General features: G+C 42.4%; 30 protein-coding genes (1 of these 30 running past the window's edge). 1 reads left to right on the top strand and 29 read right to left on the bottom strand.

Going from position 1 to position 43396, the window contains the following annotated elements; all coding sequences use genetic code 11:
• Positions 1 to 88, bottom strand: partial view of a dihydroneopterin aldolase gene (folB, locus tag D0T51_RS05950; protein WP_163726564.1) — the 5' portion only. The gene continues 278 nt to the left of window position 1, outside the view; 88 of the gene's 366 nt are visible here — the first part of the coding sequence; the start codon lies at positions 86 to 88; its stop codon lies beyond the left edge, outside the window.
• A 90-nt stretch (positions 89 to 178) separates the two neighbouring features.
• Between folB and D0T51_RS05955 the strand changes: the two genes are divergently transcribed.
• Positions 179 to 550, top strand: coding sequence for a polymer-forming cytoskeletal protein (locus tag D0T51_RS05955; protein ID WP_163726658.1), 372 nt, complete (start codon positions 179 to 181; stop codon positions 548 to 550).
• A 33-nt stretch (positions 551 to 583) separates the two neighbouring features.
• Here D0T51_RS05955 and D0T51_RS05960 read toward each other — a convergent pair whose 3' ends face one another.
• The 28 genes from D0T51_RS05960 to D0T51_RS12225 form a co-directional block, all read right to left on the bottom strand.
• Positions 584 to 3274: a 4-alpha-glucanotransferase gene (locus D0T51_RS05960; RefSeq protein ID WP_163726567.1), complete on the bottom strand. Its 2691-nt coding sequence runs from the start codon at positions 3272 to 3274 to the stop codon at positions 584 to 586.
• 41 nt (positions 3275 to 3315) lie between these two features.
• The gene (locus D0T51_RS05965) at positions 3316 to 5859 is read right to left on the bottom strand and encodes an adenosylcobalamin-dependent ribonucleoside-diphosphate reductase (RefSeq protein ID WP_163726571.1); all 2544 of its coding nucleotides are present in this window, start codon (positions 5857 to 5859) and stop codon (positions 3316 to 3318) included.
• A gap of 280 nt (positions 5860 to 6139) precedes the next feature.
• Positions 6140 to 7534 carry a chromosomal replication initiator protein DnaA gene (gene dnaA / locus D0T51_RS05970; protein ID WP_163726573.1) on the bottom strand — a complete coding sequence of 465 codons (1395 nt, stop codon included), beginning with the start codon at positions 7532 to 7534 and terminating at the stop codon, positions 6140 to 6142.
• Positions 7535 to 7918: 384 nt separating this feature from the next.
• Positions 7919 to 8803, bottom strand: coding sequence for an MlaD family protein (locus D0T51_RS05975; RefSeq protein ID WP_163726576.1), 885 nt, complete (start codon positions 8801 to 8803; stop codon positions 7919 to 7921).
• Positions 8804 to 8842: 39 nt separating this feature from the next.
• Complete coding sequence (locus tag D0T51_RS05980; RefSeq protein WP_280778945.1) at positions 8843 to 9979, bottom strand: N-acetylmuramoyl-L-alanine amidase; 1137 nt, start codon at positions 9977 to 9979, stop codon at positions 8843 to 8845.
• Positions 9980 to 10148: 169 nt separating this feature from the next.
• The gene (gene rplI / locus D0T51_RS05985; RefSeq protein WP_163726582.1) at positions 10149 to 10592 is read right to left on the bottom strand and encodes a 50S ribosomal protein L9; all 444 of its coding nucleotides are present in this window, start codon (positions 10590 to 10592) and stop codon (positions 10149 to 10151) included.
• A 22-nt stretch (positions 10593 to 10614) separates the two neighbouring features.
• Positions 10615 to 10884 (bottom strand): 30S ribosomal protein S18, encoded by a 270-nt coding sequence (gene rpsR, locus D0T51_RS05990; RefSeq protein WP_280748462.1) that lies wholly within the window; start codon positions 10882 to 10884, stop codon positions 10615 to 10617.
• Entirely contained in the window at positions 10884 to 11237 is a 354-nt protein-coding gene (rpsF, locus tag D0T51_RS05995; protein ID WP_163726589.1) for a 30S ribosomal protein S6, read from the bottom strand. Before rpsF ends, rpsR begins: the two co-directional genes overlap by 1 nt.
• Positions 11238 to 11407: 170 nt before the next feature.
• The gene (locus tag D0T51_RS06000; protein ID WP_163726592.1) at positions 11408 to 13108 is read right to left on the bottom strand and encodes a RagB/SusD family nutrient uptake outer membrane protein; all 1701 of its coding nucleotides are present in this window, start codon (positions 13106 to 13108) and stop codon (positions 11408 to 11410) included.
• Between the two features lie 12 nt (positions 13109 to 13120).
• Positions 13121 to 16081 (bottom strand): SusC/RagA family TonB-linked outer membrane protein, encoded by a 2961-nt coding sequence (locus tag D0T51_RS06005; protein ID WP_239056708.1) that lies wholly within the window; start codon positions 16079 to 16081, stop codon positions 13121 to 13123.
• Between the two features lie 182 nt (positions 16082 to 16263).
• Complete coding sequence (locus D0T51_RS06010; RefSeq protein ID WP_163726598.1) at positions 16264 to 17469, bottom strand: FecR family protein; 1206 nt, start codon at positions 17467 to 17469, stop codon at positions 16264 to 16266.
• A 304-nt stretch (positions 17470 to 17773) separates the two neighbouring features.
• Complete coding sequence (locus D0T51_RS06015) at positions 17774 to 18352, bottom strand: RNA polymerase sigma factor (RefSeq protein WP_163726601.1); 579 nt, start codon at positions 18350 to 18352, stop codon at positions 17774 to 17776.
• A gap of 75 nt (positions 18353 to 18427) precedes the next feature.
• Entirely contained in the window at positions 18428 to 21634 is a 3207-nt protein-coding gene (locus tag D0T51_RS06020; RefSeq protein ID WP_239056710.1) for a SusC/RagA family TonB-linked outer membrane protein, read from the bottom strand.
• 207 nt (positions 21635 to 21841) lie between these two features.
• Entirely contained in the window at positions 21842 to 23194 is a 1353-nt protein-coding gene (locus tag D0T51_RS06025; RefSeq protein WP_239056713.1) for a Gfo/Idh/MocA family protein, read from the bottom strand.
• Positions 23195 to 23444: 250 nt separating this feature from the next.
• On the bottom strand, positions 23445 to 25052 hold the full coding sequence (locus D0T51_RS06030; protein ID WP_163726608.1) for a beta-N-acetylhexosaminidase: 1608 nt from the start codon (positions 25050 to 25052) through the stop codon (positions 23445 to 23447).
• Between the two features lie 93 nt (positions 25053 to 25145).
• Positions 25146 to 26993 carry a DNA mismatch repair endonuclease MutL gene (mutL, locus tag D0T51_RS06035; RefSeq protein WP_163726611.1) on the bottom strand — a complete coding sequence of 616 codons (1848 nt, stop codon included), beginning with the start codon at positions 26991 to 26993 and terminating at the stop codon, positions 25146 to 25148.
• Complete coding sequence (locus tag D0T51_RS06040; RefSeq protein ID WP_163726614.1) at positions 26990 to 27295, bottom strand: hypothetical protein; 306 nt, start codon at positions 27293 to 27295, stop codon at positions 26990 to 26992. The genes mutL and D0T51_RS06040 overlap by 4 nt, the downstream gene beginning before the upstream one ends.
• Before the next feature lie 29 nt (positions 27296 to 27324).
• Positions 27325 to 28941 (bottom strand): OstA-like protein, encoded by a 1617-nt coding sequence (locus D0T51_RS06045; RefSeq protein WP_163726617.1) that lies wholly within the window; start codon positions 28939 to 28941, stop codon positions 27325 to 27327.
• Entirely contained in the window at positions 28938 to 30308 is a 1371-nt protein-coding gene (locus D0T51_RS06050; RefSeq protein WP_163726620.1) for a peptidylprolyl isomerase, read from the bottom strand. The genes D0T51_RS06045 and D0T51_RS06050 overlap by 4 nt, the downstream gene beginning before the upstream one ends.
• 19 nt (positions 30309 to 30327) lie before the next feature.
• The gene (locus D0T51_RS06055) at positions 30328 to 31182 is read right to left on the bottom strand and encodes a peptidyl-prolyl cis-trans isomerase (RefSeq protein ID WP_163726622.1); all 855 of its coding nucleotides are present in this window, start codon (positions 31180 to 31182) and stop codon (positions 30328 to 30330) included.
• A 9-nt stretch (positions 31183 to 31191) separates the two neighbouring features.
• Positions 31192 to 32778, bottom strand: a complete 1587-nt coding sequence (locus tag D0T51_RS06060) for a peptidylprolyl isomerase (protein WP_163726625.1) — start codon at positions 32776 to 32778, stop codon at positions 31192 to 31194.
• A gap of 82 nt (positions 32779 to 32860) precedes the next feature.
• A complete protein-coding gene (recQ, locus tag D0T51_RS06065) occupies positions 32861 to 35041 on the bottom strand; it encodes a DNA helicase RecQ (protein WP_163726628.1) in 2181 nt (726 codons plus the stop codon).
• A gap of 23 nt (positions 35042 to 35064) precedes the next feature.
• Complete coding sequence (gene clpX / locus D0T51_RS06070) at positions 35065 to 36294, bottom strand: ATP-dependent Clp protease ATP-binding subunit ClpX (RefSeq protein WP_163726631.1); 1230 nt, start codon at positions 36292 to 36294, stop codon at positions 35065 to 35067.
• A gap of 55 nt (positions 36295 to 36349) precedes the next feature.
• On the bottom strand, positions 36350 to 37009 hold the full coding sequence (gene clpP / locus D0T51_RS06075; protein ID WP_163726634.1) for an ATP-dependent Clp endopeptidase proteolytic subunit ClpP: 660 nt from the start codon (positions 37007 to 37009) through the stop codon (positions 36350 to 36352).
• A 191-nt stretch (positions 37010 to 37200) separates the two neighbouring features.
• On the bottom strand, positions 37201 to 38553 hold the full coding sequence (tig, locus tag D0T51_RS06080) for a trigger factor (protein WP_163726636.1): 1353 nt from the start codon (positions 38551 to 38553) through the stop codon (positions 37201 to 37203).
• A 153-nt stretch (positions 38554 to 38706) separates the two neighbouring features.
• On the bottom strand, positions 38707 to 41160 hold the full coding sequence (locus D0T51_RS06085) for a glycoside hydrolase N-terminal domain-containing protein (RefSeq protein ID WP_163726639.1): 2454 nt from the start codon (positions 41158 to 41160) through the stop codon (positions 38707 to 38709).
• Positions 41161 to 41223: 63 nt separating this feature from the next.
• Positions 41224 to 43071, bottom strand: a complete 1848-nt coding sequence (locus D0T51_RS06090) for an ABC transporter ATP-binding protein (RefSeq protein WP_163726642.1) — start codon at positions 43069 to 43071, stop codon at positions 41224 to 41226.
• A gap of 125 nt (positions 43072 to 43196) precedes the next feature.
• A partial coding sequence (locus tag D0T51_RS12225) for a hypothetical protein (RefSeq protein WP_203583332.1) occupies positions 43197 to 43396 on the bottom strand: 200 nt, incomplete at its 5' end.

Here is a 43396-nt window from a genome sequence, read left to right on the forward strand (position 1 = left end):
CAAAGTGATTTCCTACCCGTCTTTCCTGTTCGGCCACCCCATGATAGGCATAAAACTTCATGGCCTCTAATTCTATCTTTGTTGTCATCTCTACTTTTTTAAAAATGTAAATGTATACAAAAGCAGTCCTACCTGCAAAAAAATAATTTATATTTGCGGAAACGAAACAAATCAAATGATGGGAATAAAACAAAAAGAAGAGAATGCATCCGGTGGATTACATAACACGATGGCTTCCGGCACCATGGTCAAAGGAGATATTCATACCGAAATAGATTTCAGACTCGACGGTAAAGTGGAAGGCAATGTCACTTGCAACGGAAAATTAGTGCTCGGTCCCAAAGGCCGTGTGATTGGAAACATACTCTCTACAAATGCAGAAATACTCGGAGAGGTAGAAGGTATGCTCAAAGTCAGCAACAAACTTATACTCAAATCCTCGGCAAACATCAAAGGGGATATACAGACACAAACCATCGAGATTGAGCCCAATGCCCGGTTCAACGGAAGCTGCACCATGTCCGGAGACAACAATAACACCCCGGGGTAAGATGTTTATACAGAGGAGATGAAGAGAATATCTTTATCTTCTTCCCGAACCGGAAATAAGGGTGATGATTTTTTCGTTCAATGTGTTAGCCTTCATCAAATCCTCTAATGTTATATGCATGCGATACCGCCAATAATGATTGGGGTCAGCCGGTATATTGATTCGTTCAGACTCTATCTCCGCCTTTTTAATCGTATCATCCATAGCGAACCAATCCTGAATCGGCAGGATAGCCAACATAGAAGGAGCTGCCAGGTGATTGCCTACAATCTGAGTCGCCAATTCAGCCGAACACTGCTCCGGAGCCACGCCTTGACGCTGCAATACCTGGTTATAATAACGCTGTATCTTTTCGCGGTCTTCTTGCCACCAGTTACGAATGGGGGACATATCATGTGTCGAGGTCGTACACACCGATAGATAAGGCAGGTTGAACATATCGGTGAATTCACGGTTGGCCGTTTTTGGCATACGCTCAATCTCCAGGCTCAACACCTGCAGTTTGTCCATCACCTCCGGAACCGACTCCGGGATCATACCCAAGTCCTCCCCACAAACCAATATATCCGTACACGCAACCAGGGGTGTCAAATGATTCATCGCCTGCCCCTTCCAAAAAAGAGTATGCCGGTAATAAAAGAAATCCCGGTATAATTGGTCAAAGGCATACCGATCCGCCTCACTCAACTCCTGATAAAGGAAAGATCGGGAGCCGGAGATTCGGGGATGGAATAGTTCCGGCATCCGTGGATCTCTCAGGAACAACACCTCATTGGCTATGACAAAAAGCCCTTTCCGCAAGATAGACGTTCGTTCGTCCGTATGTCCCTCCAGTATCTTTTCTATTTTACGCTGGGTATTACAAAAGGGCTTTAGAATAAAAGAATCGGCATCCATCGGAGCCAGATAGGTACTTTCCACCTCCTCTGCCCATGCACCAAACAACTGTGAGAGATACCTCCGGTTTATATGCGCAGTGGTATATCTGTATATATCAAAAGACATCCCATACCGCTCTATATCCTCTTTAGAGAAAGGCAAAGCCGGGTTAAAATGGCCACATAAACCTTGTACATATTCCAAGGGTATTTCCCAAATGCGGAAGAAACCCAAAATATGATCGATACGGAAGCAATCAAAATAATCACTTAGTTTCTGAAAGCGCTTTTTCCACCAGGCAAACTGATCTTTTGCCATCACTTCCCAATTGTAAGTCGGGAACGACCAGTTCTGTCCGTCCATCGAAAAATCATCCGGCGGAGCTCCTGCCTGGGCATCCATATGGAAATATTTCGGTTCAGTCCAGGTCTCTACGCTTGAGCGGTTTACCCCAATAGGCAAATCTCCTTTCAAAACGACACCGTTTTCCCGAGCGTAATCGGAAACCTGCTTGAATTGTGTATGCAGAATATATTGCAGAAAGTAGGAAAAAGAGACTTCTTTCCAGGCTACACTCTCCGGGGCGCATAACTTACGCATACGGGAAAGGCTGAACAAAGCATCCTGCTGCCAATGCGTGAAGTCTGTCGTGTCCATGGTATCGCGCAAATAACAATAAGCGGCATAAGGCATTAACCATTCCTGGTTCTGTGTAAAAAAGGCTTGAAAAGCCGGACTGTCTATCAACGCCTTGCCCTCCTGCTCGAAGAAATCCCGGCAATAAGCCAATTTATACTGATTGACCTGTTCGTAATCAACCACGTCTTTGGCATTCAGTTCCTGCTGTTTGTCGGCATAAAAAGAGGCCTTCTTTTTATCCTTCAGTGCTCCCAGCCAAGACAAACAGATATACATCGGATGCAAAGCATAAATAGAGATTGCACTATACGGATAAGAATCACGCCAGGTATGCGAGACAGTCGTATCGTTCATTGGCAAGACCTGGATAATACGCTGCTGCGTTTTCTTTATCCAATCCACCATCGTATATAAATCTCCTAAATCCCCTACCCCGAAACTCTTTTCCGAACGCAGAGAGAAAACAGGGACAACCGTACCGGCACATCGCCACGAAGGGCTCTCGGCCCGAAAAGGCAAACCGGAAACAACCACCGTCTCTTCCGGAGACGGCGGAGTAGATAAGGAAAACAGACGGTTCTCCCCAGTCTCCCAGTAAAAGGGCTGGCTGATATCAGTCTCCCGGATAAGGAATTTATATTCCAGGGGGAAATGAATCTGTGTGATATCTAAATCGATAGACCATTCCGGAAAGGGATCCGGACGAAGCGGCAAAGCCTTATCCGGGTTCCAATTACCCAGAATATCCTGATTGCCTGTAACAGCCACTACCTGATTCTTTTCTACACGGGGAGCTGTTATTTTCAGAATCATTCTATTTCCACTTCGCATCCCTCCATCAACGGGATCACTGGGATGGGCGAATAAACTCTTTGTAAATGCGGAAGTATAAAAAGGCAGGTCAACAGGAAGGTTCTGCCAGGAATCATAGAATATGTATTCTTCGGTCTGACCATCGAAGGTAAACCGATGATTCTTTTCCCACTCTTCAAAAAGAAGTTTGTTGTCTGTTTGCAGGAAGTAACGATATTCTATCGTTTGCATATCGGAGGGGAGATCCAGTTGTAACTCCCAATCTCCCCCTCCGGTATAATGCATTTCTTTTGCCAATGCAGGCTGCCAGGATCCTAATTGCGGAACAGACCCGACAAGGCAAATCTTCTGTCCCCAAACTGTATGAAAATTTAGATGAAAAGTAACTTTCATTAGAGTCTATTTTAAGTAATGGGACGAAAGATTTTTGTTATTTATCCACACTTGGATGCACCGCAATTGGTACAAATCAAACAACCTTCTTGATAAATCAATGTCTCATAACCACAATTCGGACATTTCTGTCCTTTGGCTTCAGCGCCATTGGGCAGGTATTTCTTCAAGGCACGCTCAACCCCATTCTTCCAGGTATTGATCGATTCACTATCCAACTCCATTCCTTGTACCAATTTGATTACCTGATCTATAGGCATACCGTAGCGCAATACTCCGGAGATTAGTTTGGCATAGTTCCAGTATTCAGGATCGAACTTTCCATCCAAACCTTCAATGGTCATTTTGTAACCACGTTTGTTTTTAAACTGGAAGTCATAATGCTTATTACCATCTTCATCCCGGCTCTTGATGATAGTACCCTTTGTTACATTTTTCGGTAACATAATACCTTCGTCATCATCTGCCAATCCGGTAAAGATCTCATACGGGCGACCGTTTAATAGTCCGACAAAAGCAATCCACTTCTCCCGGTTGTTCTGGAATTTCACCACATCCGCTTCCAGTTCACGTGGACGGGTAGAAACAATCACAGGCGGTTCCATGCAATCGCAATCCTCCTCTTTCTTCTTTCCTTTATCGGTAGACACCAATACCCCGGAACGAGAACCATCCCGGTACACCGTACATCCTTTACAACCGCAACGCCAGGCTTCTACATAGAGAGAATCCACTAGGTCTTCTGTTGCATCCGCAGGTAAATTGATGGTCACACTGATGGAATGATCCACCCATTTTTGGATACGTCCTTGCATACGCACCTTTTGCACCCAATCAATATCATTCGATGTGGCTTTATAATAAGGAGATTTCAGAATCAGTTCATCCACCTCATCCGATGTATATTTCTTTGTAACGGAATAACCATTTGCCTGCATCCAGGTAACAAACTTATGGTGGAACACTATGTATTCTTCATAAGCGTCTCCCGTCTCATCTACAAAATCAACGCGCACCGAAGCATCATTCGGATTCACCTTGCGGCGGCGTTTGTATACGGGAAGGAATACAGGTTCTATACCGGAAGTTGTTTGTGTCATCAGACTGGTCGTTCCTGTCGGTGCAATGGTCAGACAGGCGATATTACGACGTCCATATTTCACCATATCTTTGTATAAAGCGGGATCAGCCTCACGTAAACGATTGATAAACGGATTTTTCTCTTCCCGTTTGGCATCATAAATAGTAAAGGCTCCCCGCTCCCGCGCCATCTCTACGGAAGAACGGTAGGCAGCAATAGCCAATGTCTTCTGAATATTTTCGGCACATTCGGTAGCCTCTTCCGTTCCATAACGCAAGCCCAAAGCAGCAATCATATCTCCTTCAGCCGTTATGCCAACACCTGTACGACGTCCTTCAAGCGTTTTCTTTTGTATCTTTTCCCACAAATGGCGTTCGGTTTGTCTTACCTCCATTGATTCGGGATCCGAGTCGATCTTTTCCAGAATCTTTTCAATCTTTTCCGACTCCAGATCAATGATGTCATCCATGATACGTTGGGCCAAACCTACATGTTTCTTGAATAATTCATAATCAAAAGAAGCCTCTGGGGTAAACGGATTCACCACATAAGAATACAAATTGATTGCCAACAAACGGCAGCTATCATAAGGACAAAGCGGTATTTCCCCGCAAGGATTCGTCGAAACAGTACGGAATCCCAGGTCGGCATAAGAATCGGGAACAGATTCTTTTATGATGGTATCCCAGAAAAGGACACCGGGTTCTGCCGATTTCCAGGCATTGTGAATAATCTTTTTCCATAAAGCCGGAGCATCTATTTCTTTGACATGCGTAGGGGCATCCGAATCGACCGGATATTGTTGTTTGTAAGGTGTTCCATTGACAACGGCATTCATAAACTCATCGTCTATCTTTACCGATACATTGGCTCCGGTAACCTTTCCTTCCGACATCTTGGCATCGATAAAAGATTCCGAATCCGGATGTTTTATAGAAACACTTAACATCAAAGCTCCCCGACGTCCATCCTGAGCTACTTCGCGGGTCGAATTAGAATAACGTTCCATAAAAGGAACCAACCCTGTCGATGTCAATGCCGAGTTCTTTACCGGCGAACCTTTCGGACGGATATGTGACAAATCATGTCCTACCCCCCCGCGGCGTTTCATCAGTTGCACCTGTTCTTCGTCTACACGGATGATGGCACCATACGAATCGGCTACCCCCTCCAGACCAATCACAAAGCAATTCGAGAGAGAGGCTATTTGATAATCATTTCCAATACCAGTCATCGGACTTCCCTGAGGAACGATGTAACGGAAATGATCAAAAAGATCCAAAAGTTCTTGTTCGGATAACGGATTAGGATACTTCTTTTCTATACGAGCTATTTCTTTTGCTAAACGGCGATGCATATCGGCTGGCGATTTTTCGTAAATATTACCGAATGCATCTTTAAGGGCGTACTTATTCACCCATACTTTGGCGGCCAACTCATCCCCGGCAAAGTAGTCAATCGAAGCCTTAAACGCTTCATCAAAGGTATACGTCTTAAGATCCACAATATAAAATTTTATTATTGAAATTATAAATTCTGCTAAAGACTACAAGATTAATGATAGTTTAATAATTCACCAAATTATTAAACAAGAAAAACATCATTTGTTGAAAAGTTTTCCAAAACAAATACAACAACAACTGAATATCAACAAATTAAACAAATCACAAAATCAAAATGTTTTCCAAAAAGGAAAACCACCCACAAAGCACCTTTTCCCAAAATAAAAAGGAAGACCTTCCGTGTGGAAGGTCTTCCTTTTATGAAAAAATATCTTTTTTTCTTTAATTCTTCAGCAATTCTTCAATCTCTTCTATGGAAGAACGGAAAGATTTATTTATCTCTATTTGATCCTTAATCGTCTTACAAGCATGCAATACCGTTGCATGGTCTTTTTTTCCTACAATCTTTCCTATATGAGAGAAAGAACAGTCTGTATATTTCTTCGACAAATACATGGTAATCTGCCGGGCCTGTACAATCTCCCGCTTACGGGAACTTGTCTGAATCACCGCTTGCTCCAGATTATAATATCCACAGACAATCTCTTGAATCTTTTGAACAGAAAGTTGTTTTTTCTCTACCCGGACAGCTTGATTAATCACCCGCTTAGCCAAAGGCAAGTCTATCTCTCTGTTATTAATCAAAGCATGCGCCATCAACGAAACCAGGATTCCTTCCAGGTCACGTACATTCTCTGTCACATTCTCAGCAATATATTCAAATACCTCTTCAGGCATTTGAAGGCCTTCATTGGCTATGAAATAATTCAATATTTTCTTGCGCAACTCCAAATCAGGACGACACATCTCTGCTGTCAAGCCCCATTTCATGCGGGTAATCAAGCGTTCTTCAATGCCTTGCAGATCCACCGGAGCTTTATCCGAAGTCAACACCAATTGCTTACCCAGTTGATGCAGATGATTAAAAATATGGAAAAAAGTATTCTGTGTTTTATCCATTCCGATCAACTCCTGGATATCGTCCAACAACAAGACATCAATATTCTGATAGAAATTCAAAAAGTCATTTGTCGTATTTTTACGGATAGCATCTGTAAACTGAATACGGAAGAGATGAGAAGAAACATATAAAACCTTTTTCTCCGGATGAAGTTCCCGTATACGTGCCCCGATAGCATGGCATAAGTGCGTTTTCCCTACACCTGAAGGACCGTATAAAAACAAAGGATTAAAGGTTGTTTTTCCTGGGTTCTTAGCCACCTCTTCAGCTGCCGTACGCGCCAAACGATTGCTTGCTCCTTCAAAGAAATTATCAAAATTATACTTCGGATTCAATTGAGGATCCAGATCCTGGGGAGCTACCTGGGTAAAAGGATTGGGAGCCTTTGTGATATCCTTTGTTTTCTGCGCAGGTACAACAAGTCCTTTTCCAGTCGGATAATCGATTGTTCCCCCATTCGTTTTATCGACTGTAACCCGATAACACAGAATGGTATCCGGACCAATCACCCGATGGATGGTAACCCTTAATACATCTACATATTTAGCTTCTAAATATTCATAGAAAAACTGACTCGGGACTTGAACTGTAAACTTATTCTCTTCGTATGACAACGGTACAATAGGCATAAACCAAGTGGTAAATACAGCTTCATGCACTATATCCTTAATAATAGTGAGACAGTTATTCCATAATATTTGACAATCACCTTGCATTTCTAATTCTCTTTTTTTTTAAATACTCCTTCCTCTTTTCTTCTTCTTTTGGAGTTTCGGCTTACAAAGTTTCAAAATAAAAACGAAAAAAAAAAGGTCGGAAAAATTTGGAAAAACAATTCTTTCAATATGCTATTTAACCTCAGGTAGTTACAAATAACAATCTGATTTTCAAGACGTAAGAGAGACAAAAAAGACAAACACCCCCTATACAAAAGCTGTCACGAAGCATTTCAAAATCGGGCATCTCTACCTGAAGTGAAAGTCAAAAAAGCTTATAATCCTTTACCTGAATAGCTTAGAGGAAATTTCTAAAAAATATTACCTTTTTTTCTTAATTAGACTTGTTCTAAATAAGGGTATCCCCCTTCATTTCCCTTCTATTTAAAAAATAGAAAAATGCACATAACGTTTGGGATTCTCCCGTAAATCCTGCAAAAGCATGGAGGCATTCACGGTTGTATTATTCAAATTATCATAAAGAGCTTTATCATTCAACAGAAGACCCAGGGAATTATCGGTCGAATTCAGCTTCGCCGTTGTCACTTTCAGGCTGGCTAAAGTTTCATTAACCTCGTTTACTGTCGATTGCAAGTCCAGATCTTTCAAATTAGAGCTGACGGTACCGAAATTATCCGTGATTGTTTTCAGGTTCTCCACAATAACCGGCACTTCTTTATCCAGTAATTGATTCAATTTACGCGTAGACACCTCCAGGTTGGCCGTCGAACGCTCCACATGATCCAACGAGTGACTCAAAGCCGGATGCGTCACAATCGCCTGCAAACCCACCAGGATCGAATCCACCTTAGGCAGTAAATCGATAACTCCCGGCAAGAGCTTCTCCTGTACCGAAGCCATCATATCCTCTTCTACCCGTCCTTCCAAAACAGAACCGGACTTGACATATTCAGAGACATACTTATTCAGGTGAATATGCAACTCCCCACCACTAAGCAGACTACGGACAATAGTTACATAACTGTCTTTGTTTATTTTCATCTCCTTATCCAGGCTTATCTCCACAGTAATAGCGTCTGTTTTTGAATAATCATAGTTTATACTTCTTACCAGCCCCACCTTAAAGCCTTCTACATACACCGGACTGGACACGGTTACATCTTTTACATTATCAAAGGTTATAAAATAATGATTTACAGGTTTGAAAAGATTAATCCCTTTTAGATAATTAATCCCTACATATAATAACACCAAGCTGACAATAGTAACCAAGCCTATCTTTGCTTCCTTCGTAAATGCATGTTTCATCTTCTTCCTTACTAAATTATGATTCTATTCTGACTAATTCTATTTTATCTTTTTCCCATCTTTAAACGATACCACAAAAGCATCTTTAAAGTCTTTGAGCAGACGCCGACGTACTTTATTTATCTCGTTCAGACTGGTCGACTCCCCATAGGTATATTTATACATCCCATTCTCGACATAATAACTGACATTCTTATACCCTTTCAATTGTTTGGAATGCGCTGTTATCTTTTTATCAGAGGCCAGGATCTGTACTTTATACACAATCTTCCCCGCAGGGGCAGTTGAAGCCGTATGAGCAATCGGAGCCACCGTATTTTCCTTCTTTTCTGCAGGTTGCAACGACCGCTTTTGGGGTGTTTGCTGCGGCCTTCCTGCAGTACCCCCCTCATTCAAAGCCCCCTGCTTTCTGTCCCATTCTCTTTTAAACTTAATAAAAGCATGGTATAAAACCTCAGCCAATTTGTTCTGCCCTTCGGCCGACTTCATATACCGCTCCTCATCTTTATTAGAGATATACCCCAATTCGATTAACACACTGGGCATACTCGTTTTCCTCAAGACAAGAAAGCCGGCCTGCCGCACCCCTCTGTCCAATCGCTTAGCCGCCACAAAGCCTTTCTGTATCTCCGATGCCAGAAAAACACTCTGTTCCATATGTTTGTTCTGCATAAATTCAAAGATGATATACGACTCCGACGAGTTCGGGTCAAAGCCTTCATACTTTTGCATATAATCATCTTCCAGAAGGATAGCCGCATTTTCACGCATAGCGACCTGTAGGTTTTCTTCCGTACGCGCCAAACCCAGGGTATATGTTTCGGTACCTCTCACCGTCCCTGTTCTTACAGCATTGGTATGGATAGAGATAAAAAGATCTGCTTTATTCCGATTGGCTATATGCGCCCGCTCATCCAGTTCGACAAACTTATCCCTGTCCCGGGTGTAAACAACCCGAACATCTTTGTGTTTATGCGTAATCTCACGCCCCAACTTCAATGCCACAGCCAAATTAATATCTTTTTCTTTAGCCGTAGCCCCCAAAGCACCGGGATCCCTGCCGCCATGTCCGGGATCGATAACGACAATAAAATCCTTTCCCGCCGCCTGCAAAGAAGGCATAAAGAGAAACAGGACAACTACCAGATTTGTGTATAGAAAAAACTTTCTGCTCACGCGCGTATTCAATTCTAAATCCGGAACAAATGTACTATTTTTTACCGATTTATAGGAAGCCTTTGCCTTAATTAAGAATATACAGAAAGAGTTACTTCTTTTACGACAGGCAATAAACACAAAAAGGCCACCCATACGGGCAGCCTTTCTTTTTATCTTTTGTATCGGATTATTCAGATACTACTTCGAATGGGATATCTACAGAAACTTCTTTGTGCAGTTTCACCTGCGCTTTGTAGCTTCCCACTTCTTTTACTGCTTCTTTGATATAAATAACCTTGCGGTCTACCTCAAAGCCTAATTTTTCCAATGCTTCTGCTACCTGGATGTTTCCTACCGAACCAAAAATAGTTCCTGTAGAACTTGTCTTTGCACCGATTGTCAACGATACACCTTCCAATTTGGCAGCTACTGCCTGCGCATCTTCTTTGATTTTAGCCAATTTGTGAGCACGTTGTCTCAGGTTTTCAGCCAATACTTTCTTTGCAGACTCAGAAGCGATTACTGCTTTACCCTGAGGGATTAGAAAGTTACGTCCGTAACCGTTCTTTACTGTTACGATATCGTCTTTGTAGCCTAAGTTTACTACATCTTCTTTCAAAATAACTTGCATATTCTGTCTCCTCTCTTATTTATTATTTCATTAAATCGGTTACGTAAGGAAGCAACGCCAAATGACGTGCACGCTTCACTGCCTGAGCGATACGACGTTGGAATTTCAATGAAGTTCCGGTAATACGACGAGGAAGAATCTTTCCTTGTTCGTTCAGGAATTTCTTCAGGAATTCAGGATCTTTGTAATCGATATACTTGATACCGTTCTTTTTGAAACGGCAATATTTTTTCTTTTTAACGTCCACTGACGGTGGGGTCAAATATCTGATTTCTGATTGAGCTGCCATAATTAATTTTCCTTTACTGTTTCTTTAGATGATTTCAAATTTCTTCTCTTTGCGGCATATTCTGCTGCATACTTATCCTGGCGGAAAGTCAGGAAGCGAATCACACGTTCGTCACGACGGAAATGAATTTCCAGTTTCGCGATAGTTTCCGGATTTGCCTTAAACTCAACCAGCTGATAAAAGCCTGTTGTTTTTTTCTCAATGGGATAAGCCAATTTGCGTAATCCCCAGTTTTCTTCATTCACAATCTCAGCACCTTCTGCTTTGAGTAGGTTTGTGAATTTTTCTACCGCTTCCTTCATCTGCGCATCAGACAAAACGGGAGTCAAAATGAAAACGGTTTCGTAATTGTTCATAAACTCTGTTTTAATTTTAAATGATTAATTAAAAATTTCGCGGGGCAAAGGTAGGGATAATTTCTTTAGGTTCAAAGTTTTTCTTCCCTTATCTTCTTTTGCAAAAGCAAAAAAAGGGAGCACCCGCAGGTGCCCCCTTCACTTCACATTGGTCTTAAATATACGCCCGATCAATAGCCGGGGTTTTGTTCTATCAGGTTATTCGATCCCATAATTCTTTCAGGAACAGGGAAACGTTCTATGTTTTTATTATTGGTTGCTTGGTGATCCCACCAGTTTTCAGTCACATAAGCATCCCAACGAATCAGGTCCGTACGACGACGTCCTTCTCCAACAAATTCCAACTGCCACTCATCCAGGATACGGTATTTATCCAGGTTCGCTTCGGTTACCGGATCCGGATCTGTTCCTGTAAAGTAACGTTTACGAACGGCATTAAACCATTTCGCAGCTTCCCCTTTATTGCCTGCACGATATTCACATTCAGCCAGCATATAATACATTTCCGCTAAACGAATGATAGGCACATCCGGATTAAATTTCATTGTACGGTCTTCCTGGTTAGGGATCGGCACTCTTTTAATCAAACGGATTCCTGAGTTCTCCTCAGCCGCCAACATATTCGAAGGCACATCATTAAGGGTCGGATATTCAGCTGTTCCTACTTTACTAAGCAAGGCGATCTGATCGACCATATTCAATACCTGTCCATTGTAATCACGGCTACCCATACATGATTTTCCGGTGATCGGATTGGTTTGCTCCCCTACAAGGAACATACCACGGTATTTACCATTCCCTTCATACACATACGGTTGTTTTCTGACATCCTGATCGTGGAATTTAGAATAAACACCACCCAAACGATACGCATAAGGATTTCCTTTCGGATCCAGAGAAGGCACCAAGGCCAATCCGTTATTACCATTCTGGTCGATTTCTCCTAAATAAATACGAGAGTTGTAATGGAACCAGCGATCATAATAACCGGCATTCGTACGTAATCCATTAAAGTCATTCGGAATTGTCCAGAGAATTTCCGTACTCGTACTATTATTAAATCCGAAAATATTTGTCCAGTCGTCTTCCAGTTTATACGCTCCATACACACCATTGATGATATCGCGGCAAATCTGGGCACATTCGACAAACATTTCTTTACCGATATACTGTTTAGCTCCGAAATACAATTTAGCTTTCAGGGCAGCACCGGTAGCCTGGTTGATCTTTCCGGTTTCAATCGCACCCAGTTCTGTCTTTTTAGGCAGGCTCGGAATAGCGTCTGTCAATAGAGAATCAATAAAATTAAAGGTCTCCACTGCTGTGCTTCTGCCTTTCACCTCTTCATGTGTAGAAAGGTAAAGAGGCACCCCGCCAAAGAAATCCAATCCATCCAGGTAGAACGAAGCCACCAGGGCTTGTTGTTGTTTCAGCATCGCTTCTTTGGTTCCTGCCGGAAAGCCCATGCCTTCAAAGTCTACATATTTATCGATATCTTCCAAAGCGTCCCATGCCACGGCAACACCCATCGCAAAGCCATACCAACCGTTGTAGATATTCGACATCTCTGCGCTGTATTCATGATAGTGCCAACGCAAATATTGTCCTCCGTCATACCAGTCACTGCCGCGGGTCGGTTGACATACCTCATCCGTACCCAACTCCTGCATGATCCATCTTTCGGAAGCATCTCCCACATACCACCGCCAGTGTGTAAACGGACGGTTAAAGCGTTGCCAGACATTATCTTGTGAATCATAGAAAGTATCAGGTACTGTCTGCGTGTAATATTCTGCGTCGATATCGCAACTTGTCAGGGCGAATAACGTCAGCAAACCTCCTACAATTGTATATAATTTTATTCTGTTCATAACATTGTCATATTAAAAATTAACCTGTAAACCTAAAGTAAATGTGCGCGCCATCGGATTGATGCTGTTATGCCAGTCAATACCATTTTTAAATCCGGTCAAATTAATTGTCGAAGGATCGTTTCCGTCATAACCGGTAAAGGTATATACATTATTAACAGACACATACAAGCGGGCGGTATCCAGCATTTTCGCATATTGCTTCAAATCGAATAAATAACCGAGGTTGATATTCTGAATCTTCAGATAAGAACCATTCTGCAGGTAGAAGTCACACAGTTCCTTTTCCCCTTTAATATGCGCATATTTACCATAGGCACTTTTCAACACGTTCAGGTTACTCATGCTTGAGATACCAAAATACATATCTGTCGCGTTATAGATATCAAAGCCGAAAGCTCCGATCAAAGATACCGACAAATCAAATCGTTTATAACGCAAGGAGTGGTTCCAGTTCAGATACAGATCCGGGGTATAATCACCTACATATTGTTTATCTTCATATTTCTTATCCTTGGCAGGAATCACTTCACCTTCTTTGTTATACAACAACCAATTACCATCGTCATCAAATCCGGCAAACTTCCAGATATAGAATTGACCGATCTTTGATCCGGCTTGTATACGGAAAGCATCTCCCGGGTTACCCGGTCCGGGGAATCCACCATCGTTGAAATAAGATTGGTCTCCCCATAAAGATTTGATCTCTCCTTTCACATGAGAAAGTCCGACATTCATCGAGTAATCCCAGTCTTTTGAACGAACGATATCACTACCGATCTCAAATTCCCATCCTTTATCTGATTTCACCCCGATGTTTTTATGCATTTTCTGTTCTACATAAGGAGGTTGTGGTACTTGCACTTCATAAATCATACCGTCTCTCTCACGTTTAAACACATCGAATTTACCATACAGGCGGTTATCCAGGAAAGAATAGTCAAAACCGACGTTCCACTCTTTCTGTTCTTCCCATTTCAGATCCGGATTGATATTGCGGCTCTTTCCATAAGAGTTCATCCAGGCACCGCTGGGCAGCAACCAATACTGGTCAGATCCATACATCGTAGCAGCATATTCAGCACTAAAGCTGTCATCCCCTACAACCCCATAAGCAGCACGCAACTTCAAGTCATTGATCCAGCTAATATCCTGCATAAAAGATTCTTTCGAAATACGCCAACCGGCAGAAAGCGACCAGAAAGTACCCCAACGGTTATTCATGGCAAATTTAGAAGAACCTTCCCGTCTTGCCGTTGCCGTAACCATATATTTATCCATATAAGAATAGTTCACACGAGCAAAATAAGCCATCAGCTTTTCGGTAATATTCTTAGAAGAAGACATACCCGCTTCTCCGGTCTTCAGATACGTTCCTTCGCCCAAATTCCAGAATTTCACCAGGTCATTGGTAAAGTTTGAGTTTTCGGCATTGAAGCTCTCCCCGTTTTTCCGCCAGTAGTTATATCCGACAGTTGCATTGATCGTATGATCCTTGAAAGAATTTACATAATTGATATAGCCTTCCGAGTTCAGGTATTCTGTTTTACTGAAAGACAGTTTAGCCCAACCGGTTTTTCCATCTTCCTGCTGTCCGGCACGATAGCGCGACTCATATTCATGTTGTTCCCATTGACGATTCTCATAACCGATGGTTTGTTGCACGGTAAGTCCGGGCACCTCCAACACATTCACTTTCACGGTCACATCCGGTTTGAACCATTTATCCAAGCCTTCGTTGGTGCGCAATGCTGCATCCGCGATGGTGTTATTGTCCAAAGACTCATTCAACCAAACATTATATCCGGTTTGACTTTTCGGATCGTAAGGAGAACGCGTCGGGTTATTCCGTAACGCTTGTTCAAAGTTAGGTGTACTTTGGTTTCTCCAGTTCTGACGGTAATCGGCATGGGTTTTGATTTCCAACCAGCCATCGAGCAGTTTGAAGTTAGCATTGATACGTCCGGAATAGCGTTCGCTGGTATCAAATTTCTTTACCCCTTCCATATCTTCATACGACATAGAAGCATAGATATTGGCACCTTCACTGCCGGCCTGCAAGGTAAGCACATGTCTTTGTGACCATTTGTTGGGGTTCAACGCTTCGTCCCACCAGTCTACACGATCGCCATAATCCGTACCCCGGTTATAAGCCACATATTCTTCGGCAGATAATAAATCCGGTTTATTGGTCGCTTTTTTGTAAACAGCCTCTCCCGTATAAGAAAGTTTGGCTTTCCCATTTGTATTTTGAGCAGACTTCGTAGTGATAAGGATCACCCCGTTGGTCGCACGTGTACCATAGATAGCTCCTGCCGACGCATCTTTCAACACATCAATAGTCGCAATATCTTCCGGCAACACCGAACGCAGGTCGGCTCCCGGCATACCATCGACTACAACCAGGGGCGATTTACCCGCGTTGATAGATCCCATACCGCGCAATTGCAATTCGGCTCCGGAGTTTGCACTTGAACTTTCATGCAGTACCAAACCGGTGATTTTCCCAACCAGGGCAGAAGCCACCGTAGATCCTCCGACTCCCTTCAGCATATCATCCCCTTTGATAGAGGTGATCGCACTGGTTACCTGTTTCTTCTGCATCGTACCATAACCGACAACCACCAATTCGTCCAACAGATAAGCATCTTCCTGCAGGCTTACATTTATTTTTGTATTGTTACGAATGGGTATCTCCTGGGTAATAAATCCAACGTAAGAAATAACCAATGTGCCGTTCGGGTTGGCACTAAACTTGAAATCTCCATCAACACCGGAGATAGCACCGCGTGTCGTTCCTTTTTCAAACACATTGGCACCGATAATCGGCTCGCCATGCGAGTCTGTCACAACTCCACTTACTGTGATAAGAGATTGCTGAGCACTTTCGGTAACATCCTCCTCAGCCAAGACGCTATCACTCGCTGCCAGGGAAAAAGGACTCAGCAGCAGCACCATGAGTGATATTCCCATAATACTTACAGAACCACGTATTTCTTGAAAGAACACGCTTCTAATAGATTTAAAATTCATACTTTTGTGATGTTTAGGATTAAAAAACTAATTTTTTTGATCTTTTTGCCGGAGGGTATTCGCACTACTCTCCGGTTTTTTTTGCTTTTAACTTTTCAACTCATCTTTGTTTTTTCTTTTTTTTAAGGATTAACACTTACTTTTATAGATTCATCTTCTATCGAATAGTTGATGGATGTGGTCATTGAGATAATATGCAGGGTTTCTTCTATCGTATTCTTCAGATCCAGTTTGCCTTTCACCTGGATCGCATTTATTTCATGCGGATTATAATCTACACGCACATTATAATAACGTTCCAGCCTTTTAAGAATCGTCGACAAGGATTCCGAATCAGACAGGATCAGATTGTATCTCCAGCAGATATAATAAAACACATCGACCGTGTCTAAATGCACCTCCTGAGTCGATTTAGCCAATGTATATTTCTGATTCGGCTGGATAATCGTCGGTTGCTTATGACTCTTATTTTTGACCGCCACAGAACCGTTTGCCAGGACCACCGACTGGGTATCTTCATTTGTATAAGCAGAAATATTAAAGGCGGTTCCCAACACCTCCACCTCTATGTCATTGGTTTTAACGACAAACGGCATTTTTTCATTTTTGGCCACTTCCAGATAGATCTCTCCATCCAGGTAAATCTCCCGTTTCCCACCGGCAAACGAAGCCGGGTAAATCAGACGACTCCCGGAATTCACCCATATCTTTGTGCCGTCACTGAGCGATACGTGCATGGTTTTCCCATAAGGAACATACAAACGATTGTAACCGTCAGTCTGACGACCGGCAGAGGCTTCATTCTCTATATTCAATGAATTGACAGAGATATTTCCTTGCGCATCATAGACCAATTCCACTTTCTCGTCCGTCATTTCCATCTTTTTCTCATCCGAAAAGACCAATAAGACATTCTGAACCGAATCTTCCTCAAAGATCATTTCCGAGAGGATCGATTCGTAATCGACAGGAATATCCCCCGGTGTTTTCTGCCAAAAGAAATACAAAGAAGTAGCAAGTACACACACCACAACAGCCGCATAACGCAAAACATTCCGCATTTGCAACACATGGTAAGTCTTCTTCCGCTTCTTTTCTATCCGGTTCCACAACCGTTCCTTTTCCAGCGGAGAAAGCCCCTTCTCTACAATTTTAAGTTTATTAAAAATCGTTTGCAGTTCTCTTATTTCTTGTTCCTTTTCGGGATTCTCTTTTTTCATCTGATCTAATAATCTAAGATCGCCACAGCGAGAATGCATCCATGCACGAATGATTTCATCCTCCTCCAATAACGACCTATAGCGTTCTATATATGCTGTGTTTTTCATGCCAACAACATGATTCTTTATTTACAAACTCTTTTAAGGACCGTTTGTACTCACCCTTTCTAAACTTTTTTCAAAAATAGTGCAAACCCGACACAGAAACAACCCTAATACAGAGACAATTCTGTTGCCGATGCGCATCAGCAACATTGACGATGCCGTTCAGCAATATTGCCGAACATGTTCAGCAATATTGCCGATGCCCATCGGCAATAGAATATCCCCCGCAATTTTCAATCAAAAAAAGTCAGAAAAGTCAACCCATTAACTTCTCTGACTCCTCTGACTCCTAAATTGCGAAGCAACTTCACTTCAGATATAAACCAACAAGCAATAGAAATAATTTCAGGTCCATTGTTGTCCGCACTTTCTCCAAGGCGCGGTGCACCAGGTTTCGGGTAGATTGATAATTGATGCTTAAGAGTTGGGAAATCTCTTCATAGCTGAGATCCATTTGATACCGAAGGTATATGGCTTCTTTCTGGCGGTCGGACAAGAGACTCATTACAGCTTCGAATTTGGAGATAACATCCTCCTCTTCCGGTTGTTCATCGTCATAAGCAAACTCAATATAAAAGGGCAGCTCTTCCGGTGGGAGAGCAACCTCCCGGTCGGATCGGGAGATATTATCGATCAATGTATTTTTCAGAGAAACACATAAATAGAAGAAAGGATTCTCCATGTCAGGCAATTTGTTTCTTTTCTGATGCAGTTTGACAAATACATCCTGAATACAGTCTTTCACAAGCTCTTCATCCTGCACAAATTTACTTCCATAACGGAATAATTTGTCGGAAGATTGTTCAAACAAAACAGCAAAAGCATCCGAATTGCCTGCTTTAAATTGCTTCCATACATCTGCATCATCTTGAAACTCCTTAAGCATATGCACCTTTTTTAATTGTAAATTATAAATTGTAAATTATAAACGACTATACGATAAGCCTATATCCTTTCTCCACTACAAAGTCAGGTTCACCCCAAAAGTAAAAGTCCGCGCCATGGGATGGATATCCGTATGCCAATCGATTCCCTGATTGAGCCCGGTAATATTCACGGTCGAGGGGTCACTTCCGCTGTATCGAGTGAAGGTATAGAGATTGTTGACAGACAAGTAAAAGCGAACCTTATCCAGAAGACGGGAATGTTTTTTCAGGTTGTAGGTATACCCCAGGTAGAGGTTCTGTATTTTCAGGAAGGTACCGTCCTGCAGGAAAAAGTCACACAGTTCTTTTTCTCCTTTGATATGTGCATACTTCGTATAGGCTTTATGCAGGACATTCTGATTACTGCTCACCGAGGCAATACCATAATACATATCAATCGCATTGTAAATATCAAAATCGATATAACTCAACAAAGTCAAACTCAGATCAAAATTCTTATAGGTAAGTGTATGGTTCCAGTTCAAAGTAAACCGCGGGTAGTAATTTCCTATATGTTGCTTGTCTTCATACTTTTTCTGAGTGGCAGGGATCACCTCTCCTTTTTTATTGTACAAAAGCCAGTTTCCGTTTTCATCGAAGCCGGCAAACTTCCAGAGATGGAACTGCCCAATGCGCACCCCCTCCTCTATACGCATCGCATTGCCGGGTGATCCGGGAGTCGGGAAATAAGCGTCTTCAAAATAAGATTGATCCCCCCATAAGGATTTGACCTGCTGAGTCAGATGCGAGATACCGAAAAGGGTCGAATAACTCCAATCTTTGGTAACTATCGGGTTATAGCCCAGTTCGAATTCCCATCCTTTTTTTAACAACACACCTACGTTTTTAAACATAGTCTGATGCACATAAGGGGGCTGAGGTATTTGCACTTCAAAGATAAGACCGTGGTTTTTACGCAGGTACAAATCGAGTTTACCATAGAAACGATTGTTAAAGAAAGAATAATCCACTCCCAGATTCCACTCCCGCTGCTCTTCCCATTTCAGGTTTTTGTTGACAGCGCGCGCTTTGCCATACGAATAACTCCAGGAGCCATTCGGCATAAGCCATTGCATATCCGAGCTATACATCGTTGCTGCATAATCCGCATCAAAACCATTATTGCCGACGACGCCATATCCCATCCGGAGTTTCAGGTCGTTCATCCAATAATAATCGGCCATAAAGGGTTCTTTGGACAAACGCCAACCGGCAGAGAGCGACCAGAAATTGCCCCAACGGTTATTCTCTGCAAACTTAGAAGAACCTTCTCGCCGGTAGGTACCCATCAGCATATACTTATCTTCATACGCATAATTCACCCGCGCAAAATAGGCCAATAGCTTCTCTGTTATAGTTTTACCGGAATAGAGGGTGGCTTCCCCGGCTTTCAGTTCTTTCCCCTCCCCTATATCCCAGTGTTTTACCAGGTCATTGGTGAAATTCCCATTCGCCATACCAAACTCTTCCTGGTTCTTTTCCCAATAACTATAACCGGCTACGGTATTGAGGGTATGCCCATGCCACACATTCTGATAGGAAAGAAAACCTTCCGAGGTTATAAATTCGCTTTTATTGAATAAGAGGGAGGCCCATCCGGTATACCCATATTCCAACTGGGTCTGATTATACCTCGATTTCCACACCTGCTGCTCCCATTGGCGATTTTCATAAGCCACGGTCTGCTGCAGGGATAGACCGGGTACGGAAAGGATGTTCAATCGCAAAGTCACATCCGGTTTAAACCATTTATCCAGCCCCGTCGACTCGCTGGTGGCTGCATTCGCTATGGAGTTATAATCAAGGGTTTCGTTCAACCATATATTATATCCGGTCTGACTATGGGCATCGTAAGGCGAACGTGTCGGATTATTGCTTAAAGCCTGTTGCAGGTTGGGAGTATAATCACCCCCAAAACCTTTTCTTCTGTTTTGCCGGTAATCGGCATGCGCTTTTACCTCCAACCAATCATCCAATAATTTAAAATTGGCATTGATCCGACCGGAATAGCGGGAGCTCTCTTCAAACTTCTTCAGCCCTTGCATATCTTCATACGACAGAGAGGCATATATCTGGGAGTTGCGCACTCCGCTTTGCAGGGAGAAGACATGGCGTTGCGACCATTTCTTTGTATTCATTGATTCATCCCACCAGTCTACGTCCGATCCATAGTTCATACCCCGGTTAAACTTCACGTATTCTCCGGCAGTCAATACGCGCGGTTTATTGGTGGGGTGCTTCCATACGGCTTCACTTGAATAGTTGAATTTCACGGTGCCATTCGTGATATTACTCGTTTTGGTCGTGATCAGTAAAACCCCACTGGAGGCCCGCGAACCATAAATAGCACCGGCAGAGGCATCTTTCAATACGTCGATCATTTCAATATCTTCCGGCAACACAGAACGGATATCCGCGCCGGGCATGCCGTCTACAACAACCAGCGGTTCGCGGGAAGCATTTATCGAACCCATGCCCCGCAACTGAAGCGTTGCTCCGGCATTCACACTGGAGGTTTCATGCAATATCAAACCGTTGATTTTCCCGATTAAAGAAGCGGCGACCGTAGACGAAGCCGTTCCTTTCAATATATCCTCCCCGGAGAGGGAGGTGATGGCGCTTGTGACTTGCTTACGCTGCAACGTTCCATAACCGATTACGACCAATTCATCGAGTAGATAGCTGTTTTCCTGCAAACAAATCTGATACTGTTTATCACTCTCTACAAAGACTTCTTGTGTGACAAAGCCGACATAAGAGATCTTCAAAGTACCCGGTAAGCTCGTTACGATCTGGAAGTTCCCATCCTTATCAGAGCTCACGCCGTTCGTGGTTCCTTTTTCAACAATATTGGCGCCAACGACAGGATTCCCCATACGATCGGTTATCATGCCCCGAATGGCCATCTTATAGATAGATGTTGTATCTGATTTAATAATGGAACGTTTGTATAATACAATTTGCCGACCGACAATATAACATTTTATGTCCTTCTTCTGCGTTATCAAACGAAGAAGCTGCTCTATCGTATATTCACTTTTTGAGACATTTATCTTTTCCGACAGATCCAAGACATCGGTATTATAGAAGAATATATAATCGCTGTTTTCTTCTATAATAGCTATCAGTTCTTCTATCGTTTGCATGCCCGGGGCGACAGATATCTTATTGCTTTGAGCGGCAACAGGCCCCCATCCCAGACATCCTATGGTGAATAACAATATAAAGAGATTCAATCGCATAGAGTCAGTTAACAACTAAAAACACATGATAAAACATTTGGCCCAATTCGAATCTTTAATTTATCTCATTTGATAGTTTAAAGTCCACAAAGATAATAATTAATGAATAGGTATTGATATTTTAGGGATGAACGTGAGTGATAAAATAAAAAGAGGGCGTGCCCATTCGGACACGCCCTCCTTAGCGTATTTATTTATACTTCTATTTTATTGTTCAAAGTGCACTTTGTCTATCTTATCCCATGCACCACGGGTAAAGTCTGGAATTTCGACCGGAGCCGATCCATTATCAAGAGAAATCTCTGTTAACGGTATCAGACAGCAAGATTCAGCCAGGTCATATACATCCATATCCAAGGGCAAACCATTCTGCAGACAGTAGATCATACGGTAGTCCATGATAAAGTCCATACCTCCGTGACCACCTACTTTTTTCGCTTTCTCTTCAATGCCTTTTGCAATGGGGTGTTTGTATTTCTCCATCAGTGCCTTGCGGGTTTCGTCAGAAACGAAGCGGTGCGCGTTTAGGTCTTCGTGATTAGGAACACCTTCCGAATCCACATTGTCAGCGTTCAAAGCAAATCCTTGTACCGGATATTTATTGGCAAAACCTTTGGTTCCCGACAATTGAAATTCGCGGCTGTAAGGACGAGGAGAAGTCACATCGTGCTGAATCAGGATTGATTTACCTTTTTCTGTACGAATCATGGTCATCGTATGATCACCATTACGGAAATCTGTTACTTCTTCACCTGTTTTTTCTTTGATATAAGCCGGGTTACCTACTGCTTTCGTGTCAACAGAAACCAGGTAATTCATTTTATCTCCGCGGTGGATATTCATAGCCAAAGTAACAGGCAACAATCCATGGGTCGGATATACATCGCCGCGATGTTTGCGGTTGAAGTCCATACGCCAGTTTTCCCAATAAGAGCCCCAGAACTGTTGTAGCCCGTGAATATAAGCTCCTTCTCCATGTAACACTTCACCAAACACACCTTGTTGAGCCATATTCAAACTGGTCAGTTCGAAAAAGTCATACACACAGTTTTCCAACTGCATACAATGTTTACGGGTTTGTTCTGAGGTATTGATCAGATCCCAGATTTCTTGCATGCTCATAGCCGAAGGTACTTCGATAGCAACATGTTTGCCATCTTTCATAGCCTGCACACCGATCAGGGCATGACTTTGCCAATCTGTAGCGACATAGATCAAATCGACATTCGGCAAAGCTGTAACCTTACGCCATACTTCTGTATCGCCATAAAATTCTTTGGCTTGGGCTTTTCCGTATTTTTCAGTCAATGTTTTATTTACTTTTTCCACCTGCTCCTTGCGAACATCACATAAAGCAACAATTTCAACACCATCAATCTGTGCCATCCGATAAACCGCACCCGGTCCACGCATACCCAAACCAATGAAAGCAACACGTACTGTAGGGATAGGATCTGTTTTTAGTTTCAACACATCCGTCTGACCTGCCGGACGGACAGGCACTGGAGTTTTAATCATTTGACCTGCTACATGCGTACTAACAAAAAGCAGACAGGCCATCAAAGAAAAGATCAAAGATTTAGTTCTCATAAATAATTCGATTTTAATTTATATAATAACAATGTTATTCTTGTATACAAACACAAGAAGAGTTTTTTCTGTTTACAAAAATAGATAAAATTTGATAGTCAATGAAGCAAAAATGTACTATTTGCACATACAATTATCTCTAATTTCATTTTTTATCTATTTTTTACGAAAAAGAGTATCTTCTTCTTTCTACCGGAATTTTACCCTCTGTTTTTTTCAATCATTGTTCCTGTACGGGACCATATATAATGCCTTTTTTATCCCATACAGGCAAAAAGGAATACAAGGCATTGACAAAGCGGTTATAATCTTTCTTTTCCGGCAAGGTCCATCCGCACTCCGCATAAGCGGCTATTCGCGGATACACCTTTTCCTGCATACTTTCCACAGTAGGTATAAACTCTCCCCACATCTGACACCCCAATCCCAAAACCTGCTTCTGTTGCTGGGAAGTCAACCCTTCCGGAGTCGGATTAAAATGATAGGCTTTTTCCAAAGGAATCGATTTATACGAATAATCCAGATAGGTAAATATATGATACGAATTCACAACGTTATATCCCTGTTCGAGTGTTTGTTTGATTAATTTCGGATCGCCTTTCCAGAAATGCACGATCGCTTCCGGATTCAGCTTTTGCTCCCCTTGCGTATCTTCATCTGACTGGTATTCGTGCAACTGTTGCCCGGTGATCTCATTCCATCCCATCATCCGGCGATTTTTAGTAGCCAGGAGATGGGAGATCTTATTGGTAAAAAAGACCTGTAACTCAGCCGGTGTCTTTAAACCCTGTTCTTTCATATATTTTTTTATCACAGGCGAGGCTTTCCATTCATCGTATTTCACCTCATCTCCTCCGATATGAAATACAGGCGCCGGAAAAAGAGCAATAACCTCATCTATCACATCTTCCAAAAACTGCATGACCTTGGGATCGGCTACATGAAAAACATTATAATGTACACCAAATTGCCCCGGCACCTTTATTTCTTTTCCGCTCGCTCCTAACCAGGGATAAGCAGCTATGGCAGCGCTGGCATGTCCAGGCATACTGATTTCAGGCACAACAGTAATTCCACGCTCGGCAGCATAGGCCACCACTTCTTTAATTTCTTCTTGTGTATAAAAACCGCCATGTGGTTTGCCATCGTACACATTGCTATGGAAATGATGGATCTCGGAAGAGTCGCGATAGGCTCCTACTTCTGTCAATCGGGGATACTTCTTTATCTCTATACGCCATCCCTGATCGTTGGTCAAATGCCAATGAAAAGTATTTAATTTCAGGCGCGCCATTTCGTCTAAAAGATCAAAGACGACTACTTTCCCTTTAAAATAACGCCCTTCATCCAACATGAATGCTCGCCAACTATAATAAGGTGAATCGGTTATCGTACCGGTTTGAACCAAGTATTTCCCCTCTTCTTCGCGCACCAACTGACGAAGTGTTTGTATACCATGAAGTATTCCCACAGAAGTAGCGGCTTTAATTGTAATACGTTTGCGACTGACATCTAAGACATAAGCTTCCGGCTGCTCCGGCATAAGTGTTTTGTCCAAAGCCAGAACGATCGCACCTTTACTTCCGCCTTCTTTCAGAAGGGGCTGCATTTGAAAATCTTCCGTTAACCAATGGCTAAGCATTACCGCTTCGGAAGCCAGACTGTGATTGAAAGCAATAGAAGGGGTATGCCCCAAAGACAAATTCCCATTCGCATAAACAATTGCTTGCGGTTCGGGAATCACACTGTATTCCACAACGGGAGTTGAAGGATTACACCCCATAAAAAGAAGGATAATCCAAAGAAGGATGAGTTTTTTTTGTATCATGATCTATTGATTAAAGTTATACACGGGCAAAGATAATTATTTAGCAATAACTATGCCTGCATCCGTCAATAGAACATCGATGGGATGAAAGGATTACTTAAATCGTTTTTCCAATTCATCCTCCGTTAAAAGAGAAAGAATTGTTTTTCCATCCGGGGTCAGATGAGAATCGGAACTGGAAAAAACGGAGGCTATCAGGTGTTCACGTTCTTCGGGAGAGAGTGGTTTACCGGGACGTATAGCGGTGGCCTTTGCCAGGGAAAGGGCTAATGTATGACAAATCTCTTCATGCACTTCACAACCGGTCTCAATAGCGTGCCCCACCATCTCTTTTAACAGAAGGACTGGATTCTGATTCTCTACTCCGGCAGGCAGACCGTTAATGGCATAACTTCCTCTTCCCAGGTCACTCAAATCGAAACCGATATAACGGAGGTCTTCCAATAGAACCGGTACAACTGCCGACTCTGCTGGAGTAAACTCTATTATTTCCGGGAATAATATTTGCTGAGAGACACCCTGCCGTTGCCGGATATGGGAGATATACTGATCGTATAAAACACGTACATGCGCCCGATGTTGATCAATCAGGACAAGGCCGGACTTCAGAGAGGTTAGGATATATTTCCCTTTGTATTGATAAGAATGGGTTTGTTCTTCTGCAAACAATTTATCAACGGTCTCCAATGCATCCATAGGGGTCTTCGGCAATTCTTCAATCGCTGGCACAATAGCCGGGCTTTCCGAATCAATAATTGAGTCATCTTCAAAGCCTTTATAGAGCTTTGACCAATCGAACTCCGGTCGTTTGTAACTACCGGAAGAACGAAAAGGATTGTACCCATTATCCACCTGCACAGTAGGAGGCGAATAGGTGGTCGTCTCTTTTGTCGGATTATATACAGGAATATCAATGGCATCTTCCTGATTAAAATCAATGGTAGGAATGGCACTTGACTTAGCCAGAGCTTCCCGCACGGCTGCCATGACAATCTGCCATATAGGCTGTTCGTTTTCAAACTTTATCTCCGTCTTGGTCGGATGAATATTCACATCAATAGAGGACGGATCCAGCGTAAAATAAATAAAATAATTCGGCATCTCCCCTACAGGTATCAATTGATCATAGGCCTGCATAACCGCCTTATGAAAATAAGGGTGACGCATATAACGCCCATTTACAAAGAAATACTGCAACGCCCCTCGTTTGCGGGTCGTATCCGGGCGACCGACAAAACCGGATATCGTCGCCAAAGAGCTCTGTACCTCTATCGATAAGAGTTTCTGATTCAGATTTTTCCCGAATACATCTATTATCCGTTGCCGTCCACCGGAGATTGGCAAATTAAGTATTTCAACATCTTGATGAAACAGAGACATTGCTACTTCCGGATTGACCAACGCAATGCGTTCAAACTCTTGCACGATATGCCGGAACTCTGTCTCATTTGCCTTTAGGAATTTGCGTCGGGCAGGTACATTAAAGAATAGATTCTTAACAGAAAAGATACTTCCTTCTACACAAGCATCACAGGTAGAATCTTCCACCACAGAGCCGACTATAGACAAACGTGTCCCCAAGTCCGCCCCTTGCATACGTGTGCGTAAATCCACATGAGCAACAGCCGCTATAGAAGCCAAAGCTTCACCGCGGAAACCCATCGTACGCAAGGAAAACAAATCTTCGGCAGAAGTAATTTTGGAAGTAGCATGACGTTCAAATGCCATACGAGCATCTGTCTCCGACATGCCTTTGCCATTGTCTATTACCTGAATCAACGTCCTGCCGGCGTCTTTCACATTCACACGGATTTGCGATGCTCCGGCATCAATAGCATTCTCCACCAATTCTTTGACGACTGAGGCTGGACGTTGTATGACCTCCCCAGCCGCAATCTGATTGGCTATACTATCAGGAAGTAAATGGATTATATCACTCATTTAAAGAAGAAAACCCAAAGGATAACACTTAACAAGGCTAGGATAACGAGCAATGTCATATTCTTGTATGTACGGGAACGGGGATCATACCCTCTGGCTCTACTTCTTTTCAGATGGGTAGTACCTTCTACAAAGGAGCCTTTTATCTGGGGTTTATAATCCTCCAAAGGTTCTTCCATCCCTAACTCACGCCGGATACGTCGTTCGCGATCTTCCAAATCCTCTTTACGTGGATCCCAGTAGATCGGCTTATGTCCATACTGACGTGGTTTACGTACATTATAAAATGAAAATAGTGCCATAATTATACCTAATAAAATGAATATATCTGCTAATGTACAAATTTATTATTTCTCTTCGGAGCTTCTTGTACATTTCTTTTTACCACCTGGTAAATATCGTCCTTATTCTGGGGACGAATATAATCAAACCAATAAAAGTCTTTCAAGGTTTTCTGTTCCGGTTTGAGATCTGGAATGGGTGTCATAGTTCCTTGAGGACTGGGCCATATTTTCAGTTTTTCCAGTTTATTATCCTTTACCCATATCGAGAGGAAACCACTTTTGGTCTCATTCAACCCCACCATAGCACCATCTCCCTCTAACGGATAAAAAAGAGATTCCGCATTTCCCTCTACATCAATCTGCTTCACTTGCTTTCCTTCAAAATAGGCTTTCAGGTCGTTCCCTTTCAATTGATTATAATAAGAGGTATCAACAAATTGCACCGCAAAAGCAAATTGTTTTACATGCGCATAATCAATCGTACTATCATTCATATGAATAAGAATCGTGTCACCGTATATCTGATAGGAGTCATTCCATAGAATAGGATCGTCATACATATATAACACCGAATCTTTGGTATTGAACAACATAGAGTCGCATACTCCCTGCATATCGATTCGATAAAAACGTACACCATGGAAAGCTTTTATCTCACGGTAAGTAGAATCTACTGTTTGCATTTGCAGGGTATCACTATGCAGATAAAGGGTGTCTCCCTGGCTATATTCCATCACACGGGCACTGTCTGTTGCCAAGGCGAACTCAGTCTTCTCATTATAAAAACCATATTGTCCCTCCAGAATGATGTGTTGAGCTGTGTCCTGCAGAAACATATTTCCGAAGATCTCCCCGAAGCCAGCCGCCTGATCATAAAGAATAGAATCCCCTATCATCATTTTATCCCCCGAGTAAACCCGCGAACGATCCAGCAGCAACGAGGTATTACCCACTGTATCATACCACCCCCGGGTAGTATGTATAGTACCGCTATCCGATTCTATCACAGAGGGTCCCAGGATAATAGCCAACTTCGTATCTGTATAATAATGAAGTGTGTCTGAGTGAAGTACAAAATTAGGATTTACCAACTGCACGCTATCATTAAATATAGCCAGTTTATTTGCCGGTGAATATTGTCCATAATAAGAAGAAAGTTCGTTTTCTTCATCCACAATTAATCCCCCTTCAAAATAATAACCTACATCCGCCAGCCTGTCGTAATTCAAACTATCGGTAAAAAGAGTTACCTGCTTGTTCTCCATCCGCACATTCTCACGCAAATAGGCCATTTGCGTATTACCGTCATAAAAAAGATAATTGCCATAAACAAACAATGTATCACCCTGCTCCATCCGCACATTACTAAAGGCTTCTAAAGAATTAGCCACTTCATTAAAATAAGCGGAGTCACAATACATATAGGAGCTATCATGACGGAAAATAACATTCCCCATCAATATCTGAATATTCGGATGCAATTTTTGGTCATGCAAAAGAGAATCCGCCCCTTCTACATATATATAAGTGGTGGTGGCAGCACTATCCGGGGATGTTAACGATTGTCTTTCCTGAGGTGAAATAACAGAAGTACTTGTCCGTGCAAAAACACAAACCAAGAATAAAGATAAGATGCCTACAAAAAAGAATAGTTTTCTTTTCATTCCTTCACCCAACCCGGATATTTAAAGTCGCAATTCCTCCATCCGTCACTGATGCGGATATAAGTCGTTTTTTGCTTCTTTAACACCCAGTCGTTTAATAATTCTTCTCTTTTCTTTTCTTCAACAATAGCCTTCAAAGCCTGATAGTCATCAGCCATATTGGCCTTATGCTGCAATGTACGTGCTTTCAGTTTGACGATAGCAACCACATCCTTTTGTTCTTTTGTCTTCATTCTGAAAGGCTTGGAAATATCTCCTACTTCCAACTCATTCACCACCTTCCCTATTTCTTGCGGAAGCTCTTGCATTTCGAACCGGGGAGTTCCATAGTACTCACTCTGCATCTCCTGGTTTACCATCAATCCTTTATTGTTTCGGCTATTCTTGTCATAAGAAATAAACGTGGCCGCTTCTTCAAAAGAAAACTTATTATCTTTCAAATCATTGTACAAGGAATCCAATTTAGCACTCGCTTCTTTCAGTTCTTTTTCTGATACTTTCGGGCGCAACAATATATGACGTACATTTATACGATCTCCCCGCTTCTCTATTAATTGAATAATATGATATCCATATTCTGTCTGTACAATCTGAGAAACGCGGTTCGGGTCATTCAGATTGAAAGCCACATTCGCAAATTCAGGGAGTAAATCTGTTTTACTGAGAAAGCCCATTTCTCCTCCTTGCAAAGCCGATCCGGGATCTTCCGAATAGAAACGAGCCAAAGTAGAGAACTTACTTTTCCCGGAAGTGATTTCTTCCGTAAATTCACGCAAGCGGGCTTTTATCGCATCCGTTTCTTCGAATGGTATTTTGGGTTCAAGGGTTACAATCTGCACCTCCACGGTTGTTGGAATTGTCGGTAGACTATCTTTGGAGAATTGGTTATAATATTTACGTACATCAGAGGGGGTCAGCTTAATCTCACCCACCAATTTTCTTTTCATATCCTGCACGACCATCTGCTCTCTTTCCGTCTCTTTTCTTTCTTCTTTGATCTGCGAATACTTCTTGCCAAAGTATTCTTCCAGTTTTTCCCGAGAACCGATCTGGTTCACCGCGTAATTCATCCATCGGTCTACACTTTGAATAACTGAATTTTCATTCACTTCAATACTATCTATCCTTGCCTGATTCAGGTAAAGCTTCTGTACGGCCAACTGTTCGGGGATGAAACAATAAGGATCGCCTTCAAAACGAATACCATCATTTTGCATATACAACCTTTGCGATTCTATATCGGAAAGCAGAATAGCATCATCTCCCACCACCCACACAACTTCATCAATCACATTACTCTGGCTCTGCGCCATCACAGCACAAGCACAAAAGGTCAGAAATAATACTTGCAAGACTTTTTTCATCATATCCATTCTTTATCTAAAATCACGGCTCTAAAAGCACAACAGCTTTACCACGCCGGATCGCATCATTATATAATTCGTTCTCAAATTTCTTTAAAAAATCCACCTTTTGCTGGTTGATAAGGATCTCTATTATCTGCGCATTGGCATAATCATAAGGAGCCACATTGCCTGAAGGTATATATTCACTGATATTCAATAAATAATAAAAGCTACTATCAGCCACTTCTATCTGTTTATTAGCCTTCAAAAAAGCCTTACCATCAGGGATACGCATAGGTATATTCTCGACAATTTCATCAAAATCCACCCAGCGGTCGTAAAAGTAGTCATAAATTACAGCATTTTGCACACTATATTTCTCAATTTTTTCTAAAGCATCCTCAGATTGTTGTTTATACCAGCTTTTTACATCGTGAAGACCCGGTGCATCCGCCGGTATTTTCAGGAAAAGTCCTTTTATCAGGTTTTTATCTAAAATGAACTTCTTTTGGTTTTCTTCATAATAGTTCAATTTATCACTCTCGTGGATATTCCCGGACAATCTTTCTTTCAATAAACGTTCCTGGTACCGATAACGCACCAAAGAATGACGATAATCATCCACCAACTTATTGATTTCTGCTTTCTCATCACTCAGGTTACGCAAGGCGACATCATACACCAAGGCGTCTTTGATCCATTTCTTTACAATACTCTCTATCATAAACAAGCTATCGGAAGAAGAAATCCCCCGTGGAATCATAGCCATGACTTCAGACCGCTTCAGTTGTCGTTCATCGACCTTTGCCAATATATCAGAATTATCGGAGGTAGGCGTTCCTTTACAGGCGCCCAAAAAGAATAAAGATAAAATGAATAATACGTTTATCTTCATAAAAGAGGATTACTTCAATAACTTTTTTATCACTTTTTCGTTGATTACCACCGGATATTTTTCTTCCAGCTCCTTCAGCCATTCAGCTTCTGCGGCCGCCTGTTGATCCATCGGCTTATTCCAAATTCTCTGATTCGAAACTTCAAACAAAAGAATTCCATCCCGATATTCTTGCATCAGATAAGTGTATTCCGGATTTTTTTGTTGAAAATGCTGCTGTTCGGCATTGAACAACAATTCATGCAAAAGGAAATTATATAAGTCCTGCATATAATCAGGTCCATACTTTTTTTGTGACATCGGCTGAATAGCCATATAAGTAGCAAAATAGGCTTGAGTAAACTCCTCTCCGGTCAATGAGAACAATGTCTTTTTCATCTCCTTCGCTTTTGCCTGAAAATCACTATCCGTAGGGAAATACTCCTGACACAATGCTTCTAACTCTTTATAAGCCTCTGGATAGAAGGTATATTCATATTCTCTCTTCAAACGATCGTCAAAAGACTTTTGCAGATCAATCCGTCGTCCATTATTCATCATAGCCTCTGTTATACGACGTTTCTCTACATCAAACGAAGGACGGGGCTTTTTTTCTATAAGTTTGATAATATGATACCCGTAACTTGTTTCCAAAACAGGAGAAACATCTCCCGGATTTGTCAACGCAAAAGCAGCTTTTTCTAAAAACAGAACGGTCTCTCCAATACCAAAAGGCCGGATCAAACCATCGGCATCTGCTGTCTCACTATCCGAAGAATACGCTTTGGCCAACTTACCAAAGTCTTCTCCGTCTTGTATCTTTTTATACACTTCTTCTGCACGGGACAAAGTTTCCTCTTTATCCTTTTCGCTCGCTTTTTCCGGAAATTCTATTAAGATATGGGCAATACGCACCAAACCCGGATTAGGTCTCCGGTGATGTACTTTAGCTACATAAAATCCATGGCTGGTATGAATGGGCAAAGAATATTCCCCTGTTGGCAAATTATAAAAAGCCTCATCCAATTCCCTGGGAGCCCGCATAGGCATCAGATTAGAGACGTGTTCATAGATTACTTTTTCTGCGTCTTTCTCATGCAATTCCTTGCCTAGAACATCTATATCCTCTCCTTTCGTTAGTCGGTTATAGGCATCCATAGCCCGTTGATAAGGAGCCACCGTATCTTTCATCGTCGTATTTCCCGGAGGCAGTAAAAACAAGATATAACTAAGATCCAACACCTCGTTTCCTCTGTCATAAACCACCTTAGCAGCCGCCTCTTCTGCCGCCTTATCACTCAAATAGCCCGTAACAAGTTGTTTCTTATACTCAGCCAACTCTGTCGCAAAAGCCTTTGTCTTATCCAGTCCCTGCGCTTCCGCATCAGCTACTTTCAGCTTAAAGTTCTTGAATAATTCGACATACTCATCAACCGATTTTTTATTAGTAAAGTCTGCTTCTCCGTTCTTTTGAGCAATAAAAATAAATTCAGACAAGGGAATGGGTTTACCTGCCACAGTCATCACAACAGAATCCGGCATACCCTGTATTTCACCCACCAAACAGACAGGCAAACAGAGTAGCAGTATAACTATTCTTAGTATCTCTTTTTTCATACCGTAAATGTGCTTTTAAAACATTATTAATCTAACGGAGAAGTACAAGGAATAGTATGTCATCTTATGAATTTAGTATTTTTTAATTGGCCATCTCTGACAGGAATTTTATACGCACCAACCGTATTTCTTCTTCTGTATAATCACCCCCTAATTCCTCTATCGCTTCTTCCAGATCATCCGTTTCTGAGTCTTTAAAATACTCATACACATCTTCGATATGATCTTCATCCATCACATCATTCACAAAATAGTCAATATTGATACGCGTACCGGAATAGACAATCGCTTCTAACTCATCCAGGAGCTCGGAGAATTCCAATCCATTTGTCAATGCAATTTCATCCAGAGCAACTTTGCGATCGATACGTTGAATGATAGACACTTTCAATTTGGATTTATTCGCGACAGTACGCACACGTAAATCTTCCGGACGCTCAATCTCATTCTCTTCCACATGTCTCTTTATCAACTCGACAAATTCCTTGCCGTATCTCTTCGCCTTACCAGCTCCAACTCCCGGTATATTCTGTAACTCATCCAGGGTTATCGGATACGTCGTAGCCATAGCTTCCAGAGAAGGATCCTGGAAAATTACAAACGGAGGCACCTCCAGGCGTTTAGACAACTTTTTCCGGAGATCTTTCATGATCGAATAGAGCACAGGGTCAACCGCACAAGACCCCCCTCCACGAACAGGCACTTCTTCTACTTCTTCCTCAAACTCATTGTCTTTTATGATTTTGAACGATACCGGTTTTTTCATAAACGCCTTACCGGCCTCAGCCATTTTGAGCAATCCATAATTTTCGATATCCTTTGTCAGATAACCGGCAATCAAGGCCTGACGTATAACGGCATTCCATGTTTTTTCATCCTCATCCTGCCCAGCGCCAAAAAGTTCTAACTCATTATGTTTATAAGATTGTATTTCCGAAGTCTCATTACCTAACAAAAAATGAACTATATACTCCGTCTTAAATTTTTCTTTCAATGTCGTTACCGCTTCCAATACGGTACCTAGTAATTCTTTTGCTTCCACTTGCTTTTTAGGGTTCAAACAATTATCACAACTTCCACAATTCTCTTCTTGATATCCTTCTCCAAAATAATGCAATAAGACAATCCTGCGACACAATGCCGATTCTGCATAAGCAGCTGTTTCCAACAATAACTGCTTACCGATTTCCTGTTCCGCTACCGGCTTCCCTTGCATAAACTTTTCCAGTTTTTGCAAATCCTTGTAAGCATAGAAGGCAAGACAATGCCCTTCTCCTCCATCCCGGCCGGAACGCCCTGTCTCCTGGTAATAACCTTCCAGGCTTTTAGGCATATCGTAATGTATCACATACCGCACATCCGGCTTATCTATGCCCATGCCAAAGGCTATCGTCGCCACTATCACATCCACCTCTTCCATCAGGAAAGCATCCTGATTGGCTGAGCGCTGTTGCGAGTCCATCCCGGCATGATAAGCCAATGCTTTAATACCATTCGCTTTCAGTATATCTGAAAATTCTTCTACCTTTTTACGACTCAGGCAATAAACAATACCGGATTTTCCCTCATTCGCCTTTATATACTTAATAATGTCCCGGTCCACATTGACTCCTTTGGGACGTACCTCATAATATAAATTGGAGCGATTAAATGAAGATTTAAAAACCGTCGCATCAACCATGCCCAGATTCTTCTGAATATCATGTTGCACCTTCGGAGTAGCCGTGGCCGTAAGAGCTATCAACGGCCTCTTCCCTATTTCATTGATAATCGGGCGAATCCGGCGGTACTCCGGACGGAAATCATGTCCCCACTCCGAAATACAATGCGCCTCATCCACTGCATAAAAAGATATTTTTATCTGGCGAAGAAAATCCACATTTTCCTCTTTCGTCAAAGATTCCGGAGCTACATAAAGTAACTTCGTTCGTCCTGACAATATATCTTCTTTCACCTGATCGATTGCAGTCTTATTCAGCGAAGAGTTAATAAAATGAGCAATACCATCTTCTTCACTGAAATTACGCATCGCATCAACCTGATTCTTCATCAGAGCAATCAGGGGAGAAATAACAATCGCAGTCCCTTCCATCATCAGAGAAGGCAACTGATAACATAAGGATTTCCCTCCACCTGTCGGCATCAACACAAAGGTATCATTCCCGTCCAAGACGTTCTCAATGATCTCTTTTTGATTTCCTTTGAAAGAATCAAACCCGAAGTATACTTTCAGTTTTTCTGCTAAATAGTCTTTCTTAGGCATATTTGTAGTTTTTTCTATCGCTATCAGGCGCTTTGCAGACGTATCACATCTGATTTTTCAAATTTTTCTTCTGCATACGCCAGAGTCACATTCAACACTTTCTCACCTGTTGACGGCATACTATACATTGCATCTGTCATTATGGCTTCTACGATAGAGCGTAGCCCTCGAGCGCCTAACTTAAATTCCAAAGCCTTATCAACAATATATTCATAGACAGCATCTTCAAAAGTCAATTGAATCTCATCCATTTCGAACAACTTCACATATTGTTTGATAATTGAATTTTTCGGTTCTGTCAAAATATTCCGCAACGTCTCTCTATCCAACGGATTCAAATAGGTCAGAATAGGAAGGCGTCCGATGATCTCGGGTATCAAACCGAAAGATTTCAAATCCGTCGGTGTTATATATTGCAACATATTATTCCGGTCGATACCGACTGTGTTTTTCACAGAAGCGTAACCAACCACACGCGTATTCATACGCTGTGCTATCTTTTTCTCTATGCCATCAAAGGCTCCTCCACAAACAAACAGGATATTCTTTGTATCCACAGGTATCATCTTCTGCTCCGGATGTTTGCGGCCTCCCTGGGGAGGTACATTCACTATGGATCCTTCCAACAGCTTCAACAATCCTTGCTGTACACCCTCCCCGCTTACATCACGCGTAATGGAAGGATTATCGCTCTTTCGGGCAATTTTATCAATCTCATCAATAAAAACGATTCCCCGCTGTGCCGCATCCACATCATAGTCGGCGGCCTGCAACAAACGAGTCAGGATACTTTCTATATCCTCTCCGACATAACCGGCTTCGGTAAGCACGGTGGCATCAACAATGGTAAAGGGGACATGAAGCAATTTGGCGATTGTACGTGCCAACAATGTTTTACCCGTTCCCGTTGCCCCTACCATGATGATGTTCGACTTTTCAATCTCCACATCATCCGAAGTCACCTTTTGCAATAAACGTTTATAATGATTGTATACCGATACCGACAAACGACGTTTTGCATCATCTTGTCCTATCACATATTGATCCAAAAATGTTTTGATATCTTCTGGTTTCGGCAATTCTTTTTTATCCAATCGAAAAGAGGTGCCTTTGGACGGCATCTGCTCCTTTACTATGTCATACGCTTGCTGCACACACTCATCACAAATAGCACCGGATATGCCATTGATCAACAAATTCACATCCCGGCTACCTCTTCCGCAAAACGTACAAACCTCACCTGTTTTGGCCATACTTTCTTTGTTTTTCTGCTTAAATAAACCCTTATTTCTTCTTTCTTTTATGTATTCACTTCTTTGTCAGAATATCATCAATCATCCCATATTCCTTGGCCTCGGCAGAGGTCATCCAGTAATCACGATCACTGTCACGTTCTACTTCTTCATATGGCTTACCGGAATGATCCGAAATAATGGTATAGAGTTCTTTTTTTACTTTGAGTATCTCACGAGCAGCGATTTCAATATCCGAAGCCTGCCCTTGCGTCCCTCCTAACGGTTGGTGAATCATCACACGCGAATGCTGCAAACCGAACCGTTTGCCCTTCGCTCCCGCCACAAGCAGGACAGAAGCCATTGACGCGGCAATACCGGTACAGATAGTCGACACTTCACTGCCGATAAACTGCATGGTATCATAAATACCATATCCGGCATAAACAGAACCGCCCGGTGAATTGATATAAATAGAAATATCTTTTCCCGGATCACTTGAGTCCAGGTATAATAACTGTGCTTGAATTATATTCGCTGTAGTATCATCTATTTGCGTTCCCAGAAAGATGATGCGATCCATCATCAGGCGTGAAAAGACGTCCATCTGTGTGACATTCAATTGGCGTTCTTCCATTATATAAGGCGTCAGACTGCTCGTAATATTCATATAACTATCCAGGGCAGAACCACTCACGCGCAAATGCTTTGTAGCGTATTTTCTAAAATCTTCCATAAATTCTAACTTCTAATGTATTATCTCTATAAAACACACAAAGGGACTTCCCCCTATAATTTAACGGAATAACAAAGTTATAAATAAATTTCTGAAAGAAACAACAAATTTGCTATCGCGAAAAACTTTTTTTAGAGGGAAGTCCCTTTTACTATAAAAATCAAGCGAATGGGCTTGAATGAAATAACTTATTACTGAAACAGCTCATTAAATTCTTCAACCGTCACCTCTTTCACGTCAAGCTTCACATGGTCTTTCAACCAGTTTGCCAACTTGTCTTCTACAGCGCGGTCAATTACATTTTGCAATGTTTCTTTATTCTTCAACATATCTGTTGCATAGTTCTGAAGCACATCTTCCGGAACAGACAACATTCCATATTGGGCAAACTGAGATTGAGCTACCCGTTTTGCCAAGGCATTGACGTCTTCCTGTTCTACTTTTATTTCATTCTTTGCAATCAGATTTTCTTTGATCAGATGATACTTCAGGTCATCTATAATCTGCGGATAATCATTTTCGATCTTTTCTGCCGTATTCTTTTCGTTAGCAACCAACAACCAACGTTTCAAAAGGTCATCAGCAAATTCCAATTCACCTACCTTTTTCACAAGTATTTCACGGATATCCGACATGAATTTATAATCAGCCTGCGGAGCAAATTGCTCTGCCAACACTTCTTTAATCTTTGTTCTGAAGTCTGCCTCAGTGGTTACCGTTCCTTCACCGAATACACGATCGAATAATTCCTGATTCATCTCAGCCTCTTTATGACGGGTAATTTCCGAAATCTGGAAACTGAAATCTGCAGTAAGTCCGGCTACCTGGCTTTTTTCTATTTTCAGGAAAGAAGCGATCTCTGCCTCAGCTCCCTCATATGCCTTATTCGGATTGAAGACGATAACAGATTGAAGAGTAGCTCCCATGAATTTAGCCTTTTCTGCTTCATCCTTCATATACATAGGCATCAACACCGCATCTTCAACAAGAATACCTCCTTCTTTCGGTGAACCATTTTCCAATTCAGCGACAGTTCCTTTAACCAGGTCTTTTTCTTCTACTTCATTCGCCTGATCATAAGCACCAAAATTAGCCCGGTAATTAGTCACCTGATTCTCTACCATTTCATCCGAGATAGTCACCTGATAAAAAGGAGCTTTTGTTTTCTTATTCAGTTCTATATTGATTTCGGGAGCAAAAGCCACATCAAACACAAACTCGAATTCTTCGTTTGTATCAAAATCCAACTCCTTTTGTTCCGTTTCATTCGGAAGAGGTTCACCCAATATATTCAGTTTGTTTTCGCGGATATACGTATACAGATTATCAGATACCAATTTATTGATTTCTTCTACCAATACATGTTTTCCATACATTTTCTTTACCATACCCATAGGAACCATTCCTTTACGGAAGCCGGGCACATTTGCTTTCTGACGGAAACTGCGCAGGCTCTTTTCCACCTGATCAGTATAGTCTGCCTTTACTATTTCCAGTTTAATAATACCACGTACGGCATCCTTGTTTATAAGCGAAACATTCATCCTGAATAATTTATTTGTTTAATTTATAATCTTCTCAAATTTTAGCCTGCAAAATTAGACTTTATCTTTTAATATCGCAAATGGTTTGAGTAGAAAGTTTTACGTTTCCTCCCAATCGGAAGCATTACCGAAATATCCTTTGAATAATACTTTTCAAAACAATAAAAACAATTCTTCTCCCTCTTCCATATCCACTTTTATTGCTCCATCCACAACCGGCAAGGATACGACTTTTCCTTTTTTCTTCACTGTCAAATCCGATACATTCGTCGGTAGTTTTACCCGGAACGTTCCGGGTACGACCGCTTTCAAAGAGGCCTCTCTCACCTGCCCCTCTTTCCAGCGTACAGCTACCTCTCCGCCTCCACGCACCTTCAATCCTTTGAAACTACCGGAAGGCCATTGCGAAGGTAAAGCGGGCAAAAATTCAATACAACCGGCCTGGCTTTGCACCAACATCTCAGCGATACCTGCACAGCCTCCAAAGTTTCCGTCAATCTGAAAAGGAGGATGTCCGCAAAATAGATTCGGATACGTGCCGCCCTTGTTCATCCGGTCAGCTCCCTCATCCACTCCCGGACGAAGCAAATCACTCAAAAGCTTAAAGGCATGGTCTCCGTCACGCAAACGGGCCCAGAAATTTATTTTCCAAGCCATCGACCAACCCGTGCTTTTATCCCCCCGCGCCTCTAATGACTTACGGGCGGCTTCGGCCAGGGATGGGGTCAACTCGACAGAGATCTCATTACCCGGATACAGACCATACAGATGAGACACATGCCGGTGTGTGGGTTCAGCCTCTTCGTAAGGCTCCAACCATTCCAGGATACGCCCATCTTCCCCGATCGTTGTCGGCATCAAACGGGCACGCTTGTCCTCTAAAACGGCAGCAAAGGCGGAATCAACCCCCAGAATCGTTGCCGCCTCCAGCGTATGGGTAAACAATTCGCGCACAATCTGATTATCCATCGTAGAGCCGGCACATATATGGACGGCCTTCCCATCCGGCAAGCGATACGCATTTTCGGGAGAGGTCGTCGGTGCCGTCACCAGGTAGCCATTACGGGGATCCTCCACCAACATATCGACAAAAAAGAGAGCCGCTTCTTTCATCACCGGATAGACATCCTGTAAATAGGATTTATCCATCGTATATTGATAATGCGTATACAGATGTTGACACAGCCAGGCGGCCGATGTATTGGTAGCACCCCAGGACGGATGCTCTCCCGGAGCCGTAAACTCCCATACATTACCCAGGATATGCGTCACCCAGCCCCGGGCATTGTAAAACACCTTGGCTGTTCGTTGCCCACTGGGTACTTGTTGTTTCGTCCATTCAATAAAAGGCAGATGCAACTCTGATAAATTAGCAACCTCTGCCGGCCATAAATTCATTTGTAGGTTGATATTCAAATGATAATCACCATTCCAGGGAGTACGGATCGTATGTGCCCAAAGTCCTTGCAGATTGGGAGGTAACAAACCGGGACGCGTAGAAGAGATCAACAGATATCGCCCGAACTGAAAGTATAAAGCCGCCAGAGACGGATCGTTTTTATCTTTCTCAAAAACACGCAAACGTTCATCCATGGGTAATTTTTCTCTTTCCGAATATCCCAGATTCAAGTCCACCCGATCAAAGAGTGTTCGATACATACGTATATGTTCTTCCTTTATCCGGGCATATCCTTTCTGTTCGGCTTGATGAAGCAAAGAGACCACCTCTTCCGCTTCGTCTTTCCCAAAATAGTCTGTAGCCATACTTACCCAAACGATTGCTTCGGATGCATCCTTTACCGTCAACGTACTATCTCCGGGGATCAACACTCCTCCCTGAGGTAATAATATACGGATACGTGCCTGATAAGCCACTCCTTTCATTGCTACCGTATCCACTCCGTCCGACAAACGCCCTTTCATCACCAGGTCACCGTCCACGGTCTCTACCTGATAATATTCCGGACGGTTCATACCTAACGTAAAATGAATCGATTTTTCTTTGTCTGCCTGCAAACAGATCACTCCGACATCTCCCGAAAACGAGGTAAAAGCTTCCCGTTTATAATGCACTTCTCCTTTTTTGAAAGAGACCGTTGAGAGCGCATCCGCCAGATTCAGTTCCCGGTGGTAAGCCTCCACATCCGCCGATGTATCCGGGTAAACATAGTCCAGTTGCAAATGTCCCAACAACTGATAACTGCCATAAGGGGCATGGGCACCATCCCCCAGATTACTCCCACTGCCTTTACAAACAAAGGTTTGATACATCAACTGCTCAGCTTCTTCATTTTTTCCTTCAAAAAGCAACTGCCGGATACGGGCCAAGGACTGATAAGCCGCCGGATTATCAGTATTTTGCTTACTCCCCGACCACATCGAAATTTCATTCAGGACAATATCTTCCCGGTCCACACCTCCATCGGGCATCATCCCCAAACGACCATTTCCTAAAGGGAAAGATTCTTCCCAAAAACGCGCCGGCTGCGTAAAAAAATAAGTCATGGACGGTTTTTCCAAAGGTGTACAACCTATTAAAAAAGTAACAAACAAGGTAATAAACACAGGCTGAACGGCCTGAATAAACAGACAGTTGTTTTTTTTCATTTCTTTCATCCTTTCATGCGAATAAAATCCGACAAAGAGTTTTTTTCTTATCTGTACATCGTGTCAAAAACTTTGCATATCGCATAGTTTTTTATAATATCCATCCAACGTCAAGAGGTCTTCGTGACGTCCCCGTTCAACAATTTCCCCTTCATGCATCACACATATCTCATCGGCATTACGGATGGTTGAAAGCCGGTGAGCAATCACAATCGTGGTACGGTTCTTCATCAAATTTTCCAAAGCTTCCTGCACCAAACGTTCCGACTCTGTATCCAATGCCGATGTGGCTTCATCCAGAATCAGAATCGGAGGATTCTTTAAAATGGCGCGGGCAATGCTCACACGTTGCCGTTGTCCGCCGGATAGTTTTCCACCCCGGTCACCTATATTGGTATTATACCCTTCTTCCGTTGCCAGAATGAACTCATGCGCATTGGCTATACGGGCTGCCTCTTCGACCTGCTCCTGGGTAGCTCCCTCCACACCGAAAGAGATATTATTGAAAAAGGTATCATTGAACAAAATGGCTTCCTGGTTGACGTTCCCCATAAGGCTCCGTAAATCATACAGGGTAGCTTCCCGTATATCTGTCTGATCAATGCGGATCGATCCTTTATCAACCTCGTAAAAACGAGGCAACAAATCGACCAGCGTACTTTTCCCCGAACCGGATTGCCCCACCAGGGCTATTGTTTTCCCTTTGGGTATTTCCAGGTTTACCCCTTTGATAACCCATTCATTCTGGTATTTAAACCATACATCTTCATAGGTAATCCTGTCTTTCAAAACTATCGGCTTCGGCTTTTCCGGATCATGAATATCAGTCTCGGCATCCAAAATCTTATCCACCCGATCCATCGAAGCCAAACCTTTTTGTATCGCATACGTGGCTTTACTCAAATCCTTGGCGGGATTAATGATGCTATAAAAAATCACTAAATAATAGATAAAGGTAGAAGCGTCTATCGTACTGTTGTTGGAAAGGATCAATGAACCACCATACCACAATACAATTGCAATCGTTGCCGTCCCCAGAAACTCGCTCATCGGATGCGCCATTTGCTGGCGACGATAGATACGGTTGGTCATATTGCGGAAGGTCTCATTGCTCTTCTCAAAACGTTCCTGTATCTTCAACTCTGCATTAAAGGCCTTTATTATACGCAATCCTCCCAGGGTCTCTTCTATCTGACTCATCAACAAGCCCCATTGCTGTTGACCGGCAAACGACTTACGTTTCAACTTCTTCCCCACCAAGCCCATCAAATAACCGGCTACCGGCAAAAGAATCAATACAAACACAGTCAGTTGCCAGCTGATAAGAATCATACCCACCATATAAATAAGAATCAGGATAGGATTCTTAAACAACATATCCAAAGAACTCATAATAGAGGTTTCAATCTCGTTGACATCCCCGGAAACACGGGCGATAATATCCCCTTTACGCTCTTCGGAAAAGAACTTCAAAGGCAACTGCGTGATTTTCCGGTTAATCTGATTGCGTATATCCCGCACCACCCCGGTACGTATCGGTATCATCGTAAAAAAGGCCAGATACATCGAAGAGACCTTCAAAAAAGTCATCACCACCAGGAATATGCCCAATATAATCAAGGTATTGGCACCTCCCTGCGTTTCGATCAGGTTACTGACATACCAGAAAAAGTTATTTTTCAACAATGCAGGAGCCTCCTTCCAAAACTCCCAAGATGCCGGCTGAAAAGCCCACTCCATATAATCATACGTCTTCTCCTCCAGCTTAAACAATACATTCAATATAGGAACAATCAAGGCAAAAGAGAATAAGTTCAATATCGCTGACAAGATATTAAAGAGAATATTCAGTACCAGAAATTTCTTATAAGGAGGCACAAAACGCCTGAGAATGCGTAGAAAATCTTTCATATTTCGCTTGACTTATTATAAATGGAGGCGCAATTTAGTTATAATCCGGCGGATAAATACCACCTGTTCCATTTTATCGCTCTAAAATGATTGAATCCGCCAGAAATTTTCATGATCCGGATGCATTAAAGAAAGCCCTCATCTATTCCAAAATCCTGCATCGCAAATACGAAGAACCCCGAATCACCTCGAAAAAAGGTGTAACCAATGAACCCCGGAGGGGTTTCATATAAAACCGCGGGATACATCCCGAGGGTCGCAATACATCCCCTTACACCAACCAGCACTATCCTGGCTCCTCTTCTTGGATAAGAAGAGGGGGACC

The sequence above is a fragment of the Parabacteroides sp. 52 genome, from assembly GCF_010500925.1.
Taxonomy (GTDB): Bacteria; Bacteroidota; Bacteroidia; order Bacteroidales; family Tannerellaceae; genus QVMG01.

Excerpts from the sequence above, each read along its gene's own strand:
- D0T51_RS06000 (WP_163726592.1), bottom strand. The coding sequence starts at position 13,108 with ATGAACAGAATAAAATTATATACAATTGTAGGAGGTTTGCTGACGTTA.
- D0T51_RS06025 (WP_239056713.1), bottom strand. The coding sequence starts at position 23,194 with ATGGCCTGTCTGCTTTTTGTTAGTACGCATGTAGCAGGTCAAATGATT.
- D0T51_RS05955 (WP_163726658.1), top strand. The coding sequence starts at position 179 with ATGGGAATAAAACAAAAAGAAGAGAATGCATCCGGTGGATTACATAAC.
- clpX (WP_163726631.1), bottom strand. The coding sequence starts at position 36,294 with ATGGCCAAAACAGGTGAGGTTTGTACGTTTTGCGGAAGAGGTAGCCGG.
- D0T51_RS06085 (WP_163726639.1), bottom strand. The coding sequence starts at position 41,160 with ATGAAAAAAAACAACTGTCTGTTTATTCAGGCCGTTCAGCCTGTGTTT.
- D0T51_RS06030 (WP_163726608.1), bottom strand. The coding sequence starts at position 25,052 with ATGATACAAAAAAAACTCATCCTTCTTTGGATTATCCTTCTTTTTATG.
- D0T51_RS06040 (WP_163726614.1), bottom strand. The coding sequence starts at position 27,295 with ATGGCACTATTTTCATTTTATAATGTACGTAAACCACGTCAGTATGGA.
- D0T51_RS06005 (WP_239056708.1), bottom strand. The coding sequence starts at position 16,081 with ATGGGAATATCACTCATGGTGCTGCTGCTGAGTCCTTTTTCCCTGGCA.
- clpP (WP_163726634.1), bottom strand. The coding sequence starts at position 37,009 with ATGGAAGATTTTAGAAAATACGCTACAAAGCATTTGCGCGTGAGTGGT.
- D0T51_RS06015 (WP_163726601.1), bottom strand. The coding sequence starts at position 18,352 with ATGCTTAAGGAGTTTCAAGATGATGCAGATGTATGGAAGCAATTTAAA.
- mutL (WP_163726611.1), bottom strand. The coding sequence starts at position 26,993 with ATGAGTGATATAATCCATTTACTTCCTGATAGTATAGCCAATCAGATT.
- D0T51_RS06010 (WP_163726598.1), bottom strand. The coding sequence starts at position 17,469 with ATGAAAAACACAGCATATATAGAACGCTATAGGTCGTTATTGGAGGAG.
- tig (WP_163726636.1), bottom strand. The coding sequence starts at position 38,553 with ATGAATGTTTCGCTTATAAACAAGGATGCCGTACGTGGTATTATTAAA.
- D0T51_RS06020 (WP_239056710.1), bottom strand. The coding sequence starts at position 21,634 with ATGCGATTGAATCTCTTTATATTGTTATTCACCATAGGATGTCTGGGA.
- D0T51_RS05960 (WP_163726567.1), bottom strand. The coding sequence starts at position 3,274 with ATGAAAGTTACTTTTCATCTAAATTTTCATACAGTTTGGGGACAGAAG.
- D0T51_RS06060 (WP_163726625.1), bottom strand. The coding sequence starts at position 32,778 with ATGAAAAAAGAGATACTAAGAATAGTTATACTGCTACTCTGTTTGCCT.
- D0T51_RS05975 (WP_163726576.1), bottom strand. The coding sequence starts at position 8,803 with ATGAAACATGCATTTACGAAGGAAGCAAAGATAGGCTTGGTTACTATT.
- D0T51_RS06045 (WP_163726617.1), bottom strand. The coding sequence starts at position 28,941 with ATGAAAAGAAAACTATTCTTTTTTGTAGGCATCTTATCTTTATTCTTG.
- rpsF (WP_163726589.1), bottom strand. The coding sequence starts at position 11,237 with ATGAACAATTACGAAACCGTTTTCATTTTGACTCCCGTTTTGTCTGAT.
- recQ (WP_163726628.1), bottom strand. The coding sequence starts at position 35,041 with ATGCCTAAGAAAGACTATTTAGCAGAAAAACTGAAAGTATACTTCGGG.
- rplI (WP_163726582.1), bottom strand. The coding sequence starts at position 10,592 with ATGCAAGTTATTTTGAAAGAAGATGTAGTAAACTTAGGCTACAAAGAC.
- D0T51_RS06090 (WP_163726642.1), bottom strand. The coding sequence starts at position 43,071 with ATGAAAGATTTTCTACGCATTCTCAGGCGTTTTGTGCCTCCTTATAAG.
- D0T51_RS06050 (WP_163726620.1), bottom strand. The coding sequence starts at position 30,308 with ATGATGAAAAAAGTCTTGCAAGTATTATTTCTGACCTTTTGTGCTTGT.
- dnaA (WP_163726573.1), bottom strand. The coding sequence starts at position 7,534 with ATGCAAGGTGATTGTCAAATATTATGGAATAACTGTCTCACTATTATT.
- D0T51_RS06055 (WP_163726622.1), bottom strand. The coding sequence starts at position 31,182 with ATGAAGATAAACGTATTATTCATTTTATCTTTATTCTTTTTGGGCGCC.